58 protein-coding genes and 2 pseudogenes (2 of these 60 cut by a window edge) are annotated in these 57671 nt (G+C 37.2%); 49 read left to right on the forward strand and 11 right to left on the reverse strand.

Annotation, left to right across the window (positions count from 1 at the left end; translation table 11 throughout):
• From RU87_RS00270 to RU87_RS00320, 11 genes are all read left to right on the forward strand, one after another.
• Nucleotides 1-1529: the 3' portion of a hypothetical protein gene (locus RU87_RS00270; protein ID WP_068159919.1), read on the forward strand. 523 nt of this gene lie to the left of the window's left edge; only the last 1529 of its 2052 coding nucleotides appear in the window; the start codon falls outside the window, past its left edge; it ends in the stop codon at nt 1527-1529.
• Between the two features lie 11 nt (nt 1530-1540).
• Entirely contained in the window at nt 1541-3226 is a 1686-nt protein-coding gene (locus RU87_RS00275; RefSeq protein ID WP_068159916.1) for a GspE/PulE family protein, read from the forward strand.
• A gap of 9 nt (nt 3227-3235) precedes the next feature.
• A complete protein-coding gene (locus tag RU87_RS00280) occupies nt 3236-4726 on the forward strand; it encodes a type IV pilus twitching motility protein PilT (protein WP_197456608.1) in 1491 nt (496 codons plus the stop codon).
• 13 nt (nt 4727-4739) lie between these two features.
• Complete coding sequence (locus RU87_RS00285; RefSeq protein WP_068159913.1) at nt 4740-5951, forward strand: type II secretion system F family protein; 1212 nt, start codon at nt 4740-4742, stop codon at nt 5949-5951.
• 166 nt (nt 5952-6117) lie between these two features.
• Nucleotides 6118-6618 carry a type II secretion system protein gene (locus RU87_RS00290; RefSeq protein ID WP_068159911.1) on the forward strand — a complete coding sequence of 167 codons (501 nt, stop codon included), beginning with the start codon at nt 6118-6120 and terminating at the stop codon, nt 6616-6618.
• Between the two features lie 192 nt (nt 6619-6810).
• Nucleotides 6811-7608, forward strand: coding sequence for a prepilin peptidase (locus RU87_RS00295; RefSeq protein WP_068159908.1), 798 nt, complete (start codon nt 6811-6813; stop codon nt 7606-7608).
• A gap of 54 nt (nt 7609-7662) precedes the next feature.
• Complete coding sequence (pilM, locus tag RU87_RS00300) at nt 7663-8721, forward strand: type IV pilus biogenesis protein PilM (protein WP_068159905.1); 1059 nt, start codon at nt 7663-7665, stop codon at nt 8719-8721.
• Between the two features lie 6 nt (nt 8722-8727).
• The gene (locus tag RU87_RS00305) at nt 8728-9354 is read left to right on the forward strand and encodes a hypothetical protein (protein WP_068159903.1); all 627 of its coding nucleotides are present in this window, start codon (nt 8728-8730) and stop codon (nt 9352-9354) included.
• A complete protein-coding gene (locus RU87_RS00310; protein ID WP_068159899.1) occupies nt 9351-9959 on the forward strand; it encodes a hypothetical protein in 609 nt (202 codons plus the stop codon). Before RU87_RS00305 ends, RU87_RS00310 begins: the two co-directional genes overlap by 4 nt.
• Nucleotides 9960-10067: 108 nt before the next feature.
• Entirely contained in the window at nt 10068-13964 is a 3897-nt protein-coding gene (locus RU87_RS00315; protein ID WP_096835775.1) for a pectate lyase-like adhesive domain-containing protein, read from the forward strand.
• Nucleotides 13965-14064: 100 nt separating this feature from the next.
• Entirely contained in the window at nt 14065-14358 is a 294-nt protein-coding gene (locus tag RU87_RS00320) for a hypothetical protein (RefSeq protein ID WP_096835776.1), read from the forward strand.
• A 161-nt stretch (nt 14359-14519) separates the two neighbouring features.
• Here RU87_RS00320 and RU87_RS00325 read toward each other — a convergent pair whose 3' ends face one another.
• Complete coding sequence (locus RU87_RS00325; RefSeq protein WP_068159893.1) at nt 14520-15140, reverse strand: FMN-dependent NADH-azoreductase; 621 nt, start codon at nt 15138-15140, stop codon at nt 14520-14522.
• Nucleotides 15141-15373: 233 nt separating this feature from the next.
• Between RU87_RS00325 and plsX the strand changes: the two genes are divergently transcribed.
• Entirely contained in the window at nt 15374-16375 is a 1002-nt protein-coding gene (gene plsX / locus RU87_RS00330; protein ID WP_068159890.1) for a phosphate acyltransferase PlsX, read from the forward strand.
• Entirely contained in the window at nt 16376-16624 is a 249-nt protein-coding gene (gene acpP, locus RU87_RS00335; RefSeq protein ID WP_096835777.1) for an acyl carrier protein, read from the forward strand.
• Nucleotides 16625-16701: 77 nt separating this feature from the next.
• Here the strand turns inward: acpP and RU87_RS00340 are convergent, their stop codons facing one another.
• The 3 genes from RU87_RS00340 to RU87_RS00350 form a co-directional block, all read right to left on the reverse strand.
• On the reverse strand, nt 16702-16887 hold the full coding sequence (locus tag RU87_RS00340) for a hypothetical protein (RefSeq protein WP_068159887.1): 186 nt from the start codon (nt 16885-16887) through the stop codon (nt 16702-16704).
• A 27-nt stretch (nt 16888-16914) separates the two neighbouring features.
• Complete coding sequence (locus tag RU87_RS00345; RefSeq protein ID WP_068159884.1) at nt 16915-17379, reverse strand: hypothetical protein; 465 nt, start codon at nt 17377-17379, stop codon at nt 16915-16917.
• Between the two features lie 92 nt (nt 17380-17471).
• Nucleotides 17472-18734: a replication-associated recombination protein A gene (locus RU87_RS00350; protein WP_068159881.1), complete on the reverse strand. Its 1263-nt coding sequence runs from the start codon at nt 18732-18734 to the stop codon at nt 17472-17474.
• A gap of 128 nt (nt 18735-18862) precedes the next feature.
• Between RU87_RS00350 and RU87_RS00355 the strand changes: the two genes are divergently transcribed.
• From RU87_RS00355 to RU87_RS00505, 31 genes and pseudogenes are all read left to right on the forward strand, one after another.
• Nucleotides 18863-19333 carry a DUF3013 family protein gene (locus RU87_RS00355; protein ID WP_068159878.1) on the forward strand — a complete coding sequence of 157 codons (471 nt, stop codon included), beginning with the start codon at nt 18863-18865 and terminating at the stop codon, nt 19331-19333.
• A 112-nt stretch (nt 19334-19445) separates the two neighbouring features.
• A complete protein-coding gene (gene prmA / locus RU87_RS00360; protein ID WP_068159875.1) occupies nt 19446-20402 on the forward strand; it encodes a 50S ribosomal protein L11 methyltransferase in 957 nt (318 codons plus the stop codon).
• A gap of 6 nt (nt 20403-20408) precedes the next feature.
• Nucleotides 20409-21155, forward strand: coding sequence for a 16S rRNA (uracil(1498)-N(3))-methyltransferase (locus RU87_RS00365; protein ID WP_068159872.1), 747 nt, complete (start codon nt 20409-20411; stop codon nt 21153-21155).
• A 318-nt stretch (nt 21156-21473) separates the two neighbouring features.
• Nucleotides 21474-23684 carry a RelA/SpoT family protein gene (locus tag RU87_RS00370; protein ID WP_068159868.1) on the forward strand — a complete coding sequence of 737 codons (2211 nt, stop codon included), beginning with the start codon at nt 21474-21476 and terminating at the stop codon, nt 23682-23684.
• Between the two features lie 49 nt (nt 23685-23733).
• Nucleotides 23734-24189 carry a D-aminoacyl-tRNA deacylase gene (gene dtd, locus RU87_RS00375; RefSeq protein WP_068159864.1) on the forward strand — a complete coding sequence of 152 codons (456 nt, stop codon included), beginning with the start codon at nt 23734-23736 and terminating at the stop codon, nt 24187-24189.
• Nucleotides 24190-24352: 163 nt separating this feature from the next.
• Nucleotides 24353-25536: pseudogene (locus RU87_RS00380) on the forward strand (ABC transporter substrate-binding protein).
• Between the two features lie 72 nt (nt 25537-25608).
• Complete coding sequence (locus RU87_RS00385; RefSeq protein ID WP_068159858.1) at nt 25609-26781, forward strand: ABC transporter substrate-binding protein; 1173 nt, start codon at nt 25609-25611, stop codon at nt 26779-26781.
• A 277-nt stretch (nt 26782-27058) separates the two neighbouring features.
• Nucleotides 27059-28237, forward strand: coding sequence for an ABC transporter substrate-binding protein (locus RU87_RS00390; protein WP_068159854.1), 1179 nt, complete (start codon nt 27059-27061; stop codon nt 28235-28237).
• A 319-nt stretch (nt 28238-28556) separates the two neighbouring features.
• Complete coding sequence (locus RU87_RS00395) at nt 28557-29438, forward strand: branched-chain amino acid ABC transporter permease (protein ID WP_068159851.1); 882 nt, start codon at nt 28557-28559, stop codon at nt 29436-29438.
• Nucleotides 29439-29442: 4 nt separating this feature from the next.
• Entirely contained in the window at nt 29443-30402 is a 960-nt protein-coding gene (locus RU87_RS00400) for a branched-chain amino acid ABC transporter permease (protein ID WP_068159847.1), read from the forward strand.
• Nucleotides 30402-31166: an ABC transporter ATP-binding protein gene (locus RU87_RS00405; protein WP_068159845.1), complete on the forward strand. Its 765-nt coding sequence runs from the start codon at nt 30402-30404 to the stop codon at nt 31164-31166. Before RU87_RS00400 ends, RU87_RS00405 begins: the two co-directional genes overlap by 1 nt.
• Nucleotides 31166-31876: an ABC transporter ATP-binding protein gene (locus RU87_RS00410; protein ID WP_068159842.1), complete on the forward strand. Its 711-nt coding sequence runs from the start codon at nt 31166-31168 to the stop codon at nt 31874-31876. The genes RU87_RS00405 and RU87_RS00410 overlap by 1 nt, the downstream gene beginning before the upstream one ends.
• A gap of 96 nt (nt 31877-31972) precedes the next feature.
• Nucleotides 31973-32632 (forward strand): CBS and ACT domain-containing protein, encoded by a 660-nt coding sequence (locus RU87_RS00415; protein WP_068159840.1) that lies wholly within the window; start codon nt 31973-31975, stop codon nt 32630-32632.
• 101 nt (nt 32633-32733) lie between these two features.
• Nucleotides 32734-33471, forward strand: a complete 738-nt coding sequence (locus tag RU87_RS00420; protein ID WP_068159837.1) for a lysophospholipid acyltransferase family protein — start codon at nt 32734-32736, stop codon at nt 33469-33471.
• Between the two features lie 93 nt (nt 33472-33564).
• Complete coding sequence (locus RU87_RS00425; protein ID WP_068159834.1) at nt 33565-33921, forward strand: GntR family transcriptional regulator; 357 nt, start codon at nt 33565-33567, stop codon at nt 33919-33921.
• A complete protein-coding gene (locus RU87_RS00430) occupies nt 33905-34741 on the forward strand; it encodes an ATP-binding cassette domain-containing protein (RefSeq protein WP_068159830.1) in 837 nt (278 codons plus the stop codon). Before RU87_RS00425 ends, RU87_RS00430 begins: the two co-directional genes overlap by 17 nt.
• On the forward strand, nt 34738-35964 hold the full coding sequence (locus RU87_RS00435; RefSeq protein ID WP_068159827.1) for a hypothetical protein: 1227 nt from the start codon (nt 34738-34740) through the stop codon (nt 35962-35964). The genes RU87_RS00430 and RU87_RS00435 overlap by 4 nt, the downstream gene beginning before the upstream one ends.
• Before the next feature lie 98 nt (nt 35965-36062).
• Nucleotides 36063-37202, forward strand: a complete 1140-nt coding sequence (gene dnaJ / locus RU87_RS00440; RefSeq protein ID WP_068159824.1) for a molecular chaperone DnaJ — start codon at nt 36063-36065, stop codon at nt 37200-37202.
• Between the two features lie 212 nt (nt 37203-37414).
• Nucleotides 37415-37861, forward strand: a complete 447-nt coding sequence (locus RU87_RS00445; protein ID WP_068159821.1) for a MarR family winged helix-turn-helix transcriptional regulator — start codon at nt 37415-37417, stop codon at nt 37859-37861.
• 110 nt (nt 37862-37971) lie between these two features.
• Complete coding sequence (locus RU87_RS00450) at nt 37972-39354, forward strand: MFS transporter (RefSeq protein WP_068159816.1); 1383 nt, start codon at nt 37972-37974, stop codon at nt 39352-39354.
• A 118-nt stretch (nt 39355-39472) separates the two neighbouring features.
• Nucleotides 39473-39670, forward strand: coding sequence for a CsbD family protein (locus RU87_RS00455; RefSeq protein WP_068159813.1), 198 nt, complete (start codon nt 39473-39475; stop codon nt 39668-39670).
• Between the two features lie 94 nt (nt 39671-39764).
• Entirely contained in the window at nt 39765-40292 is a 528-nt protein-coding gene (locus RU87_RS00460) for a YqeG family HAD IIIA-type phosphatase (protein WP_068159810.1), read from the forward strand.
• Nucleotides 40274-41401: a ribosome biogenesis GTPase YqeH gene (gene yqeH / locus RU87_RS00465; RefSeq protein ID WP_068159807.1), complete on the forward strand. Its 1128-nt coding sequence runs from the start codon at nt 40274-40276 to the stop codon at nt 41399-41401. Before RU87_RS00460 ends, yqeH begins: the two co-directional genes overlap by 19 nt.
• A gap of 47 nt (nt 41402-41448) precedes the next feature.
• Entirely contained in the window at nt 41449-41757 is a 309-nt protein-coding gene (gene yhbY, locus RU87_RS00470; protein WP_068159804.1) for a ribosome assembly RNA-binding protein YhbY, read from the forward strand.
• Nucleotides 41758-41876: 119 nt separating this feature from the next.
• A complete protein-coding gene (locus RU87_RS00475; RefSeq protein WP_068159801.1) occupies nt 41877-42479 on the forward strand; it encodes a nicotinate-nucleotide adenylyltransferase in 603 nt (200 codons plus the stop codon).
• Nucleotides 42469-43080, forward strand: coding sequence for a bis(5'-nucleosyl)-tetraphosphatase (symmetrical) YqeK (gene yqeK, locus RU87_RS00480; protein ID WP_068159799.1), 612 nt, complete (start codon nt 42469-42471; stop codon nt 43078-43080). Before RU87_RS00475 ends, yqeK begins: the two co-directional genes overlap by 11 nt.
• Before the next feature lie 41 nt (nt 43081-43121).
• On the forward strand, nt 43122-43478 hold the full coding sequence (gene rsfS, locus RU87_RS00485) for a ribosome silencing factor (RefSeq protein WP_068159795.1): 357 nt from the start codon (nt 43122-43124) through the stop codon (nt 43476-43478).
• Nucleotides 43479-43494: 16 nt separating this feature from the next.
• Entirely contained in the window at nt 43495-44247 is a 753-nt protein-coding gene (locus RU87_RS00490) for a class I SAM-dependent DNA methyltransferase (protein WP_068159793.1), read from the forward strand.
• A gap of 97 nt (nt 44248-44344) precedes the next feature.
• On the forward strand, nt 44345-44977 hold the full coding sequence (locus tag RU87_RS00495; protein ID WP_068159789.1) for a hypothetical protein: 633 nt from the start codon (nt 44345-44347) through the stop codon (nt 44975-44977).
• Nucleotides 44974-46062 carry a nucleotidyltransferase gene (locus tag RU87_RS00500; RefSeq protein WP_068159785.1) on the forward strand — a complete coding sequence of 363 codons (1089 nt, stop codon included), beginning with the start codon at nt 44974-44976 and terminating at the stop codon, nt 46060-46062. Before RU87_RS00495 ends, RU87_RS00500 begins: the two co-directional genes overlap by 4 nt.
• A gap of 164 nt (nt 46063-46226) precedes the next feature.
• Complete coding sequence (locus RU87_RS00505) at nt 46227-46943, forward strand: YebC/PmpR family DNA-binding transcriptional regulator (RefSeq protein WP_068159782.1); 717 nt, start codon at nt 46227-46229, stop codon at nt 46941-46943.
• Nucleotides 46944-47063: 120 nt separating this feature from the next.
• Here RU87_RS00505 and RU87_RS00510 read toward each other — a convergent pair whose 3' ends face one another.
• Both RU87_RS00510 and RU87_RS09915 read right to left on the reverse strand, forming a co-directional pair.
• Complete coding sequence (locus RU87_RS00510) at nt 47064-49106, reverse strand: alpha/beta hydrolase (RefSeq protein WP_068159778.1); 2043 nt, start codon at nt 49104-49106, stop codon at nt 47064-47066.
• A 496-nt stretch (nt 49107-49602) separates the two neighbouring features.
• Nucleotides 49603-49827 (reverse strand): UTRA domain-containing protein, encoded by a 225-nt coding sequence (locus RU87_RS09915; RefSeq protein ID WP_082782106.1) that lies wholly within the window; start codon nt 49825-49827, stop codon nt 49603-49605.
• On the opposite strand from RU87_RS09915, the pseudogene RU87_RS09950 reads away from it, so the two are divergent.
• A pseudogene (locus tag RU87_RS09950) lies at nt 49791-49959 on the forward strand (IS3 family transposase); the annotation flags it as partial. The gene RU87_RS09915 and the pseudogene RU87_RS09950 sit on opposite strands and share 37 nt — an antisense overlap.
• Before the next feature lie 73 nt (nt 49960-50032).
• On the opposite strand, the gene RU87_RS09560 reads toward RU87_RS09950, so the two are convergent.
• The 3 genes from RU87_RS09560 to RU87_RS00530 form a co-directional block, all read right to left on the reverse strand.
• The gene (locus RU87_RS09560; protein ID WP_143471349.1) at nt 50033-50422 is read right to left on the reverse strand and encodes a hypothetical protein; all 390 of its coding nucleotides are present in this window, start codon (nt 50420-50422) and stop codon (nt 50033-50035) included.
• Between the two features lie 51 nt (nt 50423-50473).
• Nucleotides 50474-51040: a hypothetical protein gene (locus tag RU87_RS00525; protein WP_167373815.1), complete on the reverse strand. Its 567-nt coding sequence runs from the start codon at nt 51038-51040 to the stop codon at nt 50474-50476.
• Between the two features lie 508 nt (nt 51041-51548).
• The gene (locus RU87_RS00530; protein WP_068159772.1) at nt 51549-52901 is read right to left on the reverse strand and encodes an MFS transporter; all 1353 of its coding nucleotides are present in this window, start codon (nt 52899-52901) and stop codon (nt 51549-51551) included.
• A gap of 252 nt (nt 52902-53153) precedes the next feature.
• Here RU87_RS00530 and RU87_RS00535 point away from each other — a divergent pair, with 252 nt between their 5' ends.
• From RU87_RS00535 to RU87_RS00550, 4 genes are all read left to right on the forward strand, one after another.
• Nucleotides 53154-54263, forward strand: coding sequence for an ArsR/SmtB family transcription factor (locus RU87_RS00535; RefSeq protein WP_068159769.1), 1110 nt, complete (start codon nt 53154-53156; stop codon nt 54261-54263).
• Between the two features lie 504 nt (nt 54264-54767).
• Nucleotides 54768-55049, forward strand: a complete 282-nt coding sequence (locus tag RU87_RS00540) for a hypothetical protein (protein WP_068159767.1) — start codon at nt 54768-54770, stop codon at nt 55047-55049.
• A 136-nt stretch (nt 55050-55185) separates the two neighbouring features.
• Nucleotides 55186-55362, forward strand: coding sequence for a 30S ribosomal protein S21 (gene rpsU, locus RU87_RS00545; protein WP_003137442.1), 177 nt, complete (start codon nt 55186-55188; stop codon nt 55360-55362).
• 200 nt (nt 55363-55562) lie between these two features.
• A complete protein-coding gene (locus RU87_RS00550) occupies nt 55563-56759 on the forward strand; it encodes a phosphoglycerate kinase (RefSeq protein WP_068159764.1) in 1197 nt (398 codons plus the stop codon).
• A gap of 100 nt (nt 56760-56859) precedes the next feature.
• Here RU87_RS00550 and RU87_RS00555 read toward each other — a convergent pair whose 3' ends face one another.
• Nucleotides 56860-57414 (reverse strand): ECF transporter S component, encoded by a 555-nt coding sequence (locus tag RU87_RS00555; RefSeq protein WP_068159760.1) that lies wholly within the window; start codon nt 57412-57414, stop codon nt 56860-56862.
• A gap of 3 nt (nt 57415-57417) precedes the next feature.
• Nucleotides 57418-57671 carry the 3' portion of an S-ribosylhomocysteine lyase gene (locus tag RU87_RS00560; RefSeq protein ID WP_068159758.1) on the reverse strand. 220 nt of this gene lie beyond the right edge of the window, so only the last 254 of its 474 coding nucleotides appear in the window; the start codon falls outside the window, past its right edge; its stop codon occupies nt 57418-57420.

Here is a 57671-nt window from a genome sequence, read left to right on the forward strand (position 1 = left end):
TTCCGATAGTTGTTGAATTACAGGAAAAAAAGGATGCAACTTCTATCAAGCATAGCGCATCGAGTCACTTAGTTTATGAAGTGCAGTGGGAAGAGAAAACAACAACAAGGCCGATTAACAATGCAGCAGAAATAGAAAAATTAGATACATGGCGTAATATTTTTTATAATCACTATACAAATGGTGAAAACGGCTTGATTTCTGCAGATACTTGGACACGTTTATTATATAGGGGGTACAAGTATCAAGCAAAAAATCAAAAAACGTTTGATGGTACAGCTTATAATACTGTACCACTGGGGCAAAATTTTGTGTTTGGTGGCCTTAAAAGAAAATCACTCACTGATACTAAATTGACAGCTGCTTCTACCGCTATACCTGCAATAAGTCCAGCAGAACCAGATAACAAAACTCTAACAAAAAATTTGCTTGCAAAAGGATCCTTTATCATTCAAGACATTGGGTTAGTAGGAAATCTTCCAGACACACTAGTTAGTGCTGATAACATATTAGCAATTACAGGTAGTAGAAGATTGGATGAGACGCGGTTTAAAGATATCTACGGAAAAGCTAATACAGGCGTATTTATATCAAGGCTAAACCAAAAAACAACCTTTCAACATAGTAAGATACATATGCCAAGTTTGTTAATCACACAGACTAGAAAAAGTATCAAGTCTTTAGATACAGGATTACTACTCGATAATAGTGAAATTAAAACTAATGCGGCACCAGATAAGTTTGACTATAGCGACTATCTAAAATCTGTTGGTCTAGGAAATCCCCAACAACATCCACGTTGGAAAGACTTGTTAACAGGTGGCTTGGTCATTGCAGGGTCAACAGTTGAACTAAAAAATGATGCAACGATTGAACTTGGAGCAAATAGTAATTTTATCCTGACAAACGCAGCCATAAAGGAGGATGCTAAGGGTGAGGAAAGTTTTAGTTATCAGATGACACATACTAATCCGGGTCGTCCTGATGCAACGATTCCAAATCCGCCTAGTGTGTTAAAGATAGGTGATTATTCGAGAGTGACTCAAGGTAGCACTGACGTGAGTTTCATTGATGCGCCCAAAAAAAATCGTCGTGCTTCAAGTTCAGAGAATGGAACTCAAGCGCAAGATGATTGGCTAGATGTATCAGTTGCCAGAAATACGATTGATATCGGCGCTAGCGGAGAGCTTAATTTAGGTATAACAGGTATCGAACCTTTTAATCTAAAAGTTGCCAAGGATGGTATCTTTAGTTTTTACGCACCTAGTGATCCCAGTTTGCTAGACCCTACATTTTTAAAAGAAGGCACCATTAAAGGTAAAGTGATCATTTATGTGTGGCACAACGATTTTGATGTTAGAGCCCATCTTTTAGGAGCTGGCATCAAGACTAAAGTTAAAACAAAAATTGAAGATGCAAACAATGGTGAAGTAACGCTTATCAATGCAATAGGTACTCAGAGTGGATCTCGTAATGTTCTTAGAACCTTTAGCTATATGGTAGATGTTGATTTTAAAAAGAAAAAATAGATAGGAGAGACATGGCGATAGAACAAGAGCAGCAGGTTATTAGACTCGATACACTAGCTAGAAAAATAGTGCATAAAGAACTTATGACACTAAGAGAAGTCAATCAGCTTACTTTGGCAGCGCAACAAGCATCAGAATCATTTGCGAGTTATATTGAACAGCGTCATGTCATGCCGGATGATACATTATTGGCACTCAAAAGTGAGGTATACGGTGTCCCTATTATTGATGTATTTAATCTTGACATTACAAGTGAAGCGATTGAGTTAATTCCAAAACATGTCGCTCAGGAAAATCATGTCATACCGATAGAGGTTATTGATGGGACTTTAGTTGTCGCATTAAGTGATCCCATGGATTTTAAGTTGTTAAGTGACTTACGCTTGATGACAAAAAAAAATATAGAGTTACGACTAGCGATCAAAGCTGATATAGCTTCTGTTATTGCAAATACATATCCTAGTGATCTTAAAGTTGAAGAATGGATTTCTGATAGTGACTCTGTTGATGAGATAGCAAATGAAGTTGTTGACGAAGTCTCCGATGCACCAGTAGTCAGGTTGGTATCAACACTATTAACTGAAGCTGTTGATCGTAAAGCAAGTGATATACACTTTGATCCTCAGTTAAAAGAATTATTGATCAGGATTCGGGTGGACGGAGAACTCGTTACCATGCAAAAAATCCCGAAAACGATGCAACATGCTGTGATTTCTCGGGTGAAAGTTATCTCTTCATTAGATATTACGGAAACCAGAATCCCTCAAGATGGTCGCGCCCAGATAAAAAATGCGAGGATGAAAGTTGATTTACGTGTCTCGATATTACCGGTCATACATGGAGAGAAAGTCGTTATTCGGATTTTGGATACCTCAGCAGGTATTAGACAACTAGATGATTCTGGTTTTGCACCGGATACATTAGATCGCTTTAGACAAACGCTGAAATTACCTCATGGCATCATCTTAGTTACGGGACCTACTGGATCAGGGAAATCTTCTACTTTATATTCTGCATTAAACGAGTTAAATCAGCCGAATATTAACATCATCACAGTAGAAGATCCAGTAGAGTACCAGTTAGCTGGTATTAATCAGGTGGCTGTCAATGCTGATGTTGGCTTAACATTTGCAGCTGGACTGCGCTCAATTTTACGACAAGATCCTAACGTGGTCATGGTCGGAGAAATTCGTGATGGGGAGACAGCAGAGATTGCCATACGTGCTGCCATGACTGGTCATATGGTACTGAGTACCCTACATACAAATAGTGCTGTGAGTACGATTAATAGATTGCTAGATATGGGTGTAGATACTTTTCTGGTCGCAAATGCCTTATCGGGTGTTTTAGCACAACGTTTAGTGAGGTGCATTTGTAGTAATTGCAAAACGACTGTGCACCCAAGCGTAGAAGAAGAGATATTTTTAAAACATTATCAAGCTGAAGGCAAGGCACTTTATACAGGATTGGGCTGTAATAAATGCGGTGGAACAGGATATAAGGGGCGCATGGCTGTACATGAATTCTTTGCCTTAACTCCTGATATTCGTCATGCCATCAACAATCATGCGACAGATGAAGTACTAGCTGATCTGGCAGAAAAAAGTGGGATGCGAACATTATTTGCAGATGGTCTATCAAAAGTTTTACAAGGGTATACCACAATTGCGGAAATTCTCAAAGTTGCAGAAGAATAAGGAAGTGACATGTCCGAGTTAAATGACAAAATAGTAGATACGCGGGGGGTAACTCCAGCTGTCTTTAGAAATTATTGCGTAGCACAAAATGTATTTGATACGTTAACGATGCTAAGAATTTTAAGAGAAGTCCCCCTAGGCACTTCTTTTGAACAGTACTTGATTCAGGAAGCCTACCTGACAAAACAACAAATACAAGTCTTTTATGATGAGTTGGCTCTTCAGGAAAATGAATCGTCAGCAACTCGTGATGCTGAGCCTAAATCTGACGAACAGATCACACCACCTAGCACACCTACAGTGTCAAGTAGTGAGATGATACAAGAAACAGTAATCACAGATTTGCCTCCTCAAATATCACTAACATCAAAAGAATCAAAAGGGACATTAGCACTCCCTGATAAAGAGCTTCACTTGGATGACAAGGAAAATACTGTTGCAGTGAGTGACGATTTTCTAAATTCGGATCAGTGTCAATTAGATGCAATTCTGTCTGAAGCCGTTACCTTAGGTGGGTCTGATATTCACTTCTCTGTGGGCTTAAAGCCGACCTTTCGTAGACATGGGGATTTAGTTGCGTCTAACGTCTCAGACGTACTGACAACGCAAGTTATCTCAGGTTTTGGACAAGTCATGTGTGATGAACGGCAGTGGACACACTTTTTAGAAGTTGGAGAAGTTGACTTAGCTTATGAAATCAAGCATTTAAGCCGTTTTCGTGTCAATATTTACCGTCAAAAAGGGAATACGTCTATCGCAGTACGTGCCATTCCGACAGAAATTCCTAAGTTAGATGCGCTCAAAATGCCAGAGATACTAAAGGATCTGGTTCAAAAAAAGCAAGGTCTATTTCTAGTTACAGGGCCTACTGGGTCTGGTAAGTCGACAACATTGGCTGCAATGATTGATTATTTAAATCATTTTAAAAAAGAACATATCATTACTTTAGAAGATCCGATAGAATACGTCCATAACCATAATCAGAGTATCATTGATCAGCGAGAGATTGGATCTGACACTAATTCTTTTGCAAATGGTTTACGTGCGGCATTAAGACAGGATCCGGATGTCATATTGGTTGGGGAAATGCGAGACTATGAAACAATTTCTATCGCTCTAACAGCTGCAGAAACAGGGCATTTGGTGTTAGGAACGCTACATACCTCAAGTGCTGCAGCAACGATTGAACGGATAGTTGATGTTTTCTCTCCAGAACAGCAGCCGCAAATTATGACACAATTATCGGGTGCTTTAGTCGGGATTTTGGCGCAAAGGTTGTTACCAACGCCAGATTTTAATGGTCGAGTAGCCGTAACTGAGTTGATGGTCAATACACCCTCAATCGCTAATCTTGTCAGAAGTAATAAAACGCATCAGATTACCTCTATGTTACAAATGGGCGCTGAGGAAGGGATGTATACGATGGAGTCATCGATCAAAGCGGTGTTATCAGCACATGCTGTTGATGTGGATGCTGCTGAGAGTTTACTAGGAGAGTAGTAGGTGAAGAGGAATGGCAACTTACATTTATGAAGGTATCAATGCACAAGGGATTAAAAAGAAAGGCACCATTCGTGCGCATTCAGAACTTGATGCACAAGAGTTGATCAAGAAAAAGCAGGTTAAACCACTCTATATTAATGCACAGCAGGAAACTGTCGCTAATCGTGAGATTAAATTTTTTAATAAAGTAAGTACGAAACTTTTGGTCGCCTACCTACAGCAATTTTCCATCCTAATCTCCTCAGGTGTAACTGTTCTACAGGCATCAGAGATGCTGGTTGAGCAAGAAAAAAATAAAAATCTCAAATCAGCTTTAACTAAGGTGAGTGCTGGTATACAAGGAGGTCGAGCGCTATCAGAGATGTACCAGGACATGCCTGAAGTGTTTCCAGTCATGCTAACTGCTGTGATCCAAGCTTCTGAAAAAGCAGGGACTCTAGAAACTACCCTAAAACAGATGGCCGGTTATTATGAACGTCTCCAAAAGAGTAGAGCAAGTCTAAAAACAGCGATGATTTATCCGCTGATGATGATCTTATTTGCCATTGGTGTCGCCATTTTTATGCTTGTCTCCATCGTGCCCATGTTTGTAAACATGTTTGAAGACTTAGGGGCTACGCTACCTTTATTGACAAAGATGTGTCTGAGCTTTAGCAAATTTCTAACCTCTAAAGGTTTCTTTCTACTTGGCGGGATGATCGTGATAGTAATAGGCTTTCAAATTGCCAAACATCAGATTAAGGCATTACGTCAGTTTCTGGACACATGGAAGCTAAAAGTACCTATTATCGGTGAGTTGAATCTGAAAGGGGAACTCAGTATTGGTTTGAGTACCATGTCCTCTCTCTTGTCAAGTTCGGTGCCGATCGTAGAGACACTTGAGATGAGTCAAAAAGCTGTCACTAATGTCATCATCAAAGAGTTATTTAACCGAGGACGAATTACTATAGAAGAAGGAGGTAAATTATCTCAAGTATTTGCGAGTCATTTAGTCCCAAATATGACCACGTCGATGATTGTTGTCGGTGAAAATACAGGTCAGCTAGATACCATGTTGGTCAAGCTAGCCTCTATCTATGAAGATGAGGTAGCTGAGTTGACAGTGCGTCTCAGAACAGTATTAGAACCATTAATCATCATCCTAATCTGTATCGTCGTTGGCGTGATTGTCATGGCAATCATGTTACCGATGTTCTCGATGTTTGAGGCTATCCAAGGTTAATCACAAGTTTAACGTTATCGTGTCCTAAAGAAGACCTTAAACTCTTTGGAAGTGGCGTATGTATAAGGGAAAGTTAACAAAAATATCTATCAAAAAATTACAAGTAAGACCTGCTACTAGGGATAGTAGCATATCTAATGTTTAAACAAAAGGAGACTAAATAATTATGAACAAATTAGCTTTATTAGTTAAAGATGAAGAAGGGATGACGCTTGTCGAGTTACTTGCTGTTATCGTTATCTTATCAATCGTAGCTGCCATCGGTGGTGTTGCGATTGCTGGTGTTATCCAGCGTTCACGTGAGGATGCTCGCGTAGCAGATGTACAAATGCTTTATGAAGCAGCTACACTTGCTGAAGCAAGTGATTCGTATATTTCAAAGAATACGACGGCTGGTTCAGGAACAACACCTGCTGCATCTGTTACAGCAAAAATGCTAAATACTGAAGGATATGCAACAAGCGTTGGATTTCTTAAAGCGTCGAATGGTACGACTGATACTTCTGATAAAGTAACGTTTAAATTAGTTGCTAAATCAGGTTCTGCAGATAAATTAACGATGACAATTCCAAAAGAGGTAACTTACGCTGGTTCAAAACCAAACAAAGAACTTTTGGATAAAGAAGCTAAACACATTAAAGCGTTAACACGTGAAACATTATTTTAAAAGATAAATCCTCTTTCTCTGTTTAACCCCATACTTCCAATCATGTTTAACATGGCCAAGCCTCAAACAATAGTTTGTAATTTCTATTTTTGAGGTGTTTGAAAAGATTAGGACTGTCAAGTGCCTAATCTTTTCAAACATCTCAATGGCATATCCTTTGAAATACGTTAGTTTTAGAAAGAAACCTCATACATGCAAACACTTATCGGTAGTAACGACTTGGGTAGTTTTATATTTACCTATGCTTATATTTTTATTTTTGGTGCCTGTCTAGGCTCATTTTTTATGGTGGTTGGACTTCGGTTACCACAAAAAGAAGATTTAATTACGCCCTCACATTGTGATAATTGTCAAGCAAAGCTTAAGCCATGGCATCTCATCCCTATCATCGGTTATATTGGTTTAAAAGGTAAATGTAGCCAATGTCAGCAGAAAATTCCTGTGATCTATCCTATTTTTGAGGTGTTAACGGGTTGTTTATTCACAGCTGTCGTTTACTTATTACGGTTTAACAAAGAAACGATGATTGCGCTACTCTTTATGTCATTACTTTTGATTTGTACGGTATCAGATATAAGTGCGCGTAAAATTTTAAACCGTGTGACCTATCCTGCTTTTGTTTTATTTCTGATCTTGCGCTTGACGGTATCTCAGTTAAATCCTTGGTGGTTTACCTTAGTGGGTGCAGGGATTGGGTTCGTCTTATTATTATTATTGGGGTTGTTAAGCTATGCCTTGTTAAACCAGAAAGGCATGGGCGGTGGAGATATCAAACTCTTTACTGTGATTGGTGTTGTGATTGGCCCGCTTCCTTTACTTGCTGTGCTTGTATTAGCTTCAGTGTTATCACTAGTTTATGTTGGGATAGATTTTATAATCACTAAAAAATTTAAACGTAAGTTACCATTTGGTCCATTTATTGCTCTAGCTTCTCTGCTGGTTTATGTGTATATATCTGGGATGTGGCAGCTGTTATTACGTTTATTTTAATCCATAAATCTGCAAAAAATTATAAAGTTATCATAAGACAAAGAGAGAGATAAGATGTTTGGGAAATCTAAAAAAGAACGAAAAAAAATCGATCACTTAGCTATTGACAAGAAGACTAAAGGATCATCAAAACAAATTGGCTTAGAGGTGATAAAAAATGTCATCAGAATGAGTGTTGTCCAAGGAAATGATATCATCTATGGTGAAAAATTATTGGAAGGCACGATTATCAAGCGAGATAAACTTAGAAATAGTGAAGAATTATCAGATGCTATGCGCAGTTTAGCAAAGGAACTCGGTGTATCTGGTGGTCGCGTTGTCTACCATCTTAATAATCAAACGGTGTTAATCCAAGAACTTAAAGATGTAGCAGACAAGTCAGAAAAACAAATTCGTCAGAATTTATTTCTAGAGCTTGGGGATTCCATTGCACTCCCATTTGCAAATCCTATATTTGAATTATTAATCGCATCTCAACCTGAAAAAATAAGTAGACAGTCTAAAAAAAGAGACAAAAAGCAGGAGGCAGTCCTAGAAGACACACAAGAGTTGTTACCAAATAATGATGCGGTTACCTATATCGTAACATCTGAGGGTCTCTTGATTGAACTGGGAGATTGTATCATTCAAGCTGGTTTAAAACCTGCAGGCGTTGATTTTAGTGCTTTAGCTGTGACGCGGTGTTTTGAAAATAAAATCAACTTTAAACAAAATTTTATGGTGGTCGAGTTGTCTAGCGGGACAGCAACCATGACTATTTTTGAGGGAGAGACACCCATCTATGTCCAGTATGAAGATTACAATGGGGTTGGCTGGCGATATTTTTCAGAAGGTAAAGCCTTAACCTACTTTTTTAATGAAGAAAGAGAACGCATGGAGCTGAGGAAGTTAATGATGGTAATAGAACAATTAACCTACTACTATCAAACAAATTTGTCGAATAATCAAGAACTCCAGACCATCTATGTCACGGGAGAGCATCCATGGGTTAGTGGTGAGTTTGAGGAATTGATAAAAGATAGTCTGCAATATCCAATCGACATCCTACAGTTTCCCAATCATTTTGACTCTAAGTATATCTTATCTTTGGGACTGGCTATGAAAGAGGTTTAACCCGTGATGAATTTAAATTTATTACCAGATAAATATGTCAAAAACCGAGCACCAATGCTGTTATTGATTGCGTATATTATATTTGTTGGGGTGACGTTTGTCATCACTATCCTTTTCTTTATACTGTTAACTGTATCAGTAAATAAGCAACGAGATGTGCTATCTGTACGAAAGTTAGAGCAGGTGTCTTTGACTAAAAATATTAAGGCGTTAAAAAATGCTAATTCAGTCGAAGTTCAAGAGGTAATTAAGACTTTAAAAACTAAGCAGATTATGACTAATCAAATCTTTAAAACACTTGATGAGACCTTTAAAAAAGGTACAGCACTTTTATGGAACTATGAGCTTTTGCTAGCAGATAGTGAACTTAGAACATTTGATAATAAAGAACTGATCAGACTAGATCTTAATGGGATTGCGACATATTATGCTAAAGATGGTGCGCAACAAGTGGTCAAGGAGTTGGAAGCGATACCTTGGATTTACTCAGCGGTTATCGTAAAAAGCAACTTACACGAAGAAGGTGATGACCTAATAGATACTTTAGCAAATCAAGCAAATATCCATGATATAACGATTCAGGTTAAACTTATCAAAGATGCTTTACCAAATACTGAGAGGAATATCAAATGACAAAAATACAGTTCACACCAAAGTTAGTCTTAATCTCACTCATTAGTTTTTTGGTTAGTCTGGTCGTATTAATTGGGATTTGGTTTGCTTTAAATGGGAGTATGTTGTCAACCAAACAGAAACTAGATAAAGAGGTAAAAGCCATAACAAGTACTGTATCTGGTTTGAAAATAGAAAATCAACAGCTTTCTAAACAAAAAAAGTTGGTTGACAGTGTTGTGGTTAAAAATAAACCTTATATCCCGAATGGTATGCAAATAGGTGAATTTTTAGCTGACCTTGAGCGATTTGTTGCTGAAACTAACATGGTGATCAATACCACAGACTATACCCCAACGATGGTTTATCCAGCTGCTGCTACTAATGACGCAAAAGTAGCATCAGCCCAGAGTTCACTCTTTAAATTAGAGTCTAACTTCGAAGTTAGTGGTGGGTCAGCAGAAGACTGTCAAAAATTGATTGACCGTTTAGAAAATGAAACACGTTATGTCAATGTGAGTAAAATCGGCTATGCTTCATCGCCTAAAGAATCGGAATATACAGTGTCACTTACATTTACAACCTATTATTTATCTGAATATGATACTTTTAAGAAAATATCCTAGTCAGTAAAGCGTGCTGTGCACTTGACAGTAGTTGTCATAAAAATGTAAAAGTGTCATCTTATTGATCGGTGTGGTAATAGAATAAGAAAGGGTTAGAGTATAAGTGGGATGCCTAAGAAAAAAAATCTTAAGATATATGGTAGCATACTGATCATTGTTTCATTGTGTATGTTATTACTACCTAAAATCTATGATGTTGTTGTCAATAGTGGTAAAAATAAGTATACGTTAACCGCACCAGAGATAGAGTCTCAAAAATCAGCGACATCAGGTGTGATGTTAACAGTGGCAGTATATAAACCGAAAAAAGAAACGATTATGATTACCTCAGAAAATCGAGACGGTCGTAATTGGCTTGGTGGGGATAATATAGAAGAATTCTTAAGTACCTCACATCCCGAGTTGGCATCTGAGGTTAAATTTGTAGATAATGGTATTCAGTTAGCTATTAAGCCAAGTGATAAAAAAGTCGTTCTTAAGATACCAGTATCTTTACCCGATTCTACGACAACAACATTTAAAATCAAACGTGACCGCTACACCGTTGAAAAGTTAAAAATGGCTTACGTTAAGATGGATGGCCCAGTGATTAAAGAAGGTGATGCGCAAACAGATGCTAACAAAGGTGTTAGTCCAACCAATCAAACCCGTTTAAATAAGCAGATCGTGCCTGCAACATTTTTGAATACGTCACGTAGTACCCCAAAAAATTTGCTTCAACCTAAGGTAATGCAAACTGCATATCCATCAGGAAGTGATACCTTAACTGCAAGTATTAGTGTCTCAAACTACACCGAATTTTTAGCAGCCGTCGCTAACACTGCTATTTCTAGGATCGAATTTAAAAATGATATCATCGCAGATAATAGACAACCTAAGACAATCAGTCGTAACTTAGTCGTAGATGGTAAAGGAAACTTATTTAACGTAACAGCCCATAGAAATAATAACGTATTTCAATTAGGCAACCCAGCAGGATCATTTAAATCCCAGTTTATATTGGCAAATATGCGTATTGATTATAATGGGGCGAATCGAGGTAAAGCACTAATTTTTGTTTCAGATAGAAACAATGTACGTTGGCAAATTAGTTTAGAAGATATTCAATCAGAAGGAACGGCGACAAACCATGGTAGATTAGTTTTTAATCACTCTGGTACAACTATTTTATTAGGTAGAATTAACTGGCAAGCAGCTACATCTAAAGAAACAGACAAATCTGATAGATATGGGGGTGTCGTTAATAGTGCACAGATTAAGATTACAAAAAATGATGAAGGTAAAGAGCCTGTCATTGATATGACGGCCAATTGTGCACTTTTCAGAGCGTATAAGGGTTATTCAAATCAATTAACGAGTATGATTATTGAAGCAGGCGTCATTAACTTACATAGTGTTAATGCCCAAGTTCTTCATATGAATGATGAGGTATCTGGCTCAGCTGTAGTCTTTCATGTTAAAGGTCAAAATACAAGACTAAATGTGACGGCATCAGGTGGGAATTCAGAGGCTTTAGGTGGTGCAATTTCGATCATCGGGAATAATTGGACAGGACAGGCAAAAGGGAAATCATATACGCGAATAGAAGAAGGTGCTCAGGTTTCTATTCATTCGACAGATAATGCTAGAACAAAAAAAGCGGGAGCAGCTTTCGTCAATCAGGTTACCCATGGTGTCTTTTATTTGACTGGAGAAGGGACGAAGATGACCTGCGTTGCGGATACACCTTCAAACATTATAGAGGCAGCATTCCGATTTAGGCTTGTTGGGAATCAAACCTTCTATATGTCGGACAAGGCCGAATTAAAAGTGGTTAGAAATAATGGCACAACTGCAGGGCTACGTTTTTACGGTCCAAACAATGCTTTTTATATATCAGGTGGTGCCAAAGTATTGATTGATAATTTGGGTAAAGGAGATACAAGGCCTTCTGATGGTGGGTCTGGTGAAGGTAGACAAGGTATCCAGTATCCAATAGACGGAGGAGGTACATCAATTTTTGATCTAAAAGGTAAAGGCTCAGATGTCGCAGTTAATGCGAGATATGGTCCAGCCCTAGAAGGTCAGAATGGCGCCTTTAAATTTTCTGTAAGTGATCAAGCATCGATTTCTTTTATTGGTAGCCCGAAAAGTGCAGGAGTAGGTGCTCTTAAGTTACCTAGTAATTCGGTAGATATCAAATTAGATACGCCTTATTTTTATGAATTTAGAAATAATCGGCCAGCAGGAGGTCCGTGGTTAAGTGGTGGTAATTCACGAAGTATTTTCAAAGCAACTAATACAGAGCTAGAGGTATGGAAAAAAGGAAACAATGTGAACTTGGATGGGCCATCAACTAACAGCTGGACGCGCATGGATTATGAGCTTTCTGGTGTCGGGTTTTCAAAATTTAATGGTAGCTCTAATCCTAATTTTAATAAAGCAACGTATGGTCAAGCTTCAGATTATGCTAAGGTAGCTGGAGGAGCACTTGAAGCAGAGATAAAGAGTCTGCGACAGCCCACCAATGCGGATAAGCATATCTATGGGCATGCTGTCGTACCGTCTACCTATGATGCTATTAATGGAGAGGGTGCAAAACGTGATGCCTATACCAACGAAGTTTGGGTGAAACTAAGATTATATCGATTGAAATTCAAAAAAGGTGTCACATCAGTTCAAGGAAATCCAAGTACATCCGAAGCTGACTTTAATGCAACTTATGATGTCGTTACCTATGAAAAAGAAGTGCCGACGATAGGACATAAAAATACAACCACTGGACCGGATAAAGAGTTAGATGGCGTGAAACAATTTGGAGAACCTAAAACCTATGGTATTTTTGAGTGGGATCTGACTAAAGATGACCGGATTAAAGAAGATAAGTTTCTTTGGGCGGGTGAATATGTCGAGGTGATTGGTGTTAGGCGAGGGCATAAGACACCTCGCCCAGGATATGATATCCTAACACCTAAAGAAAGATATCAAGATAAAGGTAAATATGTATTTAATGTGCGGCCAGTTGAAATATCTACAGAAACGATTACTGAGGGACATATCGATCCATTTCTAAATTTGAGTGATGCTAAAACAACAATTAGTGATGCAACCAAATCAATTCGATTCCAAGCAAATGTCAAAAATATGCGTAAACATGCAGCAGTTGTGCCATTACCAGAAGGTCGAAAACCTGCTATCACAGGGAATCCTGAGTTTGTATCTAATGGAGGTATCTCATTTTATCCAATGTTAAGTGGTAAAGCGCATACTTTAACCAATGGCAGTACGGCTGACCAGATTAATTTGTATCTTAAGGATATGCAAAATAGTCAGCTGAACCTTTACACTTATCTGAGTCAGGCCGATTTATCCACTGATAAAACAACAGAGCTTTTCGCTTTCAGTGGCTGGCAAGAAGATATCTCATCTCTTGGAAAAGATTTACCACCTACGTATCAAACAGTAACAAATATTACAACTCAAGATGGTCAAAATCCATTTGTCTTGGGTGGCAATAATACGACGCTTGCAGGCTTAAAAATGCCAACAAAGACAGTCAAGTATCATAATGAAACATTTAAAAACTCGACCCAACTTGCTTTTAAAACCTTTTCACCTAGCTCTTTATCTACAACACTCTCTAAACAAGGTGGTGGGCGTATCGATGCAGTTGATCTAAGTAAGGGACAACTCGTTTCTTATCAAGTCAAATTAACCAATCCTAATATCCAGAGTTTCCCAGACCAACTATTATTGGGGTATAATCTCATTTTTGAGATAACTGGTAATGCTGAAATTTTTGATGGCTATGGGATTGATTTGCCTAATGGAATCTCTGAGACACACGATCAGCAAACAATTAAGTTCACCGGTAAAGGTAAAAATGAGTTAGGTGTAGGCATCAATATTCCTGTGCTAGTAACAGGAGACTTCCAGATTAAAGTGAAAGGTCTGGGACGTACACCTCAGGAAAAAACGCTGGCTTTACCAAGAAGCAAGCTGGGATGTTGCGAAAGAAGCGCATAATTTTGCGAGTGATGGGTTTACACCAGGTTTACAGGTCCCAAGCACTAATGACCCAAGCTATTTAGACTACTATCGCCTTTTAGCGGCACCTGATAAAGATGTGTCAGTTTCGACATCAACAACGCCAATAAATGGTGGTAAAAAAGTGTATTTGTCGATTGCTGATGGTAAACTAACTGTATACTATCGGGGACTTAAACAAGATTCTAATGTGAAAGTAGAGGTAGATGGCAAAGCATTAACAACGTTCAAAGTAGATGAGAGTGATATAGAACAAGCAAAACCACTCAATTTTAAAATAAATGGTGTTAGAAATATTGTAAAAGTAAGCTATACGCTTTTAGATGGGACTACTCAAACTGTGACGTGGAAAAATCCCAAAATTACAAATTAGGTGTATGTGTCATACTTATGAATTTAGGACATGCTAGTTAAGTAGTTATAGACAAGTAATACAAATAAGCAAGTACAGGTGTACTTGCTTATTTGTGAGATGTGGCTACTATACTACTAGACAACTGATTTTATAGTAGCTATAGGGAATCAGTTAGTATATTAAAATGTTTTAGCGATTGTTTCTAATTTGGCTACTGCATCTGCTAAAATTTGATCTGCTTGTTCAGGAGCGTAGGCATGTCCTTCAATATAAACTGATGTGATATCGTCTATACCGATGAAGTTTAAGATGCCATTTAGGTAAACTGAGGCAAAGTCATTACCGCCATAAACACCACCGTTTGCTTGGATGTGTAACACTTTTTTACCAGTTGCAAGACCGACAGGTCCCTCAGCAGTATATTTAAATGTTTTACCAGCAACGTTAATCGTATCAACCCATGCTTTCAGACGTGTCGGTAGTTGGAGGTTCCATAGTGGATTTGCAATAACTACCTTATCTGCTGCTATAAATTGGTCTGTTAACTCACCAAATCTGCCAATTTTAGCCTGTTGTTCAGCAGTGAGGGTATCAAATGCTTGTCCACTAGCAAGTGCATTAAAGGCGCTTGCGATATCAGCATCAATTTCTGGTACATTATCAGTAAAAACATCAAGAACTGTAATCGTATCATCAGGGTTTGCAGCTGTATAAGCAGCTTTAAACGCTTCTAATCCTTTAACAGAAAAAGATGTTTCAGATGTAAGTGGATGTCCTTTGATAAGTAATACGTTTGACATATAAGTTCCTCGTGATTTCTATTTTTTTAATGAATTACTTGTTTATTTTATATAAAATTTCTAAATTTTGCTGTGTTTACGCTTGTAAATTTTATCACGATATATAGGGCATGACCGATAGCAGAAAATGTCATTGGTTTATCTTGATGTATGACTTGCGACTAAACGTTGTTAAAATAACGACTTCATGCTTTTTATTGCAGTCCATTGAGGTAGTATGTTATAATATGAGAATGAAAAAGAAACTAGCAATAGATGCAATGGGTGGAGATTTTGCTCCAAAATCTGTTGTAGAAGGGTGTCTGTCGGCACAAGCCAAATACACAGATATTGAGTTTATTTTATTTGGGGATGAAGCACAGATTAAGCCTCTCCTCACTGATACCAGTCGCATGACGATTGTACACACGACTGAGAAGATTGATTCAGGTGAGTCTGACCCAGTTAAGGCGATTCGTAGTAAGCGAAATTCAAGTCTTGTTCTGGCTGCAAATGCAGTCAAGAATGGTGAAGCAGATGCGTTGATATCTGCTGGTAATACGGGAGCGTTACTGGCTAGTGGTATTTTTATTGTTGGGCGTATTAAACAAATTGACCGTCCTGGTTTGATGTCAACCCTACCTACCATGGATGGTAAAGGGTTTGATATGTTAGACCTAGGTGCTAATGCCGAAAATACAGCACGTCATTTACAACATTTTGCTGTCTTAGGGTCATTTTATGCTCAAAATGTTAGAGGGATAGCAAAACCACGTGTTGGCTTACTAAATAATGGTTCTGAAGCCAGTAAAGGTGCACCACTTCAAAAAGAAGCATATGAGTTATTAGCGGCTGATGATACGATTCATTTTATCGGTAATGTTGAAGCACGCGACCTAATGGCTGGTGTTGCTGATGTTGTTGTTACTGATGGGTTTACAGGAAACGCTGTGTTAAAATCAATAGAAGGTACTGCCTCAAGCTTGATGACACTGCTAAAAGCGTCGATTACTAATGGTGGTATGCGATCAAAACTTGGTGCTTTATTCATGAAAAAATCTTTGTATCAACTAAAAGATACGCTAGATTATGAAAAAGCTGGTGGTGCAGTCTTATTTGGTCTTAAAGCACCAGTCATAAAGAGTCATGGCTCATCAAAAGCAGATGCAATTTTTGCGACAATTAAACAAACACATAAAATGTTAGAAACTGACGTTGTTGGTAAATTAGTACAACACTATCAGGAGGACAAATAAATGACGATTAGTAAAGAGACACTATTTACTAAAATTAAAGATAATTTAGTAAAAACTTTAAATTTAGATCCAGAATTGATTACACTTGATACAAATATTGTTGAGGATTTGAATACCGATTCGATCAGTTTGATGGAATTCACATTAGCTTTAGAAGATGAATTTGGTATCGAAATTTCTGATGAAGACGCTGAACATATTTTGACTTTAGGACAAGTTGTAGACTATGTTTCTGAAAAAATAAATTAATCGATGTTATAGATAAAAGAAGCCTGTTGGTAAACATACCAACAGGCTTCTTTTTAGTTTTGTTCGTCACGAAAAGATTAATCAAGTCCACCTTGAAAGTCTGTATCGATATCTTGTACATAGGTTTTGTAATAGTTCACGAGATCACGTTTAAACTCTTGATAGTCATCTTCAGAGTAATCTCGCTCAGCATCGATTTGTGCTTTAAAATGTGGTAAGTCTAATTCAGTACGAATGCGTTGTTCTAAGTCATCTCTAGTCATGTAATTCACCTTTTCATCTGTATATGTTTAAGATACGTCCCATGTAATATGCCCCTTTGGTATTTGAGGCTTACTAGGTGGGGGAACTGCTGGTCTATCCTCAAAAGGAATACTACTATCATAAGCGATATCTGGTTCCTGATCTATAGTTTGATCCAGAAAACGATGTAAGAAGTCAAATGATTCAGTCGTATTGGCCTCCTCACAAGTTTTTTCAAGCACTATTAACTCTTGAAAGAGCGTTTGTTCAAGTGTTTTAAGTCTGGTAAGTTCATCTACTGCAAGTTGATGGTCTGCTTTTTGTTTGGCAACATCCAAATCCGTATGCAAAACGGCTTGTTGTTCACGTTGATGGCTGTTTTGGATTGCAAAAGAAAAATCCTGTATAGCTTTCTCAAGTTGCTTTTCTGCATGTTGTCTCTCTAATATGATTGTTGCTAACTGTTGTTTTTTTTCTGATAACTGATTAGTAATATCATGTCTCCTTTTCATTTTGCACGCCCTTAGCTATAGTCATACTGTAGCGTAAGTGTAACGACAGTGTTAACTAATTAGTAAACTAAGTTGATACTATTTTTTGCAAATTAGGGTTTGTTACGTTTTCTTTGATTGATATCATCAAGTCGTAACTGTAAAGCACGCTCATATTTCCCTAAGCCATCTGATTGGAAATAATTGACGTGTTTAAGTGGATCAGGTAAATATTGCTGGTCAACCCAGTGATCAGGATAGGCATGAGGATATTGGTAGTTTTCTGATCGGCCTAATTTCTTAGCACCTGAATAATGACCGTCTTGTAAATGGGGTGGGATCTGTAGAACACCATGTTTGTCTAGATCTGCTATGGCTTTATCTAATGCGGTATAACTTGCATTAGATTTTGGTGAGAGTGCTAGATCAACGATGACATTTGCGATGGGAATACGTGCTTCAGGTAAGCCGATTTTTTCAGCTGCTGTAACTGCGTTTATGGTATGTAGCGCAGCATCTGGATTTGCAAGACCAATATCTTCGTAGGCGATGACAATCAATCGACGAGATAGACTTTGGAGATCACCACCAGCTATCAATCTTGCTGCATAGTGTAAACTTGCGTTGACATCTGAGCCACGAATCGATTTTTGTAAGGCAGATAGTAAATCATAGTGTGCATCGCCATCTTTGTCAAATGTTGCAGCAGATTGTTGCAGAGAATTTGCCATGTCTGCCAAAGTCACATGATGATCTTTGCTTGATAAAACAGCTAATTCGAGGGAGTTTAACGTCGCACGAACATCCCCATTGGTTTTTTGGGCTAAAAATTCTTCAGCATCAGCATCCAGTGTCACCTCAAAGTCAAATCCACGTTCGTTATCAAGTATAGCGCGATCAATGGCAATCTTGATATCCTCAGGCGTGAGAGGTTTAAGCTCAAAAATTTGAACACGACTACGGATGGCAGGGACAACACTAAAATAAGGGTTTTCAGTTGTGGCACAGATCAAGATGATTTCACCGTTTTCAAGAAGTGGTAGTAAAAAATCTTGTTTGGGCTTATCTAGTCGATGTATCTCGTCTAAAAGTAAGACGAGTTGTCCAGAGAACTGTGCCTCTGCTGCAATTTCTTGCAACTTAGTCTTTTTATCAGATGTTGCGTTAAATGTGCGAAAAGCCATGTCTGCTGTGCCAGCAATAGCAGAAGCGATGGAGGTTTTACCAATACCAGGGGGACCGTATAAAATCATAGAGCTGAGTAATTTAGTCTCAACCATGCGTCTGATGATCATGCCTTCACCAACTAAATGACGCTGGCCGATGATGTCATCTATCGATCGCGGTCGTAGACGCCGCGCCAAATTTGGTTTCATAAATGCTCCTATTAAGTATGTTATACTATATAGTATAACATTTTTAAAAAAGAGAAAGATAAATGAGATACATCTGTAGCTATGTGATGAGATCACACATTCAGATGACGAGTTAGTCGAGGAGAGAGATGGCAAAATACGGTTTTTTAGATGCATTGGATGATGAGCTTGCAAGAAATTTTACATATGATTATGAAATTAATTGGGATAAAAAACATCATGCTGTAGAAATTTTTTATTTACTTGATGTGGAAAACCCTGGTGTGGCAGTGACTGATACAGCAGATGATGAGGCAGCGTCAAGTGAAAATATTTCATTTGAAGATGCAGTTGTGTTTTATAATCCACACAAATCAAAACTTGTCGTAGATGATTATCTAGCTATGTTCCCTTATGAACCAAAGACAGGCCTATCCAAAGAATTCATCACTTATTTTGTGCGTTTTTTACAAGAAACAGCAGATAATGAGTTAGATGCGTTAATGGACTTTTTAAGCTCTGATCAGGTTGAATTTTCAGGAACAATTGATTTGGAGAAGTTTAAAAAAGAGGTGGCAGAGCTTTCTGAGACAGAGTTTCTACCTTACCCGAGATATTGACATCGGATACTGAAAGTAAGTTTTTTTTAGATAGCTGTGTGTACCATAGTATTGATGATTTGTGACACGGATTTGTCGTGTTACCTAATGTTTAAAAGGAAATTGATTAGAGATGAATAACTGGAATGAATTAGCAGTAAACGTTTCACGTGAAACCGAAGAAGCTGTCAGTAATATTTTAATAGAAGCAGGTGCTCAAGGGGTCGCGATAGAAGACACACAGGACTATTTATATCATCAAGATAACTTTGGTGAGATTTTGCCAGAAGTGGAACAGGTTGATACGATCGTTGTGAAGGCTTATTATCCAGAAAACTTGTCCATTATTGAACTATCTGAACATATCAGAGCACAGATAGCTGGCTTATTAGATTTCGGACTCAATCCAGGTGATTTTACGGTAAATACACAAAGTTTAGCTGAGCATGATTGGGCAGATAGTTGGAAACGTTATTTCTTGCCAACACGCATCTCAAATCAGCTCACTATTGTCCCTTCTTGGACAGAGTATACACCTGCATCATCTGATGAGAAGATTATTCGTTTAGATCCAGGTATGGCTTTTGGTACAGGCACACACCCGACAACAAAACTGTCTTTATTTGCCTTATCACAAACGTTAAGAGGCGGTGAAACGTTGCTAGATGTTGGGACTGGCTCAGGTGTCTTATCAATTGCTGCAAGTTTACTGGGTGCCAAAAACATTCATGCATATGATTTGGATGAGGTTGCAGTCAAAGTTGCCAAAGAAAATATAGCGCTTAATCCTGATATAAAACACATTACTGTTGGTACTGGTAACCTGCTCAAAAATGTGACCATTCAGGCAGACGTGATTGTTGCTAATATTTTGGCTGATATCTTGATGGATGTGATAGCAGATGCTTATCAGTTGTTGCATGACAACGGTTATTTGATTATGAGTGGGATAATCGATAGTAAGTCAGAGATGATTTTAGACAAATGTCAAGAAGTAGGATTTTCAACGATCACGCGGATGCAACAAGGTGAATGGCATTGTATCATTTTGCAAAAATGTGATGATGATGATCATATTATCGGAGGTTAAGCTAGCATGCAACAGTATTTTTTACCTGACAAAGTAGCCAATATTGGGGATGTTTTTTCGCTAGATAAATCAGATCACCATCATCTGTTTACAGTTCTTCGTGCACAAGCAGGTGAAGTGGTTCAGGTCGTGTTTTCAGACCAATCTTTGATGTTAGCTGAGGTAGGCGATGATCAAGCGACGTTGACTGTAACAGAAAGTTTAACAAGACAGATTGAGTTGCCAATAGACGTTACGATTGCTGTTGGATTACCTAAAGGAGATAAGTTAGAATTTATCGCTCAAAAAACAACAGAGCTTGGGGCTTATGAGTTGATTGGGTTTCCTGCCAAATGGTCAGTGACAAAGCTTGATGCGAAAAAAGCGAGTAAAAAAACTGAGCGATTACACAAAATTGTCAAAGGAGCTGCAGAACAGTCTAAACGGTTGCGAATACCGGGTGTGCAACTTCTGGACAGCTTAAAAGCGTTGACTGATCTATTTGGGAACTATGACGTGGTCTTGGTTGCTTATGAAGAGTCAGCTAAATCAGATGAGCTATCGATGTTTACCAAGCAGCTCGCAGCGCTAAATAGCGGTGGTAGTGTTTTGGTGATATTTGGTTCTGAAGGTGGTATTTCTCCAGAAGAAATAGCTGTATTTACGCAACTCGGTGCCGTACAGATTGGTTTAGGACCACGGATTATGCGTGCTGAAACGGCACCACTGTATGTGTTATCAGCTATGTCGTTTTATACGGAGTTATTGAAATAAACGTTCTTACCAATCAGTGAGTGAGACAAAATAAAAACAATTAACTATGTCTTTTGAGATGGTTAATTTTTTTTTATAAATTCAATTGTTAGTTACAAACTTCAGCAACAATCCTTTTATGTATGAGATAAAAATGTGCTAAAGATAATTTATATATTAAAATACGCTAACTGTTTTGCGATGAAATGATTCGATTATTTTTAAAAAATGGAAACAGATTTTGTTGTGGAGCTGTGTTATAATAGGACTAATTATCATCATTTTTAGGAAAGGATTGTCTTTTGAAGGCGGTAGACTAAAAGACAAATAGTAAAAGATATGGCAAGCGAACCAAATCTCACAGGAGCAGAAGTTGTCGCTCTAGCAGAAACTTATATGGGAGAACGAGATATTGTTCTGGTGAAAAAAGCATTAAAGTATGCTACCAATGCTCATAAAGAACAATACCGACAATCAGGTGAACCTTATATCATCCATCCGATTCAAGTTGCGGGGATTTTAGCGAATCTAAAGCTCGATGCGATTACAGTGTCTTGTGGCTTTCTTCATGATGTGGTTGAGGATACCGAAAGTACACTAGATGATCTAGAAGCTGAGTTTGGTCTTGATGTTCGTGTTATCGTAGATGGCGTGACAAAACTTGGTAAAGTTGAATATAAATCACACGAAGAACAGTTAGCCGAAAATCATCGAAAAATGTTGATGGCCATGTCAAAAGACATGCGGGTTATTTTAGTTAAACTAGCTGACCGCTTGCATAATATGCGCACGCTCAAACATCTTCGTTCAGACAAGCAAAAACGTATCTCTAGAGAAACGATGGCGATTTATGCGCCACTAGCACATCGCCTGGGTATTTCTCGCATCAAATGGGAATTAGAGGATTTATCTTTTCGTTATCTAGATGAAATCGAATTTTACCGTATCCGAGGGTTGATGAAGGAGAAACGTGCTGATCGTGAAAAATTAGTTGACGCGGTAACCTCAGAGCTTAAAACTTATATCGAAAAAGTAGGGGTTGTTGGTGAGATTTACGGTCGCCCCAAACATATCTATAGCATTTACCGTAAAATGCATGATAAAAAGAAACGCTTTGATGAGCTATATGATTTGATTGCTGTTCGCTGTATTTTGGATACAACGAGTGATGTTTATACGACTTTAGGATACATCCATGACCTTTGGAAACCGATGCCGGGCCGTTTTAAGGACTACATCGCAAATCCAAAGGCGAATGGTTATCAGTCTGTTCACACGACTGTTTATGGACCGAAAGGTCCGATGGAGTTTCAAATTCGCACGCGTGAAATGCATGAGATTGCCGAATATGGGGTTGCAGCGCATTGGGCCTATAAAGCAGGTAGACAAGATCAAGTCTCTGCCAATGAAATTTCACAGAATTTGAATTGGATTCATGAACTCGTTGAACTCCAAGATGAGTCAAATGATGCACAAGATTTTGTGAAAGCAGTTCAAGAAGATATTTTATCTGAAAAGATTTATGTATTTACCCCAACCGGTGCTGTACAAGAGTTACCATCAGGATCAGGTCCTATAGATTTTGCCTATGCAATTCATACTCAGGTTGGAGATAAGGCAGTAGGTGCCAAAATCAATGGGCGTATGACAGCACTAACGCAGGTTTTAAAAACCGGTGATGTTGTTGAAATTGTGACCAATAAAACATCATTTGGTCCTAGTCGTGATTGGATTAAACTCGTTAAAACAAATAAAGCACGTAACAAAATTAAGCAATTCTTTAAAAACCAAGATAAAGAATTGTCGATTAATAAAGGTCGAGAGTTATTACAGGATTATTTATTAGAAAATGGGTTTGTGCCTAATCAATATCTGGATAAAAAACATCTAGCATCAGTATGTGATCGCTTGAATTTCAGAGATTCAGACGCTTTGTTTGCCTCTATCGGATTTGGCGAAACTGGTGTTATAACTGTTTTTAATAAGTTGACCGAAGACGAACGCCGTGAAATTGAGCGTGAAAAAGCACGCAAAGAAGCTGAAGAGCTGATGAATGGTGAGGTCAAGACCACTGGTGAAATCATGAAAATTCGCCATGATGGTGGGGTAAATGTAGCGGGTATTGATAGTCTACTTGTTCGGATGAGTAAATGCTGTAATCCTGTACCAGGTGATGATATTATTGGTTACATTACTAAAGGTCGTGGGGTTTCTATTCATCGAACGGATTGTCAAAATGTGAAGAGTCAAGAAGATTACGAGAATCGTTTGATCGCTGTTGAGTGGGAAGAACAGGGCGGCAGTAAAGACTACGTTGCTAATATCGATATTTTTGGTTTCAATCGGACTGGTATCGCCAATGATGTCATGCAAGTCTTATCTAATACGACTAAAAAATTGATTTCAATCAATGCACAACCAACAAAAGATTTGAAAATGGCAAACATACACGTACAACTCAGTATTAAGAATTTGTCAGAGTTGACAACTGTTGTCGATAAAATCAAAATGGTACCTGATGTATATAGTGTGAAACGAACAAATGGTTAAACTATTTGATTAAGCGATTATATCAATGAAAAGGGGGAAATGACCACATATGAAACTTGTGATTCAACGTGTTAAGCAGGCTAGTTGCAGGGTTGATGACCGCATTATTTCTGAAATTCAACAAGGGTTATTACTATTTGTCGGAATAGAAGATGCAGATACAGATGCAGATGTTGCCTATGCTGTTAGAAAAGTAAGTCATCTCCGTATTTTTTCAGATGATGCTGATAAAATGAACCTATCTGTTAAAGATATCGCGAATGGTGCTATCTTATCTATCTCCCAATTTACTTTATTTGCAGAAACAAAAAAAGGGAACCGGCCAAGTTTTACTAAAGCAGGGAACCCAGAACATGCAAAAGCATTATATGATAAGTTCAATCAAGCACTGCAGGCAGAAGTTCAGACTGTTACGGGTATTTTTGGTGCAGATATGAAAATAGCACTCGAAAACGATGGTCCTGTGACGTTGATCATAGATACAAGAGAGCGTGTATCTAGCTAAACATCGCTTCTTTGAGAGGTGGCAAACTCCCCAGATGCTAATTTTATTGCTATAAGTTTAACTGGCTATCAAATCGTTGACAATTATCAGATAGTTTTGTATACTATTTAAGAACTGAATTTTCAGAATATTATGTAGGCTTAGAATTAGTAGGAGAAAAAGTATGAAACTTAAAGCTTTAGGAATAATAGCAGCGACAGGCTTAGCCGTGTTGTCATTAGCAGCATGTAGTACCGCACCTGGCGGAAACTCATCAGCATCTAAAGGGACAGCAATTGGGGACAACTTCAAATTAGGGTATGACCTTGAACTTTCAGGAGCAGTAGCAGCTTATGGTAATGCTGGTAAAAAAGGTGCTGATCTAGCGGTTGATGAGATTAACAAAGCTGGCGGTATTAACGGCAAACAAATCAAAGTAATCTCAAAAGATAATAAATCTGATAACGTGGAAGCTGCGACTGTTGCTTCAAATTTGATTAATAACGATAAAGTAAATGCAATCATTGGGTCTATGACATCTGGTGCTGTTAAATCAATGACACCAAATGTTACAAAAGGTGCTGTGCCATTGGTAACACCTGGTGGTACAGATGATACCTTGACAGAGTCAAAAGGTAAAGTGAATGAGTTTATTTTCCGTTCAACTTTCCAAGATAGCTATCAAGGTAAAGTACTTGCTAACTACACAGCAGATAAACTAAATGCTAAAAAAGTTGTCTTGTACTATGATAACTCATCTGACTATGCCAAAGGTATCGCTAAATCATTTGAAAAAACGTATAAAGGTAAGATCGTTGATAAAGTAACGTTCCAATCAGGGGACAAAGACTTCCAAGAACATTATCTAAAATTAAATCTGAAGATTTTGATGCAATTGTAATGCCAGGCTACTACAATGAAGCAGGATTAATTACAAAACAAGCACGTGAATTTGGCTTAACACAACCAATTCTTGGTGGTGATGGTTTTGCCGATCCAACATTTATTTCATTAGCTGGTAATGCTGGTGCAACAAACGTTTATTATGTATCAGGTTATTCAGGACGTACACCTGCAAATGATATCACTAAGAAATTTATCGCAGGCTACAAAGCAAAATATCAATCTGAACCTTCTATGTTTGATGCCCTTTCCTATGATGCAGTTTACATGGTAAAACAAGCTGCTGAAGATACGAAAGCAAAAACTTCTGTAGATGTTAAAGATGGCCTTGCTAAGTTGAAAAACTTTACTGGCGCGACTGGTGACATTACTGTAGATAAAGAGCATAACCCAATTAAAGATGCAGTGGTTGTGAAACTTGACAATGGTAAAGAAGCATCTGAAACGGTTGTTAAACCAAACTAAATCGGCGACCGAGCTGTGACAACGTCACAAAGTCATCAGACTTTGTGACTTTTGTCCGTATTAGGAGAAAAAATGAAGAAAATTGGAATTTTAGGTGTTGTAGGATTAGGTCTTGTCCTATTGGCTGGTTGTGGCGCAGCACCTGGTGCAGATAAAGCAGCATCAGATAAAGGAAATACCATCGGTAAAACGGTTAAGATTGGTGTTAATATGGAGTTATCTGGTGCTTATGCAGCCCCAGGTAATGCTGAAAAAAATGCCATAAAACTCGCTGCTGATGAAATCAATGCCAAAGGTGGCATTGGTGGTAAAAAGATTGAGTTAGTCGTTAAAGATAACAAGACTGATAACGGCGAAGTGGCAACGGTTGCCTCTAACTTAGCAAATAACGATAAAGTTGTTGCAATGATTGGTCCGATGTCTTCAGGTGGTACGCTTGCCGCAACGCCTAATGTCACTAAATCAAAAGTACCCTTGATTACCCCAACAGGTACAAATGATAGTCTGACTTATAAAGATGGTAAGGTACAATCCTATATTTTCCGTACGATTTTTCCAGATTCATTCCAAGGTAAAGTTATCGCTAACTACACGGAGAATACCTTAAAAGCGAAAAAAGTATTGGTTTACTATGACAATTCATCGGATTATGCTCGCGGCATTTTGAAAACCTTTAAGCAAAATTATAAGGGTGATATTGTTGATACATTGAGCTACCAAGGTGGAGATAAAGATTTTCAAGCGGCTTTAACAAAAGTGAAAGACAAATCTTTTGATGCAATTGCTTTGATCGGTTACTATGCTGAGGGTGGTCTCATTACTAAACAAGCACGTGAAATGGGTATTACGCAAACAATCGTTGGTGGAGATGGTATTTCTGATCCAACTTATACAGCTTTAGCAGGTAAATCAGCAACTAATATTCACTATGTGGCAGGGTTCTCGACTAAAGCACCATTTAATGAGACAACTAAAACATTTATCTCGGCTTACCAAGCAGCTTATAAAGAAGAGCCGTCAGCATTTGCTGCATGTGCTTATGATGCAGTCTACATGATTAAACAAGCAGTGGAAAAGGAAAAAGTGACTAATTCTACAGAATTAGCAAAAGCACTAGCGGATACAAAAGGTTTAGTTGGTGCGACAGGTACAATAGATATTGATAAATATCATAACCCTGTTAAAGCGGCGGTAATGGTTCAACTTGAAGATGGCAAGGAAGTTTCAGCAAAAATTGTGAAATAAGTGCTATAAAAGTTTAAATATGGATGACGTTTCAATCGATTCATTGCTTAAAATAAGTTGACGCCAGTCGTCAACTTATTTTAGTGCAAAAGAGTTAATAATTAAGGATTAATTTTTAGGTTAACTTGTTGAATTGCTTGCGTTTGTTTGTGTGATTAAGCTAGTGTACAACATCAACTTTTCTGATAGCAGCTTGACAACTTTCAGAAAATTGATACAATGATAATTAAATTGCTGTAAACGTATCTAGCCACATATTATTATCTAGGAGAATGTAATGAATAAATCATCTAAAGTTTTTTTAAGTGTTTTGGCTGTCGCTGCAGTCTTGACACTTGCCTCTTGTGCTGCTCCGGGAGAGAGTAGAAATGCTAATGGGAACGCAATTGGCAAAACTTTTAAAATTGGCTATGATATCGAAATGACTGGTGCTGTTGCTGCTTACGGTAAAGGTAGCGAACGCGGTGCAGACATGGCAGTGGCAGAACTTAATGCTGCTGGTGGTATTAATGGTAAAAAAATAGAAGTTGTCAAAAAAGACAACAAGTCAGATAATGCTGAGTCAGCAACAGTTGCGACGAATTTGATGGCAAATGATAAGGTGAATGCAGTTGTTGGGACGAATGCGTCTTCACAAACAAAAGCAATGATACCAAATGCGAATAAATTTGCAGTGCCAATCGTTGCCCCAACGTCAACCAATAACGAATTAACTCACCAAGGAAATAAAGTCGAAAAATATGTATTTCGTGCCATCTTCCCTGACTCGTTTCAAGGGAAAGTTATTTCTAATTTTGTAACAGACAAGTTGAAAGCTGAAAATGTTGCAGTATACTACGATAATTCATCTGACTATGCAAAAGGTCTTTATCAAAATTTTAAAGACAACTACAAGGGTAAAATTTCAGAAGTTGCTACATTCCAAGCTGGAGAAAAAGATTTCCAAGCACAATTATCAAAATTATCGAAAGAAAAATTTGGTGCCTTGGTTGTTTTAGGTTACTACCAAGAAGCTGGTATTTTAGTTAAACAAGCACGCGAACTTGGCATGACCATGCCTGTCGTGGGTGGTGATGTGCTAGCAGATCCTACTTTTGCAAGTCTTGCTGGAGAAAAAGCTGCTAACAATATCTATTTTGTATCAGGATTTTCAAGTTTGAAACCTGCCAATGATAAAACAGAAGCTTTTATCAAAAATTATAAAGCTAAGTATGGTGTCGCACCATCTGCTTATGAAGCGTGCGCTTATGATGCTGTCATGATGATTAATGAAGCGGCAGTTTCTGAAAAAGCTAAAACTTCAGTTGACGTTGCAAACGGCTTAGCCAAAATTAAGAACTTTAAAGGTGTGACAGGAACGATTACGGTCAACAAATATCATGATCCTGTAAAATCAGCTTATCTTGTTAAACTTGAAAATGGTAAAGAAGTCTCTGCGGAAATTATTAATCCTTAATGAGAGTGCTTGTCTATTGATATTTAAAACGTAACCTATGATATGTTGCGTTTTTTTTATTGCCTGGTGGATATTGGCGTCAGAATTGATTAACTAGTTATGACTGTTTTCAGTTTAGATTATCTAACTTCTTGTTCAAGTGCTTATAGTCTCGTCTTAACAAACTATTTTTATGGTATAAATTTTCTTTATATCTGGTCAAAAAATATGAAAACTCGGCTTGAATTTTCTGAAAATTATGGTAAAATAGATAGAATAATTGTCTACTTTTGTTAGACAATATTATCTTATTTTAGAATATATATATTGGAGAAAAGCAATGCAGATTATTGTCAATGGCTTGATTCTCGGAAGTGTGTATGCCTTAATTGCGCTTGGCTACACTATGGTTTACGGGATTATCAAACTAATCAACTTTGCTCACGGAGACGTCTACATGATGGGCGCTTTTATGGGCTATTACTTCATTAATTCCCTACATATGAACTTTTTTATCGCTTTAGTTTTATCGATGATTGGCTGTTCAATTTTGGGTGTGGTGATCGAATTCTTGGCTTACCGACCATTACGTAAGTCAAGTAAGGTAGCAGCTTTGATTACTGCGATTGGTGTATCATTTTTACTCGAAAATGTCATGATTTACTTTGTAGGATCTGCATCACGTCAATTTCCTACTGCCATCGCTGTCAAAAAATATACGTTAGGTAGTATCACGATTACAAATGTTCAATTCATGATCTTGATAACGGCTATTATCTTGATGGTATTATTACAGTTGATCGTTAAGAAAACAAAAATGGGTAAAGCCATGCGAGCTGTATCTGTTGAAGCAGATGCTGCACGTTTAATGGGGATTAACGTTGATAGAACAATCAGCTTTACCTTTGCTTTAGGATCAGCTCTAGCTGGTGCGGCTGGTGTTTTGATCGGACTTTACTATGGCTCGATAGATCCACTTATGGGTATGGCGCCAGGTCTAAAAGCATTCGTTGCGGCAGTACTAGGTGGTATCGGTATCATCCCTGGTGCAGCACTTGGTGGTATTGTTATTGGTCTTCTTGAGACACTTGCACAATCACTCCCAGGTAAACTCTCTTGGGTAGCAGGATACAAAGATGCGGTGGTTTACGCTGTTTTAATCATCATTTTGTTGATTCGTCCTGCAGGTATTCTAGGTAAAAACTTGAAGGAGAAGGTGTAAGATAATGAAAAAAAATCTAAAACTATCCCTTATTTGGCTTGTTATTATCGCAGTTATCTATGGTATTTTAATCGGTCTGATCAGTGCGGGTGTTATTAACGAATTTGTGACGCAAATCATTACACAGATTGGGATTAACTTAATCGTCGCTGTTGGACTTAACTTGGTTATCGGTTTTACAGGTCAGTTCTCATTTGGCTCTGCAGGATTTATGGCAATCGGTGCCTACGCTTCAGCAATCGTGTCAGCTAGACTAGCACCAACATGGGGAACAATTTTCTTGTCTATGTTGATCGGTGCTGTTGTTGCAGGTATCGTCGCTGTTATTGTTGGGTATCCAACATTAAGATTAAAAGGTGATTATCTTGCGATTGCAACGTTAGGTGTGTCGGAAATCATCCGTATCTTAATTATGAATGGTGGGGACCTTACCAACGGTGCAGCTGGGTTATCAGGAATTGTTCTGTTCACTAGCTGGGGCATGACTTTCATCTTTGCAGTACTTGTGATTATTTTCGTGTTAAACTTTATCTACTCGCCATCAGGACGTGCGACCTTATCTGTACGTGAAGATGAGATCGCTTCTGAATCTATGGGTGTTAATGTGACCCGTGTTAAAGTTATTGCGTTCACACTTGGTGCGATGGTTACTGCCATAGCAGGTAGTTTGTATGCAGGATTTATCGGTACTGTAACACCGAAAGATTTCACATGGATGAAATCAGTAGATGCTTTGATCATCGTCGTACTTGGTGGTTTAGGCTCTATTACAGGAACAATTATTGCAGCAGTTATCTTAGGCTTATTAAATATGTTCCTACAAGATTTTGGTGCAATTCGTATGATCATCTATTCATTAGTTTTGATTTTAGTGATGATCTTCCGCCCAGGTGGCTTACTAGGAACATGGGAATTCAAACTCTCACGTTTCTTCAATAAAAAAGAAAATAAGGAGGCTAAATAATGGCACTTCTTGAAGTAAAAAATCTTACAAAAAACTTTGGTGGCTTAACAGCTGTTGGAGATGTTAATATCGAGTTGGGCGAATCTGAACTTGTTGGCCTTATCGGGCCAAATGGTGCTGGTAAGACAACTTTGTTCAACCTTTTGACAGGCGTTTATGAGCCATCTGAGGGAACAGTCAGCTTAGGTGGAGAGCTTTTAAATGGTTTACCAACCTATAAAATAGCTGCTGCTGGTTTGTCTCGTACGTTCCAAAATATTCGCTTATTTAAAAATTTGACGGTATTAGATAATGTCTTGATTGCAATGGGAACAAGAAAAAAATCTCGTTTCTTCTCATCAGTCCTACGTTTACCAGCTTATTATAAACAAGAAGAAGAGATGAAAAAAGAAGCACTTGAGTTGCTTGCTATTTTCGATCTTGAAGTGAAGCATGATAGCTTAGCTAAAAATCTGCCTTATGGCGAACAAAGACGTTTAGAAATTGTGCGTGCACTTGCAACTCAACCAAAAATCTTGTTTTTAGATGAGCCAGCTGCAGGGATGAACCCCCAAGAAACAGCAGAATTAACGACACTTATCAAACAAATTCAACAACAGTTCAATATCACGATTTTGTTGATTGAACATGACATGAGTTTGGTGATGAATGTTACAGAACGTATCTACGTTTTAGAGTATGGTCGTTTAATTGCCCATGGGACACCTGAGGAAATCAAGAATAATAAACGTGTTATCGAAGCATATCTAGGAGGTGAAGCATAATGGCCATGTTAGAAATAGATCATCTTGATGTCCACTATGGTGTCATCCAAGGTGTTCGTGATGTGTCTTTTGAAGTTAACGAAGGTGAAGTTGTTTCACTAATCGGTGCTAATGGTGCTGGTAAAACGTCTATCTTACGTACGATTTCTGGTTTAGTACGTCCATCAAATGGTAAAATTATTTTCGAAGGTAAAGAAATTCAAAAAACACCCGCTCAAAAAATAGTTGCTAGTGGCTTATCACAAGTGCCAGAAGGTCGTCATGTTTTTCCAGGCTTATCTGTTATGGAAAATCTTGAGATGGGTGCGTTTCTAAGAAAAAATCGTGAAGAAAATGCACAAAATTTGAAAAAAATCTTTGCACGTTTTCCACGTTTAGAAGAACGTAAGAACCAAGATGCTGCCACATTATCAGGTGGTGAGCAACAAATGCTTGCAATGGGCCGTGCTTTGATGAGTCAGCCTAAGTTGTTGTTATTGGATGAACCATCGATGGGACTTGCACCAATCTTTATTCAAGAAATCTTTGAAATCATCAAAGATATCCAAAAGCAAGGGACAACAGTGTTATTGATCGAACAAAATGCCAACATGGCTTTGTCTATCGCAGACCGAGGGTATGTCTTAGAGACAGGTAAAGTGATTTTATCTGGTACTGGTAAGGAACTACTCGCATCTGATGAGGTACGTAAAGCTTATTTAGGTGGTTAATGAGATAAAAAATCATACTATTGAGAGATAGTATGATTTTTTATGTCTAATCGTGGTAAAATAGAGATAACAATATAGGAAAGCAGGAATTCAGTTATGGCAGTAAAAGATTTTATGACTAAAAAAGTTATTTATGTATCACCAACGACAAAAATAGCTAAGGCTGCAGATATCATGAAAGAGCAAGGGATACACAGACTCCCAGTTATTGATGATGACAGGTTAGTTGGCTTAGTTACAGCAGGAACTATCGAGAAAGCAAGCCCTTCTGTTGCAACAACACTATCAGTTTATGAGATGAATTATTTGCTAAATAAGACAACAGTTGGTGAAGTGATGATTCGAGAAGTCCAAACGATCTCAAAATATGCAACACTTGAGGATGCCGTGTATCAAATGCGTCAAAAAAATATTGGTGTTTTACCTGTTGTAGATAATGGACAGATGAGTGGATTAATCACCGATAAAGATGTGTTTGGTGCCTTCTTAAAAGTTGCTGGATATGGGGAAACAGGTGTTCATCTAAGATTGTTGATGCCTGATATCGTAGGGACGCTTGCTAACGTGGTGGATCTTTTGGCCAAAAATGCGATCGATATTAGAAGCATCATTCAAATTAACACTGAAAATCAGAAAACAGCTATAGAACTTCAATTAATCGGTAAATTGAGTGCACAAGAAATCAAGAATATGTTCACGGCTGCTGGGTTTGAAGTAGATGAAGTTCATGAGACTGAAAATAAGTTGGTTAGATAAGTTAGAGAAAGTATCGAAAATTATGGTAAAATAGACTAGCTAGTCTATTTTTTGTATAAGGCGATTAGCTAGTATTAATGAAAGACAATAAAGGAACTGATATGTTTTATACTTATCTTAGAAATTTCGTAACTTTTTTACTGTGGATGTTAAATGGTAATGCGCATTATCATCATACAGATAAAATTTTGGATAAAACGGAGAACTATATTCTTGTGGCACCTCATAGAACATGGTGGGATCCTGTTTATTTAGCTTTTGCAACAAAACCTAAACAGTTTATTTTCATGGCTAAAAAAGAATTGTTTAAAAATCCTTTTTTTGGCTATTGGATTGAAAAATGTGGGGCTTTCCCGATTGACCGTGAGCATCCAGGACCTAGCACGATTAAGTATCCTACTAAAGTGTTGAAAACAACAAATCGATCTCTGATCATGTTTCCATCAGGCTCACGTCATGCTACCGATGTAAAAGGTGGCGTTGCAGTGATTGCTAAGATGGCTAAAGTAAAGATTATGCCAGCAGTCTATCAGGGTCCAATGACGTTTAAAGCTTTAGCCAAACGAGAACGTGTCGATATGAACTTTGGTAATCCGATCGATATTTCAGATATTAAAAAAATGGATGCTGAAGGATTAGCTGAAGTGGCAAGACGTATCGAATCAGAATTTGATCGATTGGATGCTGAGATAGCTGCATTAGATGTTAAACATCGTCCGATGGTCATTGGCTATTTGCCGCGGCTTATCTTACTCATTCCTGCACTAATCATTACCCTGTTAACCTTCTTATTTACCGTAGTTGCTGCACCAATTCATAAAAGACTAAAAAAATCATGATGCGTCATGGTTTTTTTTAGGTATAAAAAATAGTTGACAGTCAAAAGTGTACCATGTATAATAGTACAATAGATACAGTAAGAAAGGATAACCATGAATAAATTAGCGCTATATGAACAATTATGCTATGGCATAAAGCATGATGTCGCAGCTGGTATTTTAAAATCAGGTGATAAGTTACCTAGTGTCAGAAAGTTTGCTTTAGAAAAGAATATAAATCCTAACACAGCTGTCAAAGTTTATAAAACGTTAGAAAATGAAGGCGTTATACACTCTATTCCTAGTAAGGGTAATTTTATTAGTGATGATGCCCAAAAGTTGCAAGAGTTGCATCTTAAAGAACTAAAAGAGTCGTGTTTGACCTTAATCCGAGATATGCGAGACAATCATATGAGTAAATCGGAAATTTTGGAGATAGTAGAAAGAGGCTTTGATGACAGTAAAAGTTAAACAGTTGAGCAAAACAATTGATGGCTATGCTATCTTAGAAGATGTCAATTTTGAGATGCTGCCAGGTAGTATTATAGGTCTTGTAGGCCGTAATGGTGCTGGTAAAACAACTCTGATGCGGTTAATGTCTGGAGAGATGCAAGCAACTACCGGTGAGGTTATACTTGGTGATAATGCTCGAGAAGATGTGTTTTATTTAGATACATTGGCAAGTTGGATAAATGGCTATAATGCAACTACTGCACTAAAGATTATGAGTCATTTCTATCCTAAGTTTGATACGGCACAGTTTAAAGCCATTTTAGCTTCACAAGCGTTACCGTTAGACAAAACGATTGCTAAGTTTTCAAAGGGACAAAAGGTCCTTGTCTGTTTAGCTGCAGGTATTGCTAGTCAGGCGAACTATCTTTTATTTGATGAGCCTTTAGATGGTTTGGACATTTTTATTAAAGATTACTTTAAAAAAATGTTATTAGAGATGGTAGATAGCGGCAGAAGTGTGATGATTGCAACGCATAATTTGGCAGAGCTTGATAGTCTTGCTGATCGTATTTTCTTGATCAAACAAACACAGGTGATAGAACAAAATTATGAATCAGATATCGTTAAAATTCAATTTGTCTATGAAGGAGATACGATTCCATCAAACCTGAGTGAGGTTGCGACGATCTTAGAAAAACGAGGGCGTGTTTATGTGGCACTAATTTCAGAGACGTTAATTTCTGCTATCTTTACAGATTCGACAACCTATCGCTTTGTTGAGATTTTACCTGTTACGACCGAAGATGTGTATAGAAAGGAATTGGGTTCACTTAGATGAAAACGATAATGAAAGCTTATTTTAAATTGCGCCAAAATTGGCTGATTGCTTTATATGTCTTGATTGTACTAGCAGGTTTGGTTAGTATGATTAATGATAGTGTACAGTGGCAACGATGGTCAGCTGATGTCAACAAATGGACAAACAGTAAAGATTATCAAGCGACTAGACAGTATCTAAAAAATGATCCAAAGTCTGAGATTTATGAATCGGGCGTACATAACAAGTATATAAATATGATTCAGACCGTTACCAATCTTTCAAAAAGTCAGACTTACATTACACCAAAAAAGTTGTATCAAGCTGCACCTGAAAAATATGAAACAGTTAAAAAAAACTTATTAACCTATTATGAACCTAACCAATCAAAAGTTGATAGACCACTTATATTATCGAACACTATAAATAAACAGTTGCTCTTGGGTGGCACTAGTCCATGGCAAAATGATATAAATATTTCCTTAAATCAAGTGGCAATGATGGGTGAGAAGGTTATTTTAGTTTTAGTTGTAATCTATGGCGTGGTACTCTTGCTAGATCAAATTTGTAAATTTCCCCCTTTTATTAAGAGTAGGACTGGTCATGTTAGTCAACTCAGCCTAGCCCAATTTATTTACTGGATAGTGATTCCGTTTAGTTTGATTATCTTTATGTCTGTGCTTGCACACCTCACAAGGTTTTTATTTATACCTAGTCAGTATATATCAATCCCTTGGCAAGGTTTGCTTAAACAAGGGATACATGTTGTGTCCTTAGGATTTATACTTGTGTTAGCTATTACTTTTGTGCATGCCTTAGTAGGCAGAGTTATTTATCAGATATTAACACTCTGTCTTGGTATCCCAGCGCTAGTGATAGCGTATATCAATATGATTAGTTTATTTGAGTTACAATATCTTAATGAATTTTTGGTAAAAGTACCTTTAGTGTTTTGTCTAGTAGGTCTAGTGATGATTTTTATACCACTCATTGTGAGATTACAAAGTAACTATTCAGTTGAACAAGATTTGGCGTATATCAGGTTAGAGAAGTTGCGCTTACCTTTTTACATTTTGATTCTAGTCTGTGTTTTGATTGACTTTGTTATCACTGCAAGTTTGTATACAAGTATGCGTAGCGATATCTTGAGTGTCGTTATCTTACTTGGCTTGACAGTTGCCGTGCCAATTGTTTTTGCAAAACTCGTCTTAAATCTAGATGTTAGAAAACTCGTGATTAAATAAGTAATTAGCACTCTGTATTTAGAGTGCTAATTTTTTTGTCAAAATTGGTCAAACATGGTAAAATAGACTTAGACTAAAAAAGATAAAAGAGGTTTTTGATGAATAACACAGAATATTATGAGCGTCTAGGGGTTAGCAAATCTGCTAGTCAAGATGAAATAAAAAAAGCATACCGTAAACTATCGAAACAATATCATCCAGATATTAACAAGGAAGCGAGCGCAGAGGAGAAGTATAAAGAAATACAAGAAGCCTATGAAACATTAGGTGATCCACAAACGCGTGCTGCTTATGACCAGTATGGGTCAGCTGGTGCTAATGGCGGCGGTTTTGGCGGTGGCGCAGGTGGCTTTAGCGGATTCGGTGGCGCAGGCGGTTTTGGTGGTTTTGACGACATTTTCTCATCATTTTTCGGTGGTGGTGGTGCACAAAGCAATCCGACAGCACCACGTCAGGGAGATGATTTACAATATCGTATCAATCTTACTTTTGAAGAGGCGATATTTGGCGTTGAAAAAGAAATTAGCTATAACCGTGAACAGGCTTGTCATACCTGTCATGGAGATGGTGCTAAACCAGGTACTAAAGTCGAAACATGTCATAAATGTGGTGGCCATGGTCAAGTGCAAGTCGCGCGTGATACACCACTAGGTCGTGTGATGACAACAGCAACTTGTGATGTTTGTCATGGTACTGGTAAAGAAATTAAAGAAAAATGTCCAACATGTCATGGGACAGGTCACGAAAGACAAGTCCATAAGATTAAAGTGACTGTACCAGCAGGCGTTGAAACTGGTCAACAAATGCGTATGAATGGTGGCGGAGATGCAGGTAAAAATGACGGCCCTTATGGCGATCTTTATGTCATTTTTAATGTTGCAGCTTCTAAGCAATTTGAACGTGATGGTTCAGAAATATTTTATGAAATGCCTTTAGAGTTTGTGCAAGCCGCTCTTGGTGATGAGGTTGAAATTCCGACAGTACATGGTGCTGTTAAGTTGAAGATCCCAGCGGGTACACAAACAGGACAAAACTTCAGATTACGCGGTAAAGGTGCACCTAAACTAAGAGGTACGGGCAATGGAGATCAACATGTGATCGTCAATATCGTGACACCGAAAAAACTAAACGAAGCACAAAAGGATGCCTTAAAAGCTTTTGCTAAAGCAAGTGGGCAAACTGTGTCAAGTCAAAAACCAGAGGGCTTTTTTGACAAATTGAAAAAAGAATTTAAGTGATATCGATGCTTAGCAGGATGGTGATAGTCTGTTTACATCATCTAGTAGAGATAGAAACTATTTTTAGCTATAAGGCTGAGTTAAGCTAAGGATATTATAATGAATTCATTCCTAAAATATCTTTTCATAAAACTCCTTTAAAACCTTTATCACATTTAATGTGATAAAGGTTTTATTATTTTGTATGATAAAGTTTATGTTATACTGTTGATATGGAAAAATCAGAACAAATTATGGTCGGTATCACAGACTTTAATCATAAATTATTATTGTCTCGTAAACCAATTATGGAGCGTGTATTATCAGGTTTTAGTCTATCAGAGATTTCGTTGATTGAGTATATTGCTAGCTATCCAGAGACAAATGTCACTCAGATAGCCGCTGCATTATATATGACCCGTGGTGCAATCAGTAAACTAACGAAAAAGTTAGAGAGCAGAGGGATACTTAACTCATATCAAAAAAATGATAATAAAAAAGAGATTCATTTTACTTTAACTGTGGCTGGACAAGAGGTTGAAGACCGGCATCGCAAGTTACATCAGACCTTTATTTCCAATGATAAACCAGTTTTCCAGTCATTTTCTGATGAAGAATTAGATATTGTGATTAGATTTTTAAATTGTTACAATCAGCATCTGGACCAAGAATTAAAATAAGGCTGAAAGGTCTTTATTTTTTTTTAGTTTATTTTTGTTGACAAAGAAACAAAAATAAACTAAACTAATGATGTTGACAAGGAAACAAAAAAAGTAAATGGTTGGTTTAAATGAAAAAACAAAAACAAGAACAAAAATTGCCCTCTGAGATGATGACAGTAGCCTGGGCAATTACCCTAGCAGGTGTAGCACCAATGTTGGATGCTACCATGATGAATGTAGCAATCAAACCATTAACTCATGCTTTTTCATCAACTTTATTGACTGTACAGTGGGGGATGACAGGTTATGTTTTAATGCTTGCAATCGCAACACCTATCTCTGGTTGGTTAATGGACCGATTTGATGGAAAAAAAGTATTGATTTCCTCTATCATTGCTTTTGGCATGACGTCTGTATTAGCTGGGATGAGTTTTGAAATACGGGTTTTTATTGCTTGCCGATTGTTACAAGGGTTTAGTGCAGGTTTAATTATGCCAATCATGTCTACTTTGCTTGTGAAAATTGCAGGACCACAAAATATCGCTCGAGTCATCGCAATTGTCACAACTCCTATGATATTTGGTCCAATATTTGGCCCAGTTTTAGGGGGGGTTATTATTTATTATAGTTCTTGGCGTTGGTTGTTTTTTATTAATGTATTTATTGTAGGGATTACAATAGCTCTACTTTCTAGATCTTTACCGCATTTTACACCTTTCAATCCTACTAAAAGATTAGATGTAGTTGGTATTACCTTGTTAGGTGGTATGAGTTTTACTTTAGTTTTAGGCATGTCTAGACTAGTCGGCCCCAACACTCTTAGCTTCAATCTTTACCTATTAGCTAGTGTATTGATGTTGATAAGCTATGTTGTTTATGATATAAAACGGAGTCACCAAACAGTTCTACCACTTTCTCTTTTCCATCATAGGCAATTTAGTGTAACAAGTGTTGGGTTATTTTTTGCAAATATAGCAATTATAGGTCCTATGCTAATTTTGGCCTTGTTTTTCCAAAATATGTTACATTTGTCAATGATTCGATCTGCTTTAGCCTTGATTCCACAAGGACTAGGCATGTTGATAACCAGGCCTTATATTGGCCGGGTGGTTGCTTATATGGGTGCGAAGCGTGTTGTATTATTGAGTATTATGATTGGCATTATCGGTTCGATCCCTCTGGTACTGATGACAGCAGAAACTAATTTATTTTGGTTAGCTATTTCACTTTTCATTCGTGGAATGAGCGTAGGTGGTATTATGGTGTCGCTATCAAGTGAAGCTTACACAGGATTATCTGATAGGGAATTGCCTTCAGCTAGTGTGGGTATCACGATGATAGAGAATTTAGGTTCAAGTTTTGGGACAGCTTTAGTAGCCATGATTACATCTGCCATGATGATCAAAAACGACTTAATTTTGAGTTTTCATACGGTATTTTTGATCTCTATGATGATCCTTGCTGGGATTAGCTTTCCGACAGTTTACTTATCCAAGAAAAGTATTAACTAAGATAGATTTCAAGTTTGTTGTAAACTATAAACTATTGAACTTAAGATTAAATCTTTTTACTTGTATATGATAAATAAATGTGGTTAAATGAAGTTATAAAAGAAAAGGAGCACTTACAATGGTAGATAACGGACTTAAAGATACACTTAAAGGTAAAGCAAAAGATGTCGCTGGTACTGTTACAGGTGACGACAAGAAAAAAGCAGAAGGTATGCTAGATCAAGCAATTGGTAAAGTTAAAGAAGTTGCTGCTGATGCCAAAGAAAAAGCCGAAGATGTTATTGATGATGTCAAAGAAAAATTTGACAAGAAATAACACTAACGAAAAATGTTAGGTAATTTCCTAGCATTTTTTTCATAGGATAAAAGCACATCAGACTATGATGTGCTTTTATGTTATAATAAGAAGCATGAGCATTGAAAATTATAAACCAGATTTTTTGTTACAAGCTGTTTATCAGCTGGATGCTGAAAGTTTGAAGCGGCATCAAATTCATGCTGTTTTAGTAGATTTAGATAATACATTAACTGCATGGAATAATCGAGAAGGTACAGATGAGATGCGTGCTTGGCTTGAGGAGATGAAAGCGACAAATATTAAAGTTGTCGTCGTGTCCAACAATAATTATGCACGGGTTAAGCGAGCAGTCGAACGCTTTGATGTTGCGTTTATTAGTCGTGCAATGAAACCATTTGATACTGGCATCAAAAAAGCATTGACATTAGTAGATGAAAAACCAGAACATGTGATCATGGTTGGTGATCAGCTCATGACAGATATACGGGCAGCTAAACGTGCGGGGATACGTAGTGTCTTAGTCAAGCCCCTTGTCGAATCAGATGCATGGAATACAAAAGTAAATCGTGCACGCGAACGTCGTGTGTGGCGGAAATTGATAGAAAAATATGGAGAACCTGAGTGGCAGAACGCGATTTAGCAGTAGAAGAGTTACGCTGTATTGGCTGTGGTGTACAAATACAGACGACAGAGAAAGAGGGTTTAGGCTACACCCCTAAATCAGCTTTAGAAAAAGGTCTTGAGACTGGAGAATTATACTGTCAGCGGTGTTTTCGTCTCCGCCATTACAATGAGATCGCAAGTGTCAATATCAGTGATGATGAATTTTTAAGATTATTGAGCGAAGTTGGAGAAACAGATGCATTAGTCGTTAATGTCATTGATATTTTTGACTTTAATGGCTCGGTGATACCTGGTCTTTCTCGATTTGTTTCAGACAATGATATCTTATTGGTTGGGAATAAGCGTGATATTTTACCAAAAGCGGTTAAATCAAGTAAGGTCAAAAACTGGTTGCGAGAACGTGCACATGAAGCAGGTTTACGTCCTGTTGATATTGTCCTCACAAGTGCACATCATAAAGATGATGTATCAGAGTTGATGTTAGAGATCGAAAAATATCGTCATGGTCGTGATGTCTACGTTGTTGGTGTGACAAATGTTGGTAAATCAACTTTGATTAACGCCATTATCAAACACGCCACAGGTGATAGTGATGTCATCACAACGAGTCGCTTCCCAGGGACAACACTAGACAAGATAGAGATTCCGTTAGATGACGGTAGTTATATCGTAGATACCCCAGGGATTATTCATAGACATCAGATGGCACATTTTGTAGGGCCAGATGATTTAAAATTAGTTAGTCCTAAAAAGGAAATCAAACCAAAAACCTACCAATTAAATGCTGGTCAAACCTTGTTTATGGGCGGTCTAGCTAGATTTGATTATCTTCAGGGTGACAAACAAGGAATGACAGGATTTTTCGATAATCATCTTAATATCCACAGAACCAAGCTTGATGGTGCAGATGCTTTTTATGATAAACACAAAGGTGGCCTACTTGCACCACCACACGCGGATGATTTAGCGACGTTTCCAAAACTCGTTCGTAAAGAGTTCTCAATCAAAGAAAAATCAGATATTGTATTTTCTGGTCTGGGCTGGATTCGTGTCATGAATCATGGTGTTGTTGCGGCATGGGTACCTGAGGGTGTTGATGTCTTAATCCGAAAAGCATTGGTATAACAGACCGATACAATAGTTTAGCGCAAGGCGCATACAGAAAGAATAAAATGGAATTAACAGGAAAACAAAAACGCTACCTTCGCGCGCAAGCGCATCATTTGACACCGATTGTACAAATCGGAAAAGGTGGCTTAACAAATGAAATCAAAACTAGCATTCGTAATGCCTTAGATGCACGTGAACTGATTAAAGTCACAATTTTACAAAACTCTGACGCTGATATTGATGATGTGGCAGCAGAAATAGAAGAAATGTCTTTTGATGTTGTTCAAAAAATTGGCCGTATTTTGGTTGTATTCAAGGTAGCTGAAAAACGTGAAAATCGCAAGATTTCCCTTGACGTAAAAGCTATTTAACGCAATCATTAGCGTTACCGTGCTGACCAGCTGAGTTGATCGGCGTAGGTATTTGGACGTTTCGTGATAAAAATGTCCTGATGCTGTTTGATTAATCGTACATCAATAAAGGAGAGGTTATGGGAATTGAACTGCTGACACCCTATACTAAAGTTGAACTTGATTCGCAGCAGACAAAAAAACGAAAACAAATTGGTCTTTTTCTTGGAAAATTTGCACCGATTCATGTCGCACATCTTGTGATTGCTGATCAAGTACGCCGAGAGTTAAACCTTGAGCGTGTCCTTTTTATGCCAGAGTTTGATGATAAAAAAGGGACAATCATTAGTCTATTATCACGTGCCTTAAAAGGATATGACGGGTTTGGTATCGATAGGTCGAGACTGAATAATCGTGCGCAAACCTTGATTGAAACAATGCGTGAGCTAACTGAAAATCATCAAGATACTGATTTTTATTTTATAATGGGTAGCGATATGGTCGGATATCTTTCACAACACGAGGATGCGGTAGCCTTAGCCGAATTAGTGCAGCTAGTTGGTGTGCAAAGACCAGGATTTAGAACAGGTACTTCTCTGCCTATTTTATGGGTGGATGTCCCACAGATAGCTATCTCGTCTACAGGGTTAAGAGAGATGATGCATCAAGGCATTACACCCCAATTTTTGATACCTGATGCAGTACTTGAATTTATCAAAGAACGGAGTTTATATGGTCTTTGAAGCAAACATAGGAGCACCTATTAATCGAGATGACTTACTAGAGAAGCTATCGGCAAATTTATCAGAAAAGCGATTTTTACATGTACAAAATGTCGCAGCAACAGCAAAAAAATTAGCTGAGCATTGGGGCTATTTAGCTGTTGAGAAAGCTGAGTTAGCTGGTTTACTACATGATTATGCTAAAGAAGAAACAGACGAAACCTTTAAGGACTTGATCCATAAATACAAACTTGATCCGGCATTACTGGAGTGGAATAATAATATTTGGCATGGTGTCGTTGGGATTTATAAGATACAAGAAGATTTTGGTATCACTGATCCTGAACTATTGCGGGCAATAGAAATCCATACAATCGGTAGTTCTGAGATGGGTTTGCTGGATAAGATTTTATATGTTGCGGATTATATCGAGGATAGTAGGTCCTTTGAGGGTGTAGAGACAGCAAGATCACTAGCTTATGAAGATTTAGATGCTGCTGTTGCTTATGAAACGCTACATACCGTTTTATTTCTTGCGCAAAAACAGGTTCAGATATACCCACAAACGATTATAACTTATAATGCGTATGTAGATAAGTTGCGCACAAAAAATAGGAGTTAGCTTATATTTCATAAGCTTAATATAGAAAGACAAATAATAGAATGACAGAACAAAATGTACTAGAAACAGTAGTAAAAGCTGCTGATGCTAAAAAAGCGATTGGGATTATAGCACTTGATATGAGAGAAGTGAGTGGGGTTATGGATACCCTGGTTGTGATGGAGGGGATGAATGCCCGCCAGATCGATGCTATCGTAGATAATATTACAGAGGCCATCAAAAAAGATGGTGGTGATATTCACGGTGTAGAAGGGTCAGGAGCAGATGGTTGGGTTTTAATTGACTTGATTGATACTGTAATCAACGTCATGAACAACGACTCAAGGTTGACTTATGCTTTAGAAAGATTATGGCATGATGCACCAGAAATTGACCTTAACTCATGGGTAACTGACTAGATAGAAAAAGAGAAAAATGGATAATTATCAAGAATTTGCGCGAGTTTATGATACGATTATGGATGATGAGCTGTATAATGCTTGGCATCAATTTTCACGTGATCATTTGCCGCCACAGACACATGATATTTTGGAGCTTGCCTGTGGGACTGGAAAATTGTCTATCAAGTTTGCTAAAGATGGCTATGCTGTGACTGGTCTTGATTTGTCAGAAGAGATGTTAACAATCGCTTATAATCGTGCCTTGGAAGAATTAGAAGATGCTGTAGGCATCGGATTTATCGAAGGTGATATGCGAGATTTGAGTAACGTTGGGACCTATGATGCGGTAACGTGCTATAGCGACAGTATCTGTTATATGCCTGATCGTAAAGCAGTGCAAGAAGTTTTTGATGGCGTATGGAATTGCCTTAATCCAGATGGTATTTTTATTTTTGATGTGCATAGTGTACATCAAGTTGATCGTGTTTTTCCAGGCTATGCTTATCATGAAAATGAAGAAGAATTTGCCTTTATCTGGGATTCTTTTCCAGGAGAAAAATCGCATAGTATCACGCATGAATTAACGTTTTTTGTTAAGGATGCAGAAGGTAAATTTGAACGGCGTGATGAAGTGCATGAGGAGCGGACGTATTCGATCGATAATTATTTGACCATGTTAGATAACGCAGGGTTTGTGAATATCAGTGTTCATGCTGATTTTAAGGATACGATACCTACGGAATCAGATGAGAGTGCGCGTTGGTTCTTTATTGCGCATAAAGGATAATATGTTGAGCTTAGCTAAAATCATGTTATACTGGGGTTAAGAGTTTATCATATAATTGATTACTAAATCATAAAAGGATAAAAGAGAGGAGAAGAAGATGAGTTATTGGTTTTTAATCGTGTTAATCGGTATTGTTGGTTATCTAGTACAAAATACAAAATTTATTAAGATACCAGGATGGCTACAGGTTATCTTTTGGTTGATTATGCTCAGTTTGGTATCCAAAATATCTGATACATTAACAGGTATCTTGTTTATCGGATTGATTGTTTGGTGGTTGATCAGGCGTAAAAACTGTAAAAGAAAACGTGATCAACTAGCAGAAGCGTCAACAAATGCTGATCAAGGATTTCCATATGACGTTCCTGAAGATCCGATTAAACGCTATGCTTCTACACCAAATAGGCAAGCTGCTTTAGCTGAACTCAAGAGTTCTCCTAAAGAGTTAGTCAAATACATTCATCAAGAAATCGATACGTTTTTCATGAATGAATGGGCTAAAATGTCTGCTATCTATTCTGATCAAAAAGGGCAATTTGATGAAGATGTTCGCGATAATGCGGGCCATCAAATGCGTGAAATTTTAGATGCCATATTTGCTAAATTTGCTAAACAACAACGTGCAGCTTTAGCTGAAAAACAGTCTATTAATGAAGAATTAAAAGGCAAACATAAAGAAGAGATTGATATTGCCATGCAGGTTTATGAAAAGTGGCAGGATAAGTCATGATTTCAGGTGTTATTGCTGAATTCAACCCGTTTCATAATGGTCATCGCTATCTTTTGTCTCAAGCTTCAGGTTTGAAGATTGTCTTGATGAGTGGTAACTGGATGCAGCGTGGAGAACCTGCAATTGTAGATAAATGGGTACGTGCAAAAATGGCTTTAGAAAATGGCGCTGACATTGTTTGTGAGCTGCCTTTTTTTGCAAGTGTCCAAAGTGCTGATTATTTTGCTAGATATGCGATTGAGCTGTTAGTTGATCTTGGTATTAATCAGCTTGTTTTTGGCACTGATACCACAAGTGTTGATTATCAAGGCCTAAAGCACTTATATCAGACACAAGAAAAAGAGATGCAAGCATTTTTAGCTACTTTACCAGATCATTTGTCTTATCCTCAAAAAACACAAAAAATGTGGGAGAAATTTACAGGTATACACTTTGATGGTGAGACACCTAACCATATTTTAGGTCTTGCTTATACCAAGGCTATTGCGAGTATTTGTCCACAAATAACCTTACAAGCTGTCACACGAGTGGGTGCTGGATTTCATGATCAAGCATTGTCTTCATTTGCTTCTGCAACAGCGATTCGAGCACATGTTGGTCAAGATTTGTCTGATGTGATGCCAAGTTTTGAATTGTTTCAATCAGCACCAAAAGTGACTTGGTCGGCTTATTTTGCTTTACTGCAGTACAAGTTAACGTCATCTAGTATCATAGAATTAATAGATATTTTCCAAGTTAATGAAGAGCTTGCTGTCAGGTTAAAGAGAGAGATAAAACGTGTGCATACGATAGATGACTTGGTAAATCAAGTAGCAACCAAGCGCTATACAAAAGCACGTGTGAGAAGGATATTAACCTATATTTTGGTTAATGTCAGCCATAAGCAAGCTTTTGTAAAGCCAAAACCACATATTCTAGGCTTTTCAGAATCGGGTCAAGCTCATCTCAAGAAGTTTGATGTCGTGACAAAAGTGGGTAAAAGTTATGAAGATAGCTTGACACTACAAGCTGATGAAATCTACAAGTTGGGGAATCCTAATTTAGCAGAGCAAAACTTTGGGCGCAGACCGATTATCATCAAATAGCGTTTCTAGGCGGTACTGGTATCCTGTAAACCAGTTTACAATGATAGCAAGCGTGGTGATGTGCTATAAGCTGAACAATTTTTTAGTCATCACCAAACAATCACAAAAAAATATGATAAAATAGTATAGAATAATCATCAAGGGATTAGAAAGAAGGCAATATAATGGGACGCAAATGGGCGAATATCGTTGCAAAAAAAACAGCAAAAGATGGTGCAAACTCGAAAGTTTACGCTAAATTCGGTGTAGAAATCTATGCAGCGGCTAAGCAAGGTGATCCAGATCCTGAGTCAAATACAAAACTTAAATTTACGATTGAACGTGCTAAACAAGCACAAGTGCCGCGTCATATTATTGATAAGGCTATCGATAAAGCTAAAGGTAGTAGTGATGAAACCTTTACAGAAGGACGTTACGAAGGATTTGGTCCTAATGGCTCGATGGTCATCGTTGACACATTGACAACAAATGTTAACCGGACTGCTGCTAATGTTCGTGCTGCCTATAATAAAAATGGTGGTAACTTTGGTGCTTCAGGTTCTGTATCTTACTTATTTGATCAAACAGGTGTTATCGGATTTAGTGGCAACACTGTCGATGAGATTTTTGAATATCTTTTAGATAAAGAAATCGATGTACGTGATGTTGAACAACAAGAAGATCAAGTCATTGTCTATACTGAACCAGAAGCCCTACACAAAGCAATTGCAGCATTACGTGAGTATGGCATATCAGAATTTAGTGTATCAGAACTTGAGATGATACCACAGAGTGAGGTAGAATTATCTGCTGAGGATTTGGAAACGTTTGAAAAACTGATTGATGCTTTGGAAGATGATGAAGACGTTCAAAAAGTCTATCATAACGTATCAGACTTCTAAAAATCTAGTCATCATAATGCGTGCATATGTAAAGCGAAAAAAGAAACAGTGACGTGTCACTGTTTCTTTTTTGTATGATAAAAAATTATCTATTGACAACTTTTATCTTGGGATGAGTGTTTATTGGAACACAACAACTCTAGATTCGCTCTTATTTCCTTTGATGTCAACATTAAAAATGTGGTATAAACTAGCTTGTGCTTTGGTTAAGTCCAAGCTAAATTCTCCTTTGTTGTTTGTGTTTTTTTCTAGAAGGAGCTTTCCTTCTTGGTTTTCAATGACTATTTTTGTATTAGCTTCTCCTCTACCAGAAATGTTTATTGTGTTACCTTTTTTAGTAATATTAGTAATGTTGACGCCTGTTGGAGGTGTTCTATCAGTATTCACTAATTTTACTTCATTAAGAGTCGTGTGAGAGTGGTGTGTTAAATCGTAAAAAGGATTGTGTCCTAATTTAGCACCGATTTTGACTTTGACTGCTTTATTTTCGCTTGCTGTATATTGTAGTGATTTAGAGGTGGTTTGATCACCTTTTAAGATATCTTCTTTTTTAACAGTGTCTATACCATACAAAACATTTGGATAAGTGAAGGCAGCATTTGTTTCATTTTTAGCATTAAAGCTTAGTTCATAAGTTTGTCCTGAAATAAGAGGAACATTTTGTCCTACCAGACCATCATTATAACTGTCGGCAGTATAGAACCGAATGCCATTATTATATTGTGCTGCGGTTACAACTTGTTTTGTGCCAGATTTTTTCAAGATAAATTCTGAGTAGCTATTTCGTTCAAGTGGATTTGTTAAAAATCCACTGTTATCGAAGTTAGTACTTGTTTCCCAGTTGGTAAAGTTCGTTGCATTAAATGTAAAAGTAGGGTTTTGTAATAAGTTTACATCAGGTGCAACTACTGGCATTTTAGTATTTAAATTATAGACAGTTTTGATAAAGGAACGAACTGTTTCTGTATAGCGTGTATAATCAGTTACAAAAGATAACGCGTGTGCTGCTCCTGGGACGCTCAGACGTTCTTTATATCCAATTGCGTTGCCATATAATTTATTTTGTGCAATAGGTGGGATGAAGCTATCAGCTTCACCGTGGATAAATAATTTTGGAATACCTGTTTTTGACACACTATCAAAAGGAGAGACATCATATAAATTGAATTTTAAAATAGGTTTAACTTTTTGTTCATTTAGTTTATCAATCAGTTGTCCTTCTTTTTGATACCAGTCAGTCCAATTTAAAACAGGAATATATTCGAAATACCGTGTTAGTAGATGAAGGGTATCTCTTAATTGTTGTGCTAGACTATCATAACCACAGTCTTCAATGTATGCTTTGACATTGGGATTTGGTATAGTTTGTGACAACATAGTTGTTGCAGCACCCATAGAGACACCAGCTAAGATAATATCTCGACTAGGATTTAACTCTGCTTCTTGATTAATCCATTTATTTAAGTCGTCTTTTTCATAATAACCAAAAGTAATATATTGTCCTTCACTACTATTATGAGAACGGGTATCTGGCAATAAGACATTATACCCTTCATCAGAGTAGAACTTGACCATGTCTAACATCCCAGTCATGGGAGCGCGGTAGCCATTATGAAGAATGATTGTTTTGTTTGATCCGTTGTCAATATAATTGGCTTGCAATAATATATTTTTTTGAGTTGGTGCATCTAATACGGTTAGTGTTCTCTTTGATTTATTTGTTAAAGCATTAAACCAATCAATATAAGTCGTATCTGCGACACCGTTAGATGATAATATATTTGAGATCTGATTGAATAATGGATTATCCCTTTTAAATGCAAAATTAAAAGCTAAATCAACGATTGCATTATCAATCAGATCACCAGCTAAAGCTCTATTTTTTAGATTTGCTTTTTTATTTACATAATCTTCTATACTATCAACAATAATTTGTTCATCTTTAGGGAGCGCTTTTCTATCTGATGCAGATTTTTTGGTAAATGTATCTTTTGGAATTGTATCCTCTAGAGTTTTAGATGTTTTTGTCTTTTGTTTGTCGTTAACGACATAAACGCCATCTTTTACCTCAAAGTAATTTGTTGAAGCTGCTGCAGCAACAGGTATCGCTGATTGACTGATCAGGCAGCCTAATAATAAGCAACTTAATACTGTTTTTTTCATTTTATTCCCCTCTATTCTAACTTATGTCCTGCTAAAATCATTTTCTCTCTGATTTACTAACTGATAGCTTACGCGTAACATATTATCTCTGTATAAAATCTCCTCCTTTATCATCTTGATTACATCAACTCTGTTATCTCGCGTCTGAACTTTATTATGGTAATTTGTAAAGTTGACCATAGTATGGGCAAACCCAATAGTTGGCAGATATTGACTAGTTGAAATGAGATCGGGATGCTAGTTCCGTTACCTGTTTAAATGGTATCGGTAATAACATATCTAACCTTCGTTAATTAAATGATCTGATTTTATTATATATTAAAATGTAAGTAAAATCAAATAATTTGACAATTTAAGCGATGATGTGTTTTGAAAAAAGTTAGCGTTCGAGATGATGCCTGATTTATTGACAGGTTTTCATAAAATAAAAAAACGATCTTTTATAATCGTTAGTAGGTTCAGGTACATGAAAAACTGTTTGTTTCATTAGGTTTGATTAACTTTGTAGGAAGAATTGTGCGTGTTTATAGTGATAAAAATTTTTGGTAAAATAAAAAGGTTCGCCGTTATTTGTGTAATAAATTTCTTCCATTATGAGTACGGGAGACCCTTTTTCCACATTTAAAAAACTAGATATTTCACTATTTGTTTTATTGATGCTAATATATTTATCTGAAAATCCTATCCGTGAGTCATCAAGGAAACTGCCATTATACTTCAGTCATGGAGAACTTTTTCGTTTTATTCAAACAAGAAGTTTATTACAGTCGAGTCTTTAGTTTATTTGAAACGTTAGCACAACACGGACCGAGTTAATCAGAGATTGAACTGGAAGTTGCCAGCCCAATCTTAACTGTCGTTACCAAATTAACAAAAAAATCAAGTACGAATACTTGATTTTAAAAGTCTCTATTTTGGGGGTCACACTACTTAACTATTATCTGTTCTTGATGGGGGATGAGCTGCTCTAGTATTAACTTGATAAAATAAATTGTGATTAAAAATACAGCAAAAATCATTGGAATAAAAGTTCTGATACCAGAGATATAAATCGTTGGACTTAATGATAATAACATCTTAGTCGCTACACCACCGATCAGTAGTGTGAACACAATTATTCTGTCTCGATAAGTTGTTAAGACAGTCCATGTCATGAGCATAATACCTATAAATAGCATAAGCATGGCTAAATCAGGAAATGTCGTCGCAATAGAGTGTCCCGTGGCTGATAAGACATTACCTTTTGTATCTTTAGGGAATGTATCATATATTATTTTTATTTTAGATGCGGGGGTCCAAAGTTGAAGATAAGGCAATACAATGATTAAAATAATAGTGCTTAGTCCGATGGTTTGATGAAGTGTTTTTCAAATGATTGAAAAAATTAATATACTGATTAACATTAAGATGAAAAATAAACTAACTGACCCATTAAAAAGTAAATCATAGGACATCTTAATAAAGCCCATATCTAATTTTCTTAACAGATTTATAGATTGAAACTCGGGAAATCTGACATTGGTTTCGACTGCGTTTCGTATGGCATTACCTGGTGATAATTTAGCAGATAAGATGCCACCTATTGATAGGATAAAGAAAGGGACATACTTTAAGACTGATAATTTTTGATAAATTTGATAGCCGATTGCTACTGAGAAAATGATAAGTCCCAATAAAGCAAATTGTTCTTGTTGAATCGCAAATAAAAAAGCTAAAAGTTGTAGGATATAGGTCTTTGTGACTTGCTTAAAGATAAGTAAAACATAGGCCATTAAACACATTGGTACATAGTAGTTTGCCATCGTAGCAATGATACCAGCACCTTCAAATAACAGATTAATAGGAAAAAAGAATAATGCAAGTATTGCAATGATTATTTTATATTGGTGATATCGGCTATCGTTAAATCCTAGTAATTGAATGATGGCGTACATGAATAAAAAACTAAGACAAAACATTAATAAAAGAAACTGTATAGCATGTACGCTAAAATAAGCAGTGATTGCTTCAATTAAAAATCGACTACTCCAATTTTTATATCGAAATACGGCAAATGATAAGTAATGATAATTAAAAGATTTAATATCACTTTTAAATTGTAGTGCATCACCTGATCTCAAAGGTGAACTCATAATATAGATACTCATGAGTAAACTGAACATAAACGGTATGCTATTTTTTTTGATTAATGTCTTCATTAGCTAAGCAAATATTTCTTTCATTAGAATAAGATGTATTTTATATTTCAATAATTAATTATATCACATAATAATAAGAAATAAATGAGTGTATGTTAAGGTAGTTGATATTTTTGATAAACCTAATCTGTTTGTTCATCGATGTCACGCATAATAGATTAGCTTCCTCATATCAATACAATTATGCTAATGACAGGAGATCAAGTCAGAGTTGAAATGGTACTTCACTTTATCTTCTAAACACCTATTTATCCTGAAATGTCAGGCTAATCGTGCTCATGATTGCTAATGCTAGGATACCTATCAGCCAGCCAATTGTCATATTATCTACTTTAGAAAAATTGACTGATAGAATCAGTCCGCCTATACTCGCACCGATAGCAATCCCCATGTTTTGCAGCATCCTTTGAAGAGAACTAATTTCTCCTTGGATTGTATTTGGTACAGCGCTAGTGATTAAAGCAATATTTGCTGGTTGAAAACATCCACCACCAACCCCATAGAGTAGCAGAAAAAGTGTCACTAGATAAGGGGTTAAGAAATGATGACACAAGAATAATAAGAGAAAAGATAGTCCCATCAGTAGTAGACCAAGGCTGACAAATTGTTTACTTTTTGTGCCATTGTTATGTTTACTGCTGATTCTTGAGAAAATAACAAGACCGATAGGTGTACCAAGGATAAATAGCCCTGCCATACCATAGTTGACACCTAGTATTTTTTCGAGAAGAAAAGGTGGAAATAAAAAGATGAGTGCGGATGTAAATCCAAAAGTAGTCGTTTGTAATAAGAATAACCCTAAACCAGGACTGTTTTGATAGACGTTTAGGTTGAGTAATCCTTGATTTTTTTGTTTTTCGATTTTCAGTAACAGAACGAGTAGTATTAGTGCTGTTATGAGTAATAAGCTGCCTACTGCCAGATTAGTTTGGATGATAGATAGGCCAGAAAGTAACGTGAGGATTGTCCCAGAAATGAATGCAGCACCTAAGCTATCGATTTTTTGACTCTGTCTTGTTTCCTCTTTGATATGTTTTAATAAATAAGCATTTACCATCAGTGAAACGATGATAATGGGAACATTAATCCAAAAAATCCATCGCCAACTCCCCATAAATAGTAGCACTCCGCCAACAGTTGGCCCCAAAACAGGTCCAAGACCTATAGCAATGCCTAAAGTACCTATGGCTGCTTGGAGATGCTTTTTATCGATATGTGTTGTGATTAAGGCGATGGCAGTTGCTTGGACTCCAGCTGCACCGATACCTTGAATAATTCTAAAGCATATCAATGCGTTGATATTAGTAGCGTACCCTGCTAATAGAGAACTGAGACCAAATATCGTCAGACCAAACATCGAGATTTTTAGTTTTCCGATTTGATCACTTAGCACGCCCAGTAGCATAATGACAGCTGCTAATGTCATGGTGTAACCCGAGATACTCAGTGTGGTAATCGTAGGTGTCGTGTGAAAATATTTGGTGAGAAAGGGCAAAGCGATAGTCATGATACCAGTATCAAGTGTGGAGAGAAACATGCCGGTACAAGCTAGAAAAATAATCAGAGAGTTGAAAGAGATGATTTTATTTTTTTGCATGATTCACCTCTAGACTAATTATCAAACTGATTAACGCTTCTTTTTGGCCGGTCATCTTGCTCAAGCATGATTTTTGGAGTGACTGTCTCTCTATTTTGCTAAACTGAAAGAGATTTAGTTTGTTGTCTACATGTTTTTGATTCATATCTTTATGCCTTACCTATTTATTATATATCTCTAACATACGCTTTTTTAGGGAAAAGCGATATAATAAAAGCAACGATTGCTCAATTATTCAATCAAGGAGATATGATGTCAATAAAAGTAAACTTCGAGAATTTTACTACACAAAGTGAAGAAACATTAATGCAGAGGGTCCAGTTTGTCTACTCACCACTTAATGAACTTTTTCGTTCCTTACATATCCTACTTAATCCAAGACATCATGGGCTACATATGAAATGGATTGTGGATACGCAACAAAAGATGACCAAAGCATTATATCAAGAGCTACGTTATTTTCAGCTGTTTTATGAATTAGGCACACCCACTGCTTTTTTGCCTAGTCGTGAGTATGTCATCACTACTTTAGATAATGAGCTGTTGCTGCTTGAAAAGACACTGCATACTATGTCAGGAAAAGAAGTGGCTAAAATCTTAACTCAAGTGAGTGAAAATAGAGAAAGTCACTTTATTCCAGAATTGGCCAAAGGGATAGAATGGGGGGAGTTTCAGTTAGTTGATAGTGAAAACATTATCTCAGATATTTTACAAGATGCACCTAGTGTTTATAAACGCTTTATGCAATTTTTGACACTATATAAACAGACTATTTTTAATCCGTATTGGGAAGAAAAGCATATTGATAGGGTACTTTTATCAGAAATAGAAGCCGCTAGCCAAGCGATGCATAATTTTGGCTTTTCAACGTTTATCAATCAACTTCAAATCGAGCGAATCAAGTTTCAAGATAATCAGTTGGTCATCTTAAAACCATTTGAGGAGCAGATTCGATTTACAAATGCTGATGCCTTACTTTTTGCGCCAAGTTATTTCACTTATCCACATCTTTTTGCTGAGAAGTTTGCCAAGGGATTGTTTATCACCTATGATTGTCTTAATCGTCAACATAAAAAAATAGATACCGCACAACTTAGTAAAATTTTCTTTGCTTTAAGTGATCCTGTCAGAATTGATATCGTGTCATATCTCTATGAAGAAAAAAATACGACACAGGCCTTGGCACAGATTTTATCTTATACACCTTCAAATATATCTAAACAACTGAAACTTTTAAAAATAGCGGGGCTCGTGGTAGGTGAAAAGCAAGGTAAGTTTGTTTTTTATACACCAACTCCCTTGTTAGCAAAAGTACTACCAAGTTTTAAAGACATGGTATCAACTGAAGCAAGGGATTCGTAATCTTTTGGGAACCATGGTGTTCTTTTTCCTCTAAAATGAAAACGTTTGCGTTTTTAATTTTTTGTGCTAGTATAGGTTTAGGTGGTTTTTTATGAAAAAGATAAAATTATTCATTTAAGGTATTTTGTCCATAGTGATTTGTCTGACCTTTAAATTAGAGAGCATCAGCTGATGACCTAATTACGTATGCTGATGAATCTCGTCATGAACAAATGGATAGCGCTACTATTAGATTGAGAACTGGTGGATATATCGCAAAAAATCATAGACGGACAAATTATAAGGTGTTAACTAATTGGGCCTTTAGTTATCGCCATGAAGTACGTATACCTTATACTGGGATTTATAATACTTACAAAGTGTACAGTAGAAAGGTCTCTTATCGTGCAACATATGATTTATATGATAAATATTCAGGGAACTTTATTCGACGTGTCTCCCAAGATATTACAAGTCATGAGAGTAAGATGGTTCTAGAAACATGACTAGGAAAAGAGGTTAGCTATGAGTAACTTGACATCTAGTATGCTTTATTTTATTTTTTTGAGTCTTTATTATTATCTACCTCGAGCAATTTTAGTAAGGACAACAAATGTCATAGATAGTTTGATTAATGCCAGACAAAGCATCGCTTTAGGACTCAGTCTGATTTTTGTTGGGGTATATCTCCTACAATACGTCGCGAAACGATTTAAAAAAGTTAACTTGTCTTTACTACTCATGAGTTATTATGGTGTATATGTTATCGGTGCTATTGTCACGTTTATTGTGATTGGATTTAAGTGAGTGGGTATCTATCAGGGGTGTTTAAATCCTAAATTTAAAAGTTGTTGTCTAGAGGACTTGACTTTTACTGAAAACATGGTAAACTAGCATGGTATGCTTTTGGCATAACTACGAAACGGAAAAGAGGTGAAATCCTATGTCACAAACAATCGTACGCAAAAACGAATCGCTTGACGACGCGCTTCGCCGCTTTAAACGTTCAGTTACAAAAGCTGGAACACTTCAAGAAGCTCGTAAACGTGAGCATTACGAAAAACCTTCTGTAAAACGTAAACGTAAATCAGAAGCAGCACGTAAACGTAAAAAATTCTAATGACTAGAATATAAAGGTAACCCATTTGGGTTGCCTTTTTTTGATGTGAGTTGTTGAAGTAAAAAGCTGAGTATCAAACAGTCTATACCACTATGATAAGTGCTTAAAACCGTAATAATTCTTGTCACGGTTCTTGATTTTGTGATATAATGAACCATGTAGTGTTATATCATACAAAATTTAATGGAGGCAACACCAAAATGGCTAAACTTACAGTAAAAGACGTTGAGTTAAAAGGAAAAAAAGTACTCGTACGTGTGGACTTTAACGTTCCTTTGAAAGATGGCGTGATTACAAACGATAATCGTATCACTGCTGCTCTGCCAACAATTAACTATATCCTTGAACAAGGCGGACGTGCAATTCTTTTCTCTCACCTTGGACGTGTAAAAGAAGAAGCTGATAAAGCTGGTAAATCACTTGCACCAGTTGCAAAAGCATTGTCTGAAAAACTTGGTAAAGAAGTTGTATTTACTGGTACAACACGTGGTGCTGAATTAGAAGCTGCAATCGCAGCACTTAAAGACGGTGAAATCTTACTTGTTGAAAATACACGTTTTGAAGACATCGATGGTAAAAAAGAATCTAAAAACGATCCTGAACTTGGTAAATACTGGGCTAGTCTTGGCGAAGGTATCTTTGTAAACGACGCTTTTGGTACAGCTCACCGTGCACATGCATCAAACGTTGGTATCTCTGCAAACGTTGATAAAGCAGTAGCTGGTTTCTTACTTGAAAACGAAATTGCTTACATCCAAGAAGCAGTTGAAGCGCCAGAACGTCCATTTGTTGCCATCCTTGGTGGTTCAAAAGTTTCAGATAAAATCGGTGTTATCGAAAACCTTTTATCAAAAGCTGATAAAGTAATTATCGGTGGTGGTATGGCTTATACATTCTTGAAAGCACAAGGATACGAAATCGGTACATCACTTGTTGAAGATGACAAACTTGATCTTGCTAAAGAATTACTTGAAAAAGCAGCAGGTAAATTAATCTTGCCACTTGACCATAAAGTTGCTAACGCTTTTGCTGGTTATACTGAAGTTAAAGAAACTGCTGATCAAAACATTCCTGAAGGCTTCATGGGTCTTGACGTAGCAAGCAAAACAATTGCTGACTACAACACACAACTTGAAGGTGCTAAAACAGTTGTTTGGAATGGTCCAGTTGGTGTATTTGAAAACCCTGATTTCCAAGCTGGTACAGTTGGTTTGATGGAAGCTATCGTTAAACAACCAGGTGTTAAATCAATCATCGGTGGTGGTGATTCTGCAGCAGCGGCAATCAATCTTGGTTATGCTGATAAATTCTCATGGATCTCTACTGGTGGTGGTGCTTCTATGGAACTTCTTGAAGGTAAAGTATTGCCAGGTTTGGCTTCACTTACTGAAAAATAATCAAATAAAAACTGTTTACGGTCTCAAATTTGAGCTATAAACAGTTTTTTTATATGACATAATAAAAAAATTAGGATTTTGGTCCTAATTTTTTTGATTGCTATTTATCGTTTTTGAATATGGCGAGCGGATAAACTTTATTAACCGCGCGTGCGATAAACATGGCGATATTAAAATCAATTAGAGAGTGAATAAAGCCACCAACACTTAATATTAAAAGAAGTGAGCCTAGATTTCTACCATCAAGATGCGTAAAGCCAACAGTTAGTAAGAGATACACGATGGCAGTCTCAGCTAAGGTATGGATGAGTGCAATCACAACATTAAATACTTGAAATTTAACACCATGCGTATATTCTCTATGCTTCCAAAGGAAAGTTGAGCCTATCAAGGCAAAAATAACATGTGTTGCTGCACGAAACGTAATTTCGATAGGTAAACCAGAAATTAAGAAACCGAGTGCTGAGCCTAGTGAGACGACAACGGCTGCGAGTGGTGAAATCAACATGGCGATCATGATCGGAACATGGCTTGCGAGCGTAAAGCTAGCAGGTGGGATGACGATTTTAGGCATGACTTGCGGGATAAGGATGGCAAGTGCTGTTAATAATGCAGTAGTACTCAAAAGGCTAAGGCGAGCTCGGGTCTTAGTCATAGTTTAAACAACCTTTCTAACAAATGCGTCTGATGATATACCACGTTCAAGAATGAGGTTACACCATTCTTTTGCAGTCCATAAAGAGTGATCACGGTAATTACCACAAGATTCGATAGTTGTACCAGGGACATCAGACCATTCGATTTCAGTAGCGATTGCTTCAAGAGAAGATTTGATTACTTTAGCAATCGTTTCAGAATCGTGATCTCCCCACATGATCATGTGGAAACCTGTCCGACAACCAAATGGTGAAA

Origin of the sequence: Pseudolactococcus plantarum (genome assembly GCF_002441715.1) — a bacterium.
In the GTDB taxonomy this organism is placed as follows: Bacteria; Bacillota; Bacilli; order Lactobacillales; family Streptococcaceae; genus Pseudolactococcus; species Pseudolactococcus plantarum.

What these genes read in the sequence shown, in the direction of transcription:
- RU87_RS00275 (WP_068159916.1), top strand. Translation starts at nt 1,541, where the DNA reads ATGGCGATAGAACAAGAGCAGCAGGTTATTAGACTCGATACACTAGCT.
- RU87_RS00280 (WP_197456608.1), top strand. Translation starts at nt 3,236, where the DNA reads ATGTCCGAGTTAAATGACAAAATAGTAGATACGCGGGGGGTAACTCCA.
- RU87_RS00285 (WP_068159913.1), top strand. Translation starts at nt 4,740, where the DNA reads ATGGCAACTTACATTTATGAAGGTATCAATGCACAAGGGATTAAAAAG.
- RU87_RS00290 (WP_068159911.1), top strand. Translation starts at nt 6,118, where the DNA reads ATGAACAAATTAGCTTTATTAGTTAAAGATGAAGAAGGGATGACGCTT.
- RU87_RS00295 (WP_068159908.1), top strand. Translation starts at nt 6,811, where the DNA reads ATGCAAACACTTATCGGTAGTAACGACTTGGGTAGTTTTATATTTACC.
- pilM (WP_068159905.1), top strand. Translation starts at nt 7,663, where the DNA reads ATGTTTGGGAAATCTAAAAAAGAACGAAAAAAAATCGATCACTTAGCT.
- RU87_RS00305 (WP_068159903.1), top strand. Translation starts at nt 8,728, where the DNA reads ATGAATTTAAATTTATTACCAGATAAATATGTCAAAAACCGAGCACCA.
- RU87_RS00310 (WP_068159899.1), top strand. Translation starts at nt 9,351, where the DNA reads ATGACAAAAATACAGTTCACACCAAAGTTAGTCTTAATCTCACTCATT.
- RU87_RS00315 (WP_096835775.1), top strand. Translation starts at nt 10,068, where the DNA reads ATGCCTAAGAAAAAAAATCTTAAGATATATGGTAGCATACTGATCATT.
- RU87_RS00325 (WP_068159893.1), bottom strand. Translation starts at nt 15,140, where the DNA reads ATGTCAAACGTATTACTTATCAAAGGACATCCACTTACATCTGAAACA.
- plsX (WP_068159890.1), top strand. Translation starts at nt 15,374, where the DNA reads ATGAAAAAGAAACTAGCAATAGATGCAATGGGTGGAGATTTTGCTCCA.
- acpP (WP_096835777.1), top strand. Translation starts at nt 16,376, where the DNA reads ATGACGATTAGTAAAGAGACACTATTTACTAAAATTAAAGATAATTTA.
- RU87_RS00340 (WP_068159887.1), bottom strand. Translation starts at nt 16,887, where the DNA reads ATGACTAGAGATGACTTAGAACAACGCATTCGTACTGAATTAGACTTA.
- RU87_RS00345 (WP_068159884.1), bottom strand. Translation starts at nt 17,379, where the DNA reads ATGAAAAGGAGACATGATATTACTAATCAGTTATCAGAAAAAAAACAA.
- RU87_RS00350 (WP_068159881.1), bottom strand. Translation starts at nt 18,734, where the DNA reads ATGAAACCAAATTTGGCGCGGCGTCTACGACCGCGATCGATAGATGAC.
- RU87_RS00355 (WP_068159878.1), top strand. Translation starts at nt 18,863, where the DNA reads ATGGCAAAATACGGTTTTTTAGATGCATTGGATGATGAGCTTGCAAGA.
- prmA (WP_068159875.1), top strand. Translation starts at nt 19,446, where the DNA reads ATGAATAACTGGAATGAATTAGCAGTAAACGTTTCACGTGAAACCGAA.
- RU87_RS00365 (WP_068159872.1), top strand. Translation starts at nt 20,409, where the DNA reads ATGCAACAGTATTTTTTACCTGACAAAGTAGCCAATATTGGGGATGTT.
- RU87_RS00370 (WP_068159868.1), top strand. Translation starts at nt 21,474, where the DNA reads ATGGCAAGCGAACCAAATCTCACAGGAGCAGAAGTTGTCGCTCTAGCA.
- dtd (WP_068159864.1), top strand. Translation starts at nt 23,734, where the DNA reads ATGAAACTTGTGATTCAACGTGTTAAGCAGGCTAGTTGCAGGGTTGAT.
- RU87_RS00385 (WP_068159858.1), top strand. Translation starts at nt 25,609, where the DNA reads ATGAAGAAAATTGGAATTTTAGGTGTTGTAGGATTAGGTCTTGTCCTA.
- RU87_RS00390 (WP_068159854.1), top strand. Translation starts at nt 27,059, where the DNA reads ATGAATAAATCATCTAAAGTTTTTTTAAGTGTTTTGGCTGTCGCTGCA.
- RU87_RS00395 (WP_068159851.1), top strand. Translation starts at nt 28,557, where the DNA reads ATGCAGATTATTGTCAATGGCTTGATTCTCGGAAGTGTGTATGCCTTA.
- RU87_RS00400 (WP_068159847.1), top strand. Translation starts at nt 29,443, where the DNA reads ATGAAAAAAAATCTAAAACTATCCCTTATTTGGCTTGTTATTATCGCA.
- RU87_RS00405 (WP_068159845.1), top strand. Translation starts at nt 30,402, where the DNA reads ATGGCACTTCTTGAAGTAAAAAATCTTACAAAAAACTTTGGTGGCTTA.
- RU87_RS00410 (WP_068159842.1), top strand. Translation starts at nt 31,166, where the DNA reads ATGGCCATGTTAGAAATAGATCATCTTGATGTCCACTATGGTGTCATC.
- RU87_RS00415 (WP_068159840.1), top strand. Translation starts at nt 31,973, where the DNA reads ATGGCAGTAAAAGATTTTATGACTAAAAAAGTTATTTATGTATCACCA.
- RU87_RS00420 (WP_068159837.1), top strand. Translation starts at nt 32,734, where the DNA reads ATGTTTTATACTTATCTTAGAAATTTCGTAACTTTTTTACTGTGGATG.
- RU87_RS00425 (WP_068159834.1), top strand. Translation starts at nt 33,565, where the DNA reads ATGAATAAATTAGCGCTATATGAACAATTATGCTATGGCATAAAGCAT.
- RU87_RS00430 (WP_068159830.1), top strand. Translation starts at nt 33,905, where the DNA reads ATGACAGTAAAAGTTAAACAGTTGAGCAAAACAATTGATGGCTATGCT.
- RU87_RS00435 (WP_068159827.1), top strand. Translation starts at nt 34,738, where the DNA reads ATGAAAACGATAATGAAAGCTTATTTTAAATTGCGCCAAAATTGGCTG.
- dnaJ (WP_068159824.1), top strand. Translation starts at nt 36,063, where the DNA reads ATGAATAACACAGAATATTATGAGCGTCTAGGGGTTAGCAAATCTGCT.
- RU87_RS00445 (WP_068159821.1), top strand. Translation starts at nt 37,415, where the DNA reads ATGGAAAAATCAGAACAAATTATGGTCGGTATCACAGACTTTAATCAT.
- RU87_RS00450 (WP_068159816.1), top strand. Translation starts at nt 37,972, where the DNA reads ATGAAAAAACAAAAACAAGAACAAAAATTGCCCTCTGAGATGATGACA.
- RU87_RS00455 (WP_068159813.1), top strand. Translation starts at nt 39,473, where the DNA reads ATGGTAGATAACGGACTTAAAGATACACTTAAAGGTAAAGCAAAAGAT.
- RU87_RS00460 (WP_068159810.1), top strand. Translation starts at nt 39,765, where the DNA reads ATGAGCATTGAAAATTATAAACCAGATTTTTTGTTACAAGCTGTTTAT.
- yhbY (WP_068159804.1), top strand. Translation starts at nt 41,449, where the DNA reads ATGGAATTAACAGGAAAACAAAAACGCTACCTTCGCGCGCAAGCGCAT.
- RU87_RS00475 (WP_068159801.1), top strand. Translation starts at nt 41,877, where the DNA reads ATGGGAATTGAACTGCTGACACCCTATACTAAAGTTGAACTTGATTCG.
- yqeK (WP_068159799.1), top strand. Translation starts at nt 42,469, where the DNA reads ATGGTCTTTGAAGCAAACATAGGAGCACCTATTAATCGAGATGACTTA.
- rsfS (WP_068159795.1), top strand. Translation starts at nt 43,122, where the DNA reads ATGACAGAACAAAATGTACTAGAAACAGTAGTAAAAGCTGCTGATGCT.
- RU87_RS00490 (WP_068159793.1), top strand. Translation starts at nt 43,495, where the DNA reads ATGGATAATTATCAAGAATTTGCGCGAGTTTATGATACGATTATGGAT.
- RU87_RS00495 (WP_068159789.1), top strand. Translation starts at nt 44,345, where the DNA reads ATGAGTTATTGGTTTTTAATCGTGTTAATCGGTATTGTTGGTTATCTA.
- RU87_RS00500 (WP_068159785.1), top strand. Translation starts at nt 44,974, where the DNA reads ATGATTTCAGGTGTTATTGCTGAATTCAACCCGTTTCATAATGGTCAT.
- RU87_RS00505 (WP_068159782.1), top strand. Translation starts at nt 46,227, where the DNA reads ATGGGACGCAAATGGGCGAATATCGTTGCAAAAAAAACAGCAAAAGAT.
- RU87_RS00510 (WP_068159778.1), bottom strand. Translation starts at nt 49,106, where the DNA reads ATGAAAAAAACAGTATTAAGTTGCTTATTATTAGGCTGCCTGATCAGT.
- RU87_RS00525 (WP_167373815.1), bottom strand. Translation starts at nt 51,040, where the DNA reads ATGTACGCCATCATTCAATTACTAGGATTTAACGATAGCCGATATCAC.
- RU87_RS00530 (WP_068159772.1), bottom strand. Translation starts at nt 52,901, where the DNA reads ATGCAAAAAAATAAAATCATCTCTTTCAACTCTCTGATTATTTTTCTA.
- RU87_RS00535 (WP_068159769.1), top strand. Translation starts at nt 53,154, where the DNA reads ATGTCAATAAAAGTAAACTTCGAGAATTTTACTACACAAAGTGAAGAA.
- RU87_RS00540 (WP_068159767.1), top strand. Translation starts at nt 54,768, where the DNA reads ATGAGTAACTTGACATCTAGTATGCTTTATTTTATTTTTTTGAGTCTT.
- rpsU (WP_003137442.1), top strand. Translation starts at nt 55,186, where the DNA reads ATGTCACAAACAATCGTACGCAAAAACGAATCGCTTGACGACGCGCTT.
- RU87_RS00550 (WP_068159764.1), top strand. Translation starts at nt 55,563, where the DNA reads ATGGCTAAACTTACAGTAAAAGACGTTGAGTTAAAAGGAAAAAAAGTA.
- RU87_RS00555 (WP_068159760.1), bottom strand. Translation starts at nt 57,414, where the DNA reads ATGACTAAGACCCGAGCTCGCCTTAGCCTTTTGAGTACTACTGCATTA.